Genomic DNA, 57,086 nt, shown 5'->3' with positions numbered 1-57,086 from the left:
CTGGCAGAGGTCGCATCTGTGACGGTGCCGGACGCGCACAGCATCCTGGTGCGTCACCGCAGCAAGGTCACCATCTTCCCCAGTGACGTCGCCAATATCCCCATCATCCCCGCCCCCGGCGAGCCCAGCAGCCGCGCGCCCGTCAGCTACAGCGCGGAAGGCTGTGCGGCCTTCACCGACTGGCTTGATGATGGAAAATTCGGGTCCGCCGGTTCGCAGGTGGGCACCGGCCCGTTCCGGCTGATCAGTTTCGGGGACAAGGAAATCCTGCTGGAACGCAACCCCGACTATTGGGGACGGTCGCCGGATTGGGTCCATGTCCGGATGATCCGGCTGGCGGAGAATGAGCGCGTGCCCGCCATGCTGGAGGGGCGGATCGACGTGCTGGACGGGGTATCACTGGAAGCCCTACCCTTCTTCGCCAGCCAGCAGGCTATGCAGGTCGTGGAAGGGCCGTCCGCCGCCGTCACCTATCTTCAATCCAATCAGCATGTGCCGGGCGACGGCAGCGCTAACAGGTTCCGGGATGTGCGCGTGCGCCGCGCCCTGATGCTGGCCATTCCGGCCCGGCTGCTGGCCGACCGGATCGTTCCCGGCTATGGCACGGCGACGGGCCAGATGGCCATGCAAGGCATGGCGGGCTACACGCCGGATATTCCCGACGATGTCTATGATCCGCAGGAAGCCAAACGCCTTCTGGCCGAGGCGGGACTGGCCGGCGGTTTCGACACGACCCTGATGGTCACGCCCCTGCAATCCAAGATCGGCGACGCCATCGCCTATTTCCTGGACAAGGTGGGGGTGCGCGTCAAGGTGCAGGTCGAACCGATGGAACGCTACATCGAACGGCTGCGCACCGGCGATTTTCAGCTGTTCTATGGCGGCTGGATTTTCAATCCGGCCAATATGCCGGACTCGCTGCGGGCCCTGCTGGGCACCAGCAGCGGCGGACCCAGCCGGGGCGCCCATAATTATGCCGGCTACTGCAACGCCGATATCGACCGCCTGCTGCGGGCAGCCCTGGGGGAACCTGATCCCACCAAACGGGACAGCATGCTGCAATCGGCAACCCGCGCCTTCTTCGACGATGTCGCCTGGATCCCCGTGATGCATGCCCAGGGCCGGTGGGTGGTACGCAAGGGCGTAAAGCTGGACCCGCGCCTGGACCGGCTGCTTCTGGCGAGCGAGATCAGGCTGGAAACTGCAACCCGTTGACGCTGGCGCCCAACATTCTACACTACGCCCGGACAAACGGGGGTAAGGGCGCTGATGTCAACAGAATGGTGGTATGTACGCGATGGGGCCGTCCTGGGACCAACCTCGACATTCCACCTGACCGGCATGCTTCGGCATGGGATGCTGCATACCGGTGACTGGGCATGGCAGCCGTCATTGCCCGGCTGGACCCGGATAGGGAACATCGCCGCCCTGCAGTCAGGCCTGCCCCTCCTATCTGAAGCGGACGTGTCTGACATCGGCCCCGATATCCCCCTGCCCGATCACGGTGCCAAACGCCCAGCCAGCCCGCTGTCGCGGCTATTGGCCCAGGGGATCGACTTTACGGTGGGCGTGATTCTGGCTGGGTTCGTCCTGGGTATGCATTACGCGCTCAAGCCACCGGGGAAGATCGGTATCAACCTCGCTGATTTCACCCTGGCCTTCTGGCTGTTGCCCGCTACGCTGTTGCCGCAGGCCTTCATGGTAGCCCTGTTCGGCAACACAATCGGAAAACGCTCCATGGGCCTGCGCATCCGGCGTGGCGATGGCGGCAGGCCGGGGCTGCTTACCATGTTGATACGGCAAGTCAGGGTGTGGATTGAAGGCTTCGGACTGGGCCTGCACCTGATCGCCCCCTTCACCATGGCCCAAAGCCGTCGCCGTCTGGTCCGGGGGCAGCGGACACGCTGGGATCAGGCGCTGGACCTTGTGGTGGTGCAGGATGGGACCGGATGGTCGCGCCACCCGTTTGGCCCCGTCATCTACAGCTTGGCGGCCAGCATGCTGCTGGCCCTGCCCAACCCGCTGCGCGCCTTCGCACCCGAACCGGTGGTGGACTATTCCTCCGCCTACAGCATGCCGCAGACGACATCCGCCATCTGGCGCAATCCCGTCACGGGCAAGGACGCAAGGCTGGTGACCGGCTGGGAGATGGAGGTCGAACCACGGGAAAGCGGCGGCAACAGGCATTGGTTCTGGAAAACCGGTCGCGACGGGCGCGGCATGATCGAACGCGATTTTCTGAAAGAGCCTTTCCCAGCATTCTACACCGCCCTCATGAAGGACACCGGACAGATGGTGCCCGCCACCCTGCCGATACCCGCACCAGGACAGCCGGTCTGCATGCACCATGTCACGCCACCATCCGACGCCCCTGATGAGAACGAATTCGAGGAACAGCGCGTCTGTGCCCTGTCATCGGGTGAAATCTGGCGCATTCACGGCTGGTGGCCTGCCGGGGACGAGGCCGAGCAGTCGCGGGTCAGAAGCCTGCTGGACGGGTTGGAAACCTCCATCCGTTAACCGGTTATCAAGTTGACGACACAGGCGAATGCCGACACCATACCCTGGGGTTGTCAGGGGATGGGGATTATGCCTTCAAAATGGTGGTATGCTCAGGACAAGAAGATATTCGGCCCTATCAACGATAAGATTCTCTACATCTTAATGTTCAATGGTTCGATCGGGCCTAAGAATTGGATGTGGCGTCCAGGACTTCCAGGTTGGACAAGGTTGGAGGAGATAGAGGAACTCCAAAGTCAGCGCCGTGGCGTTTCTCCATCCATGACAGAGCAGCCTGAACCCGAGGGTCCGCTGCCCGATGCCATGGCGCCCCTGCCGGCACGGCCCATTGCCCGTGCGGCAGCGCAGATCATTGATGTAAACCTGATCGGACTGATTGTCGGCTTCGTCTTGGGTGTCGGCGCTCTCCTGGCCGGCGTACCGGACAGTGTTGCCTGGCTGGATACGCTGTGGGGCCGCCTGCTGTTCGCGTTCATCATCGTCCCGATCAGTTTGTTCACCCAGGCTTTCCTACTGCGGATGCCGGGTACCACCCCTGGCAAGGCACTATTGGGCTTACGGGTCGTCCATCTTGACGGGCAGCGCCCGACACTGCGAACCTTGATGCGCCGACAGTGGCGCCTGTGGGGTGCGGGTTGGGCCTACGGCATCCCTTTCCTCAACCTGCTGACATTTGCAGCCAACAGGACATTGGTGCGGGACGGCAAGCCGACCGCATGGGACGAAGAAAACGGGCTTGTTGTCTATGAACGCCACGCAGGATGGGTCCGCCCCACCATCGCTGTCGTCTTCTATTTCCTGATTCAGTTCAACGGCATCTGGCTGGCCCTGTTTGACAAGGCATCAGGGGGCGACAGCGCCGGGAAAACCACTGCACCTGCCATAACCGCATCCGCGACATGGCAAAACCCCGTTACCGGGATCAACGTTACCTTTGCTTCCCCCTGGATGGCGCAGGTCCAAACCTTTCAGGATGGCAAGACAGGGTACCTGTTCCTATCGCGCGATCATGCCGCCGAGGGGTTGGCGCAACGTGGCTTTTTCTCCGGCCCCTTCTCATCCTTCGTCACTCAGGTATTGAATGGCGTAGCCCCAGAGGGGGATGGATCAATCCTCGAACCAGTTCCCGGCCGGCCAAGCTGCGTGCGGGTTTCCTGGCTGCCGGAGCAGGATGGAAAGCCAACAGGCGGCGCCATGGCCCTGCGTCTGTGCGGCACCGTGGCGGGTGAGTTCTGGGACCTGAAAGGGCATTGGACCAATGGCAATGAGCAGGAGCAGCAAAAGATCGAGGACCTGCTGAACCGATTGCAGGACACGGTCCGTTGAGTTGGGGTTTCGAAAGCACTGGCATCGCCCCTGCTCCGCATCCCGGTCAGCCTCTATTTCTGATCTGACGCTTGGCAATGGCCCGATGTCGGCCTATAGCCGCTGACCATGCCCCATCGCCCCTCCCTCTTCTCCTGGTTCCTGCTGCTGGCTGCCTCGCCCCTCTTGTTCGGGTCGAACGTGCTAACTGCGCGGTTTGTGGCGGGGGAGATACCGGCGGTGGCCATGGCGTTCTGGCGCTGGGCCCTCGCCCTGCTGATCTTAGCCCCGTTCATTCGCCATGAACTGATCGCCGGCTGGCCGGAACTGCGGCGTGACTGGCGCGGGTTCCTGCTGCTGGGTGCGCTTGGCATGGGTATCTGCGGCGCGCCCGTCTATCTGGCGGGACAGACGACGACGGCTACCAATATCAGCCTGATCTATGCCTCGGCCCCCGTCCTGATTGTGCTCTATGGCCGCCTGTTCTGGCGGGAGAGGGTCAGCGCCGTTCAGGCCACGGGCGTGGCGGTCAGTCTGGCCGGCGTCGTCACCGTCATCGCCAAGGGCGATCCCAGGGCGCTGCTGCATCTGCATTTCACGGCGGGCGATCTCTGGATCGTGCTGGCCGCCAATGGCTGGGCCTTCTATTCCCTGCTGCTGCGTCACCGGGCCAGCGGCCTGACGCCCTTTGCCCGCTTCTCCGGCATTTGCGCCGGCGGGGTGGTGGCCATGCTGCCCTTCTATGGGCTGGAAATGGGCTTGGGACAGGTGGCAGACGGGTCGGTCCGCACCATCGCCACCCTGTTCTTCCTGGCGCTCGTGCCGGGCCTAGCCTCCTACCTTGTCTATGGGCGGCTGGTGACGGTGTTCGGGCCGGGCCGCGCCGGCATGACGCTCTACCTCACCCCGCTTTACAACGCCGCCCTAGCGGCCCTGCTGCTGGGGGAGCGGCTGGAGGGGTTCCATCTGGCCGGCATGGCCCTGGTGCTGCCCGGTATCTGGCTGGCCACCCGCCGGCCCGCGCAATAATTTGTCCATGACCCCATGGTTTATCGGCACAACCACCCCGGATCATCCCCACTTCGCACAGTAATTGCGCAGGCGAAGGCCTATCCTGTGCCCACTGCTTTTTTCCTCCCACCCGAGGTTCCGATGTCCTTCTTTCAGCCGCTGGCCCAACAGCCCGCCGACGCCCTTCTGGCCCTGATCGGCATGTTCCGCAACGATCCCCGTCCGGGCAAGATCGACCTGGGCGTAGGTGTGTTCCGTGACGATGCCGGCCATACGCCCGTCATGCGCTCGGTCAAGGCGGCGGAACGCAAGCTGTGGGAAAGCCAGGACAGCAAGTCCTATCTGGGTCCCGAGGGCAATGTCGCCTTTGCCCGCCATATGGCGCGTCTGGCCCTGGGCGATGTCGAACTGGGTGGCCGCCTGACGGGCGTGCAGACGCCGGGCGGCACCGGTGCCCTGCGTCTGGGCGCCGAACTGATCGCCGCCAGCCGGCCCGGCGTTACCGTCTGGGTGGGTACACCCACCTGGCCGAACCATCCGCCCATCCTGGCCGCTGCCGGTCTGAAGGCCCAGACCTACAAGCATTTCGACCCGGCCAGCCAGACCCTGACCTTCGATGCCGTCATGGACGCGCTGAACCGGGCGCAGCCGGGCGATGTCGCCCTGCTGCACGGCTGCTGCCACAACCCGACCGGCGCGGATTTCAGCCTGGAACAGTGGCGGGTGATTGCCGACACCCTGTCCACGCGCGGCATCCTGCCCTTCCTGGATCTGGCCTATCAGGGTCTGGGCCTGGGCATGGAGCAGGACGCCGCTGGCGTGCGGATGGTGATGGATGCCTGCCCGGAGGCGGTGCTGGCCTATTCCTGTGACAAGAATTTCGGCGTCTACCGCGACCGTGTCGGCGCCCTGTTCGTGCAGACGGGCAGTGCCGCCGATACCGACCGCGTGGCGTCCAACATGCTGGCCCTGGCGCGTGCCAACTGGTCCATGCCGCCCGACCATGGCGGGGCCGTCATCGCCACCCTGATGGATGATGCCGCCCTGGTGGCCGACTGGACGCTGGAACTGAACACAATGCGCGACCGCCTGCTGGGCATCCGCGCGGCCCTTGCCGCCCATGGCGGCGTGCTGGGCCGGGTGGATCAGCAGCGGGGAATGTTCTCCCTGCTGCCGCTGTCGCCCGATGTGGTGAAGCGTCTGCGCGAAGAACACGCAGTCTATATGGCCGGCTCCGGCCGCATCAACGTCGCCGGCCTGTCGGTGGAGACGGCGGGCCGGTTTGCGGCGGCCCTGAACGCCTGCCTCTGACGCGCCAATCAGGGTTGCGCGGGGCGGCCTGCCAACGGGTTTGACAGGCCCCCCGCCATCCTCTATACCCGCCACCATTCCTGGGAAGGCGGGCGCCGGTCATTTGGCGCCCCGTCCCTGTTTTTGTCTTTTGGAACCGTCCAGCGGTCAAAGGGCAGGGAACTACCGGGACAACAAAGCTGTCTGATCATCGGGCAGCATAACGGAGTTTGTGATGAGCAAGCGTCAAGAAGCCAAGTATAAGATTGACCGCCGCCTCGGCGTGAACCTGTGGGGCCGTGCCAAGTCCCCGGTCAACAAGCGTGAATATGGCCCCGGCCAGCATGGTCAGCGCCGCAAGAAGCCGTCGGACTTCGGTCTGCAGCTGATGGCCAAGCAGAAGCTGAAGGGCTACTACGGCAATATCGGTGAGAAGCAGTTCCGCAAGCTGTACCAGGAAGCCGTTCGCCGCAAGGGTGACTCGGGCGAGAACCTGATCCAGCTGCTGGAGCGCCGCCTGGACGCCGTCGTCTACCGCATGAAGTTCGCCCCGACCCCGTTCTCGGCTCGCCAGATCATCAACCATGGTCACATCCTGGTGAACGGCAAGCGCGTCAACATCCCCTCCTTCCAGGTGAAGGACAATGACGTTGTCGAGGTTCGCGCCAAGGCCAAGAACTTCGCCATCATCATGGAATCGATCCAGTCCGGCGAGCGTGACTTTCCGGATTACGTGACCGTCGACACCGGCAACTTCAAGGGCACCTACCTGCGCGCCCCGAACCTGGCCGACGTTCCGTACCCGACCCAGATGGAACCGAACCTGGTCGTCGAATTCTATTCGCGCTAAGGGTTTCGGCCCTGCGGGCACAGATCAGGCCGCATCCTTCGGGATGCGGCCTTTTTTGTCGCTATATTGTCCTGTTTTTCAGGACAATTAATCGTATTCAGCGCGCATTGTCGCAATGGTTCGGTGGGTGTAGCTTTCATCTCAAGACGACGGCGCCCCTTGCCGGCGCCCCTCTCCCAAGAGATCTGAAAGGTTTACGACCATGAACACCCTGATCGCCAACAATGCCAAGTTCTTGCCCGTCGCCGGCCGTGTGCTGCTGGCCGCCATCTTCATCTCTTCCGGCCTGTCGAAGGTGACCGGTTGGGAAGGCAGCCTCGCCTATGTCGGCTCCGCTGGTCTGCCGCTGCCGTCCGAACTGCTGCTGCTGGCCGCCATCGTGACGGAACTGGTGGGTGGCGCCCTCGTTGTGGTGGGCTTCCAGACGCGGGCCGCAGCATTGGCGCTGGCCGGCTTCTCCATCGTGTCCGCCATCCTGTTCCATAATTACTGGGCCGTGACGGACGCGCAGATGGCCTATATCCAGTCCATCATGTTCTGGAAGAACCTGTCGATGGCCGGTGGCTTCCTGGTTCTGGCCGGCCATGGTGCAGGTGCCCTGGCGGTGGACAATCTGCTGGCCAAGAAGGCCTGATCGTCCGGCAGCACCGCTGCAAAGCAAAAGGGCCGCTCCATCCGGGGCGGCCCTTTGTCATGCCAGCAATGTCCGGCGCCTATCACGAAGACGGCAGCGGGTTGGCCGGCGTCTGCTTTGAATATTCGTTAAGCTGCTTATTGGTGTTGAGACGCATATCGTCCCATTCCTGCTTGGTCTTGCAGACCTTGTTGCGCTTCACGCGCGACCCGGTTTCCTTTTCCGTCTTGCAGATCAGCCGGCCACCATCATTGTCGGCCGGTGCCGTCTGGACAATGGCTTCGGTCGCCGGCTTCGCCTGTTCCTGGGCCCCCGCCGAAGCAACCCCAAGCAAAAGCAAAGCCGCGATCATTGCAACATTACGCATTTCCAACTCCAGCTTGATTATTATTCGCCCCGAGACGAGATATTAACCAATCCGGAAATGCTGTATAGTAAATAGATTGCAACGATTACAGTTTGTGCAATCATTTGCTAAATTGAAATCAACGACACCTTAAGTACAGACAACAAAAAAGGGCCTTCCCTTTCGGAAAGGCCCTTTTCTTTGCCAATCCTGACGGATCAGGCGGCGTCGGCGGTGGCCACGCCCTTCTCACGCAGCAGGTCCTGCAACTCACCCGCTTCATACATTTCGCGGATGATGTCACAACCGCCCACGAACTCGCCCTTCACATAGAGCTGCGGGATGGTCGGCCAGTTGGTGAATTCCTTGATGCCCTGGCGCAGGGCCGGGTCGACCAGGATGTCGATACCCTTGAACTTGACGCCCAGGTGGCTCAACACCTGCACCACAGCAGCGGAGAAGCCGCACTGCGGGAACACGGGCGTCCCCTTCATGTACAACACGACGTCATTGTCGGCGATATCGCGCTTGATGCGCTCGGCAACCGTCTGGTCCATCTTTCACATTTCCTCAAGTCCACACCACAGCGCCGCCCCTGCGGTCCCGTGGGAAATCCATCGACATATAGCGCCGAACCGTTTCCCTTAACAGGGGGTTCGTTCGGCAGGCCAATCATGCGTCCTTGGGTGCCGCCGTGGTCAGCATCAGGGCGTGCAGTTCATTACCCATACGGCCCTTCAGTGCAGCATAGACGGCCTGATGCTGGGCCACGCGGCTTTTGCCCTTGAAGCTCGGGCTTTCCACATAGGCGGCGTAATGGTCGCCGTCGCCGCGCAGATCGTCGATGCGGACGACAGCGTCCGGGAAGGCCTCGCGCAGCAGATCCTCAATTTCGGAAGCGTGCATCGCCATGGGTCGGGTCCTTACATGAAAACGCCCGCCATTCCGGATGGGCACCGGGATGGCGGGCCTGGAACGGGTGAAATCAGTTCACCTTGCCATTCATATAGTTCGGCAGCCAAGCCTCGTTCGCTTCAATCAGGTCCGCGACCGAAATAATGGCGCCCGACGCACCCGTCAGGGCGTCGCCGCCGACGGTACCGATGCGCGACAGGGTGACACCGGCTTCTGCCGCCTTGGCCTCCACCGCGTCCAGATTGGCAGCGGTGACGGTCAGGACGTAACGGCCCTGATCCTCGCCGAACAGTTCAGCCACGTGCCAGCCGTCCAGGCCCGACAGGTCCGCGCCCTTGTTGCCGGCCATGGCCATTTCGGCCAGCGCCACCTGCAGACCACCATCCGACACGTCATGCGACGCGGTGATCAGGCCAGCCTGGATGGCCTCGCGCACGAAGGTGCCGTGACGCTTCTCGGTTTCCAGATCAACCGCCGGCGCCGGACCTTCCTCCAGCCCCAGGATCTCGCGCAGATACAGACTCTGACCCAGATGCCCCTCGGTCTCCCCCACCAGCAGAATGACGTCGCCGTCATTCTTGAAGCCCAGACCCACGGCCTTGTGCCCATCGGCCAGCAGGCCGACGCCACCCACCGTCGGGGTCGGCAGAATGCCCACACCGTTGGTCTCGTTGTACAGCGACACGTTGCCCGACACGACCGGGTAATCCAGCACGCGGCAAGCCTCGGCCATGCCTTCGACGCAGCCGGCGAACTGCCCCATGATCCGGGGCTTTTCGGGATTGCCGAAATTCATGTTGTCGGTGATGGCCAGCGGCAGGGCACCAACGGCGGAGACATTGCGATAGCTCTCGGCCACGGCCTGACGCCCGCCCTGCACCGGATCAGCGAAGCAGTAACGCGGGGTCACGTCGGACGACATGGCCAGCGCCTTGTTCGTGCCATGCACACGCACGACCGCCGCATCGGCCTGGCCCGACAGGAAGCGGGTATCCGCGCCCACCTGGCTATCGTACTGCTGCCAGATCCAGCGCTTGGAGGCCAGATCGGGGCAGGAGACCAGCTTGGTCAGGATATCGCCCAGCGACAAATCTTCCGGCCACAACTCATCCTCGTCCAGGTCGAGCGGCGGCTGGGCCGGCGTCTCTTCGGTCGGACGGTGATAGAGCGGGGCCGCATCGAACAGCGGGGCCAGTTCCAGATCGCAATAGGTGTCGCCGTTCATCTTCAGGACGAAACGGCCCGTGTCGGTCAGGTGGCCGATCACGGCGAAATCCAGTTCCCACTTCTCGAAGATGGCGCGGGCCACATCCTCCGAGCCGGGCTTCAGGATCATCAGCATGCGTTCCTGGCTCTCCGACAGCATGATCTCATAGGGCGTCATCCCCGTCTCACGCTGCGGCACCTTTTCCAGATGCAGCTCGATCCCCAGACCGCCCTTGCCCGCCATTTCGACCGACGAGGAGGTCAGGCCGGCGGCACCCATGTCCTGGATGGACTGGATGGCGTCGGTGTTCATCAGCTCCAGGCAGGCTTCGATCAGCAGCTTTTCCGTGAACGGATCGCCGACCTGCACCGTGGGGCGCTTGGCCTCGCTGTCCTCGGTGAACTCAGCCGAGGACATGGTGGCGCCGTGGATGCCGTCGCGGCCCGTCTTGGACCCAACATAGACGACCGGGTTACCAACGCCTGCGGCCTTGGAATAGAAGATCTTGTCCTGGTCGGCGATGCCGACGGTCATGGCATTGACCAGACAATTGCCGTTATAGGCCTTGTGGAAATTGGTCTCGCCGCCCACGGTGGGGACGCCGACGCAATTGCCATAATGGCCGATGCCTGACACCACGCCCGCGACCAACTGGCGGGTCTTGGGATGGTCCGGCTCGCCAAAGCGCAGCGCGTTCAGGTTGGCGATGGGGCGCGCGCCCATGGTGAACACGTCGCGCAGGATGCCGCCCACGCCCGTCGCCGCGCCCTGGAAGGGCTCGATATAGGACGGGTGGTTATGGCTTTCCATCTTGAAGATGGCGGCCTGATTGTCACCAATATCGATGACGCCGGCATTCTCGCCCGGACCACAGATGACCCAGGGGGCCGTGGTCGGGAACTTCTTCAGCCAGACGCGCGATGACTTGTAGGAGCAATGCTCCGACCACATCACGGAATAGATGCCCAACTCGGTAAAGCTCGGCTGACGGCCGACGATTTCCAGCAGGCGGACGTACTCATCGGCCTTGATGCCGTGTTCGGCAGCCAGGGCCTCGTTCACAACGGGTTCCTTGCGGGCGCTCACGACAGGGTCTCCACCAGGCTATCGAAGAAGGCACGGCCATCGGTGTTGCCGTGCAGCGGATCGAAGGCGCGCTCCGGATGCGGCATCATGCCCAGCACGTTGCGCTGGGCGTTGAAGATGCCGGCAATGTCGTTGGTCGCGCCATTGGGGTTGGCCTGATCGGCGCTCTGGCCCGGCAATGCTGTATAGCGGAACGCCACCAGCCCTTCGCCTTCCAGACGCTTCAGCGTCTCGTCGTCGGCGACGTAATTGCCCTCGCCATGGCCGACCGGAATGCCGATCACCTGGCCCTTGGCATATTTGCGGGTAAAGTCGCTGTCGTTGTTCTCAACGCGCAGGCCGACCGTGCGGCAGACATATTTCAGCGACTTGTTGCGGATCAGGGCACCCGGCAGCAGACCCGCCTCGGTGATGATCTGAAAGCCGTTGCAGATGCCGACAACGCGCACGCCCTTGGCGGCCCGTTCCTTCACCACCTTCATGATGGGCGAATGGGCGGCCATGGCCCCACAGCGCAGATAGTCGCCATAGGAAAAGCCGCCAGGGACGGCGATGACATCGACGTCCGGCAGATCATTGTCCTTGTGGAAGGCCATGTGGGGCTTCTTGCCGGAAGCCTGTTCCAAGGCCACCGCAATATCGCGGTCGCAGTTGGAACCAGGGAAGACGATGACGGCGGACTTCATCCCGCGTTACCCGTTCCGTTGTGGGTGGGAAGGCGGCAGACCGTCACCGGGACGGCCCCCCGATGCGGCGGGACCCTAATGCCGACAGGGTTTCAATGCAAGATCAGGGGCCACCCGGCGGGGCCATGGCAGGGCGGCGTTATCGGCGGGTGGGGCCGACACGCCCCACCCGCCGGCCACGGACTTACTTCTGCCCGAACACCTTCTGGAAGAACTGCGCCTGGGCCATCTGCGCCACGAACTGGTTCGACTTCTTCCTAAAGCCGTGACCCTCATCCATGGCCAGGACATAGCCGACCTCGCCGCCATTCTTGCGGATGGCGGCCACCATCTGCTCCGCCTCGCCCACGGGCACACGCGGATCGTTATAGCCCTGGATGACCAGCATGGGCTTGGTGATCTTCGACGCGTTGGTCAGGGGCGAGATTTTCTGCAGGAAGGCGCGCATCTCCGGATCACGCTCATCGCCATATTCCGGGCGGCGCAGGTCGCGGCGATATTCCGCCGTGGCCTCCAGGAAGGTGATGAAATTGGAGATGCCGACCGTGTCGGCGCCGCCGGCCAGCTTGTCATTATAATGGGTCATGGCCGCCAGCGTGGCGTAGCCGCCGTATGACCCGCCGGCCACCACGATCTTGTCCTTGTCCAGGTCCGACTGCGTCGCGACCCAGTCGATCAGGGCGCCGATATCCTTGATGCTGTCCTCGCGCTTAAAGCCATTATCCAGGCCCAGATAGGTTTTCCCATAGCCTTCCGAGCCACGGATATTGGGTAACAGCACCGCCGCGCCCAGCTCATTGGCCCAAAACTGCACCGTCGCGCTGAAATTCGGGCGGCTCTGCCCCTCCGGCCCGCCATGGATCAGCATGATGACCGGCAGCTTGCCCTTGGCGTTCTTCGGCTTGAACAGGAAGGCCGGGATCTGCCGCTGATCAAAGGTCGGGAACTGGATCAGGCTGGCATCGGCGAAAGTCTCGGTGTTCAGACCGCCAACCTCGCTCTTGGTCCACTGTTCCACCTTGCCCTTGCCCATATCGACGACATGCACGTCGGCGGGAGCGGTGGGCGTGGTCAGCGACAGGGCCAGCTTCGACCCGTCGGGGCTGAAGGACACGCCACCGATAATGCCCTTGGGCAGGGCGGGCAGCTTCACCGGCTTCAGCGTCTTGGTATCAATCACCCGCACCGTGGACCAGCCGCCCTCATTCAGGACATAGGCCAGACGCTTGCCGTCATGCGACAGCACCGCCTCCTCCACGTCCCACGGATCGTCGGCGGTGATCCAGGTGGTCTTGCCCGACGCCAGATCATGCAGGCCCAGGCGCTTGAACTCCCCTTCCTCGTCCGACGTCAGGAACACGCCCTTGGCGTCGGGCGTGAAGCCAACGCCGGTCAGAGCGATGGTATCCTTGTCCGGCTTGATGCGGGTCAACTGGCCCGTGGCGACATCGACCACCGACAGGTACGATTTGGTGATGGCGATATACTGCCCGACCAGCAGCTTGGCATCATCCTGGGAGAAGGCGACGGCACCCCACGACCCGGTCTGCGCCACCAGCGGGGCGACCGTCGCGGCATCCTTCAACCCGCCGACATAGACATCGGTGTTCTTGCCGTCGCGCCGCGTGCTGGAAAAGGCAAACTTGTCGCCCTTATGGTTCCAGACCAGCCCCTGGTTGCGCGACTTGCCGTCGGTGACCAGCGTCGTCTTGCCTGTGGCAACATCCAGATGGAAGAACTGGAAATTCTCCGACCCGCCCTTGTCCCAGACATAGACCAGATCGGTCGACCCCTTGGCCGGGCTGAAGGCAGCGCTGGTGATGGGTTCGGCGGCAAAGGTCAGCTGCTGTCGCGCCATCATCGGGCCGTTCACCAGATGCAGCTGCGACGTCTCCCCGAACCGGGTGGTGATCAGGATGCCCTTGCCGTCGGGCGTCCAGTCCAGCATGCCGGCGGACCGGGCGGACAGATAGGCCGACAGGCGCTCACCCAGGGCCGCATCGACGGCGGGGATATTTTCGGTGACGATATTGCCGTTCTGGACCCGCTCAATCTTGGTGGGCGCCGTCTGGGCCGACACGGCCCCGGCAGAAAGAGCCAGCACCAGCGCCAGGGCGCTGCCGCGCATGAAATGTCCGATGATCCGCACGTGTCCCATTCCTTGATTTTTTGCCCGTCAAGGGCTTGTGGATTGCACGGGCAGCGTAGCGCATCCGCTTCCCGCTGCAAGGGTCCGGGCCCCTTTGAAATCATCCAGAAACAAATCTCCCATACCTCTGCGTGACCGGACAAACAGGAGCATGACAATGCCCAACGCCAACGAAACCGCCATGATCGTCATCGACGTGCAAAACGGCATCCTGCCCGCCGGCGACGGGCCGCGTAATGTCGCCGCCGCCAAGGCGCTGGACGGGGTCGTCGCTCGGCTGGCCGACCTGCAGGCGCGCGCGCGGGCCGCCGGTGCCACCTTGATCCATGTGCAGCATGATGCCGCTGACGATCACCGTCTGGCCAAGGGCACACCCGGCTGGGAAATCCGCCGCGAGCTGACGCCGCAGCCGGGCGAGCTTGTGGTGCACAAGACCACCTGCGACAGTTTCCTGGAGACGGGCCTGAAGCAGGCCCTGCTGGATGGCGGCATTCGCCATGTCATCATCGGCGGCTGCATGACGCCTTTCTGTATCGACACCTCGGTGCGCAGCGCCATCGCCCATGGCTTCGATGTCACGCTGGTCGGTGATGGCCACACGACCTGCGATATGGGCGACCTGACCTTCGAACAGATCATCGACCACCACAACATTGTCCTGGGCTGGTTCGGCACGGCGCAGAACAAGGTGACGGTGAAGAAGGCGGCAGACGCGCTGTGATCAGCGCTCCGGGGGCGGGCGGGCTACCACCCGCCCCGACGCAGCCACTCCTCGATCTGGTCCATGCGGTCGGCACCCCAGAACGGTTCCCCATCGACGAAGAAGAACGGCGCGCCGAACACGCCCCGGCTGATGGCCGTCTCCGTCTCCACCCGCAACCGTTCCTTCACGGCAGGCTCCGCGATCCCGGCCTCCACCGCATCCCGGTCCAGGCCCAGGCTGGCGGCGACATCCAACACATTCTCCGGCATGGCCATGTCGCGCCCCTCCGCCCAATGGGCATGGAACAGGGCGCGGGCCAGGGCCGCCGGGCTGTGTTCCCCACCGACCTGATCCAGCCAGTAGAAGGCGCGCGACGCCGCCAGTGACGGGAACGGCGCCGGTAAGGGCTGATGCAGCGGCACACCCCACAGGCGGGCACAGCGGGGCACGTCGTGGCGCAGATAGTCGCCCTGCAACGGCTTGTTCAGGTTGGGCACACCGCCACTGATCTTGAAAACCGCCCCCAGCAGGATGGGCCGCCACCGCACCGCCCGGCCCCAGCGCTCGGCCAGCGCATCAATGCGGGCCGAGGCCAGATAGGCATAGGGAGAGGCGAAGTCAAAATAGAAATCGATGGGATTGCCGCTCATCTCCGCACCTCCCGACCCTGGCTATCACCAGGGGATACGGCGTCCATCATAGGCGAAGAAGGCGCCGCTGTCGCCGGGCCCCGCCGCCGCGATGACGCGGCGCATGCCGGCCACACTGTCGGTCGGCGCCACGGGTGCCTTCGGCCCGCCCATGTCGGTCTGGACCCAACCCGGATGCATCACGATACAGGTGATACCATCATCGCGCCAATCGGCGGCCAGGGTGCGGTTGCCCATGTTGATGGCAGCCTTTGACGCGCGATAGGCATACATGCCGCCGCTTTCGGTCTCGGTGATGGAACCCAGCTGGCTGGACACCGTCGCCACCTTCGCACCCGCCGACAACAGCGGACGCAGGGCGAGTGACACCAGGATCGGGGCCAGGCCATTGACCTTCAGTGTCTCCAGCCAGCCCTCGGCATCAATACCGTCCTTGGACTGCGCCGCCAGATCCGGCCCCATGATGCCGGCATTATTGATCAGCAGATCGATGGAGTGGCCCTTCAACGCGCCGGCAAAGGCCTTGATGGAGGCCGGGTCATCGACCGACAGGGCAAACAGTTCCACCGCCGCCACATCGGCCAGCCCACCGGGGTTCGACAGATCGCGACAGGTGGCGATGACTTTCCAGCCGTCGGCGGCATATTGGCGGGCAAATTCAAGGCCGATACCGCGATTGGCGCCGGTAATGACGACAGTGGGCATATCACCCCTCCCCATCTGGTTTCAGATCAGGCGGTCAGCGCCGCCGTTAATGCCTGAATGTTGTCCCCGCCCGTGGCAACAAACAAGACCTGATCCAGCGCATCGGGATGATCCGCAATGAAGGCCCTGACGGTCGCCACGGCAACCTGGGCCGCCAGAGCCTTGGGAAAGCGATAGGCACCGGTGGAGATGGCCGGCAAGGCGATGGACCGCCCCCCCTTCTCCACGCACAGTTCCAGCGCGCGGCGGTAACAGCGGGCCAGAACCTTGTCCTCTCCCATCTTGCCGGTGACATAGACGGGGCCGACGGCATGCACGACCCAGCGCGCCTTCAGCGCGAAACCCGGCGTGATCCCGGCATCGCCGCGGCCCACCGGGTCCAGCGCGGTGGCGGCGGCGAACAGGTCCGGACCGGCCGCATCATGGATGGCGCGCGACACACCGGTGCCGCCACCCAGGCCGGGGGCCGCCGCATTGACAATGACATCAACATCCAGGGCCGTGATATCGCCCTGGTGAACCCGCAACTCGGTCAATTCCTGCTCCATAAAGCGTCGTTCTGAACGGGGCGTCAGACCATGAAGGCCAGCGTCGCCGTCCGCCCGCCATCGGTGACGGTCAGGCCCGCCGACATGACGCGCATGATCTCCAGACCACGGCCGGACTTGGCTTCAACATTCACGGGCGGGCGGATGCTGTCGGGATCATAGCCACCGCCCTGGTCAGCGATGCGGATATGCAGCTTGCCATCCGCCACCCAGGCCGACAGGTCGATGCGGCGCGTCGCCTTGTCCGGGTCGGCCAGCGTCGATGTCAGCCGCTGACAAAAGGCGTCGAACTGGCTGGGATCATCGACCAGCGACCCGCCCATGGCCAGATTGCCATGCAGGACGGCATTGATGATCGCCTCATGCAGCGACAGTTCCGCATCATGGCGCACCGCCGCCGGCAACAGGCCCCGCACCAGCAGCCCCTCACAGAACTGCGCCGCCGTATCCAAGGTCCAGGCCAGCCGCGTGGTCAAGGAGACCAGCAGATGCCCATCGGCCAGCGCCGCCGACAGCTTGGCCACAGGCAGGGTCCCCGGCGGCCCCTGTTCTACGATGGCGGCACAGCCCGACCGCAGCGCGGCGATCAGATCGGGGGCCGCCCCTTCGGCGATCACCCGGACGATCGTGCCCTCGCCATGCGGACCGGCATCGGCAACGGGCAGTCCCAGCTCGGCGGCGATCCGGGTCCGTTCGGCCTTGTCCAGCGTTTCACCGGCCACCTGGAAATCCATCTTTCCCCCGCCCTTCATCCAGCACCCTTTGACTGGTCTACCGCGTTCGACCCACTTCCGTCATCCGCCAGATCGACAACCATGGGCGTCCCGAGCAGAAATCCGTCGCCCGGCGAATATTCCGCCGCTACCCGTCTGGCAAGATCATCACCCGATCGGGCGAAACCGTACAGTGTCTTTCCATCTGCCCAACCGCCGGCACCGCCATGGCCACCGCCAAGCGACGGATTGGTGACCTTTACGCACCACAGCCGGTCGAATCGGTTCCACTGCCTATCCAACATGGAAACCACCCGACGGGGCGACGCGCGCAGCCGCTCGATACGGGTTTCCGCCGTGGTTATGACACCCTGCATCTGCGTGATATGGCGTTCCGCATCGTCCAACGCCTGCCGGATGGCGGCGTCCTCCTTCTTGGCGTGGCGCAGGGCGGCGGCAACCATGTTCTTCTCGTCGACGGCGCGCGACAGCTTGCGTTCCACCACGCGGATCACGGCCATCAGCCGGCGGCCTGCCAGCACCAGACCGGACCCGGCCAGTGCCAGCGCAAACAGGCTGATCAGGTTCATCCAGGTCGCGATCATGGCCCGTCCATGCTCCGCGCCGAGGTGACAAAGGTCAGTTCCTGCACCGCGAAACCCGAATCGGGCGAGAACTCCGCAGTCAGCATTTGGCGGGCGGGCCGTTCCCCCGCCGCCCAGATGCGGACATTGTTGGTGTAGCGCCAGATGCTGGGGGCGCTGTCGAAATCGCGGCCCGACTGGTCGGCCAGGATGCGGTTGGCGACACGGGCGGTGTACAGGCTGTCGGCCACGCCCTGCCGGCCCAGCTCGTGCCATACCTCTACCCGGTCGCGCTCCACGGCAGACAGCGTCATCTCCAGCCGGGCCAGCTGCGACTTCATGCGAAACCGCTCTGCGCTGCGGCGGTCGCGCTGCGCGGCGTTCTCCCGGTTGACGGCCATCAGCCGTTCCAGGGCGGCCTGCCCCTCGCGCGTCTCCCGCTTCACTTTCGCGTGATCGGCAACCCATTCATAAACATCGGGGATGACGACCCGCAGCATCTCCAGCAGCACAATGGCGACAAGACAGGCGGCAGCCGAAGACAGGATGATCACGTCGGACGTCGACAGTTCCAGATACATCCAGCCTCCAAACCAGCCCCCATGGACCGGGGCGCTTTGTCGCCGCCGATGATACGAAGACGGGGGCCGCGCGACAGTGAAATTTTTCACCTGTCGCACCTGCCATTGTCCTATCCTGGCCGCCAGGGCGCGGATGGACGCGCCAAACCGTCTGATATTTAGGGATGCTGGTCATGGACAAGGGTTCGCCGAAGGCCATCCTGTTGAAGGATTACGCCGCACCGGCCTGGTGGATCGAAACGGTCGATCTGTCGTTCGATCTGCGCGACGGGGGTACGCTCGTTACCTCGCGCCTGGGCGTACGCCGCAACCTGGATGTGGTCCGTGCCCCCCTGGTCCTGGATGGGCAGGAACTGGAACTGGTGTCCGTCACGGTGGGCGATCGCCCGCTGGGCCCCGACGATTACGCCATCACCCCCGACCACCTGACCATCCCCGACCTGCCCGGCGATCAGCTGGCGATTGAGATCGTCACCCGCATCCACCCGGAAAAGAACACGGCCCTGGAAGGCCTCTATAAGTCCTCCGGCAATTACTGCACCCAGTGCGAGGCCGAAGGCTTCCGCAAGATCACCTATTTCCAGGACCGGCCCGATGTGATGGCCAAATACCGGGTGCGGGTGGAGGGGGACCGCGCTGCCTACCCCGTGCTGCTGTCCAACGGCAATCTGGTGGATCAGGGTGATGCCGAAGGGGGCCGCCATTGGGCGCTGTGGGAGGACCCCTGGCCCAAGCCCTGCTACCTGTTCGCGCTAGTCGCCGGCAATCTGGTCCATATCGAGGACCGGTTCCGCACCCGCTCGGGCCGCGATGTCACCCTGCGCATCTATGTGGAGCCGGGGAACGAGGATAAGTGCGGCCACGCCATGGAAAGCCTGATCAAATCCATGAAGTGGGATGAGGATGTCTATGGTCTGGAATATGACCTGGATATTTTCAATATCGTCGCCGTCGGCGATTTCAACATGGGGGCGATGGAGAACAAGTCTCTCAACGTGTTCAACACCAAATACATCCTGGCCCGCCCCGACACCGCCACCGATACCGACTTCCTGGGCATCGAAGCCGTTGTGGCGCATGAATATTTCCATAACTGGACCGGCAACCGCGTCACCTGCCGCGACTGGTTCCAGTTGAGCCTGAAGGAAGGCCTGACCGTCTTCCGCGATCAGCAGTTCAGCGCCGACATGAACTCCGCCCCTGTGAAGCGCATCCAGGATGTGACGCGCCTGCGCCAGGTGCAGTTCGCCGAAGATGCCGGCCCCACGGCCCACCCAGTGCGGCCCGACAGCTATATCGAGATCAACAATTTCTACACGCCCACCGTCTATGAAAAGGGGGCGGAGGTTCTGCGCATGTACCATACGCTGCTGGGTGCGGCGGGGTATCGGCGCGGTATCGACCTCTATTTCGCCCGCCATGACGGGCAGGCGGTCACGACCGACGATTTCCTGTCCGCCATGCGCGATGCCAACCCGGATGCTGGCGTGGATTGGGAGCAGTTCCGCCGCTGGTATGCGCAGGCCGGCACGCCGGGCGTCAGCGGCGAAGGCAGCTATGACCCCGCCACCCGCACCTACCGCCTGACCCTGCGCCAATCCCTGGCCCCCACGCCGGGCCAGCCGGTGAAGCTGCCCATGCTGATCCCCGTTTCCCTGGGTCTGGTCGGGCCGGATGGCAAGGACCAGCCGCTGCGGCTGGCCGGCCAGAGTGCTGCGACAGAGGGAACCCGCGTCCTGGCCCTGACGCAGGCGGAGCAGAGCTTCACCTTCACCGATGTGCCGGCGGCCCCGGTACCGTCGCTGTTCCGCGGCTTCTCCGCCCCCATCAAGCTGTCCTTCGATTATACCGACGCCGACCTGACCTTCCTGATGGCCCATGACAGCGACCCGTTCAACCGGTGGGAAGCGGGCCAGACGCTGGCCTCTCGCCTGCTGCTGGGCCTGGTGGCCGACCGGGCGGCGGGGCGCGACATGGTGGTGCCCAAGGGCTTCATCGATGCCATCGGCGCCACCCTGGCGCGGGCGGGAGAGGACCCGGCCTTCGCGGCGCTGGCCCTGACCTTGCCGTCGGAGAATTATCTGGGGCAGTTGATGGAGGAGATTGATGTGGATGGCATCCATGCCGCCCGCAATCTGGTCCGCACCGCCATCGGGCGCACCCACCGCGACGCGCTGCTGTCCGCCTACCTCGCCAATGCCGAACAGGGTGAATTCAGCGTCAGCCCGGAAGCCATCGGCCGCCGCGCGTGCAAAAACGCCGCGCTGGCCTACCTGATGGCCGCCGACGACGCAGAGGGCAAGGCGCTGACCCTGGCGCAGTATCGCACCGCCACCGGCATGACCGACGTGATCACGGCCCTGGCCCTGATCGCCGACAGCGATATGCCCGAACGCGGCGATGCCCTGGCGGGCTTTGCGGCGAAGTGGAAGGATGAGGCGCTGGTCATGGACAAGTGGTTCATGATCCAGGCCGCCTCCTGCCGCCCCGATACGCTGGCCAATGTCACCGCCCTGCTGGCCCATCCCGGCTTCAATATCCGCAACCCCAACAAGGTCTATTCCCTGGTCGGCGGCTTTACCGGCAATGCCGTGGCTTTCCACGCCGCCGATGGCTCGGGCTACGAATTCCTGGCCGACCGGGTGATTGAGCTGAACAAGCTGAACCCGCAGGTTGCCAGCCGCATGGCCAAATCCTTCGCCCGCTGGCGCAAATATGATGGCGAACGGCAGGCGGCGGCCAAGGTGGCGCTGGAACGGGTGGCCCACACGCCCGACCTGTCCCGCGATGTCTATGAGATCATCGCGCGCAGCCTGGAGGGTTGACGATTGACACCCGCGACCCAGCCTTAGACGGGTTGGGTTGCTGGTGCCCCGGACCGGAATGGCGATGAGGCCGCCTTGAATTTTCTGCGCAAGATCCTGGCCCCCAAGGCAGCACCCGTGAAGAAGCGGGTGCGTGCGGCCCTCCCCCCGCCGCGCTTGATGGCGGTGGAAGGCGTGCCGGTGCCGGTAGAGGTGCGAGTATCGGCGCGGGCGCGGCGCCTGTCCATGCGGGTGGATGCCGCGCGCAACATCGTGCGCATCTCCACGCCGCCGCGCGTACCGGATAAAGATCTGCACCTGTTCGTGGGCCGGCACCGCGACTGGCTGGAACAGCGCCTGTCGGCGGTGCCGGACAAGGTGGCCTTCGTTCCCGGAGCCATCGTGCCCATCCTGGGCATCGACCATGTCATCCGCCATGCCCCCACGGGCCGCCGCACGCCCCAGCCCGCGACTCTGCCGGACGGCACACACGAATTGCGTGTGGGCGGAGAGTTGGAATTCGTGCCCCGCCGCGTAGCCGATTTCCTGAAGGCGGAGGCGCACCGGCTTCTGGCCGCGCGGTCACAGGAAAAGGCCGCCCGCCTGGGCGCCCGCATCACCGGCATCACGGTGCGCGACACCCGCTCCCGCTGGGGAAGCTGCTCCCCCGACGGGCGGCTGTCCTATTGCTGGCGGCTGGTGATGGCGCCCGACCCGGTGTTCGACTATGTCGTGGCGCATGAGGTGGCGCATTTGCGCGAAATGAACCATTCCGCGCGTTTCTGGGCGCTGTGCGCCAGCCTGACGGACGGTGTGACCGAACATCGTGACTGGTTGCGCGCCAACGGCGCCCGGCTGCACCGCTATGGCGCTTAAGGCCGTCGGCAGTGCGCTGATCGGGCTGGCCGCCTTGCTGGCCCTGTCGCTGCTGCTGGGCCTGCCCGCCATACCGGGCGACATGCTGACGCCCGAACATCGCGGTCCCCTGCTGGAACTGTCGGTTCTATTCGCCGCCACCCTGCTGCTGGCCCGCCGGCCCGGACCGCGCGCCATCTGGGCCCTGGCCGTGTTCTGCTGGCTGATCCTGCTGCTGCGGTTGGCCGATCTAGTCAGCATCCTGACGGCGGGCCGCCTGTTCGAACCGGCCTTCGACCCCGCTCTGGTGCCGGCCTTGTGGGATGTGCTGGCGCGCGGGCCGGGTGGGTTGCTGGTGGGGGCCGCCTTGCTGGCCGCCCTGGCCGGCCTGCTCTGCCTGTGTCGCTGGCTGATGGGCCTGATGCTGCGCGCATCCCCGCCGGCCCTGCCGACGCTCGCCATCCTGGCCCCGCTGACAATGCTGACCATGCAGCCGCTGACCCACGGCCCCATCGGTGTCCTGTGGGACCAGGGCAAGCGATGGCAGGCGGCAGCACAGCTGGAGGCCGGGATGGCCGAGGCGCTGTCCCACGACCCCGCCGCCGCCCTGCCGGATGATCAGATCTTCGCCGCCTTGCGGGGCAGGCCCCTCATCCTGGCCTGGGTCGAATCCTATGGCCAGTCTGCCCTGACCGATCCGCGACAGGCGGGTCCGGTGGGCGACCGTCTGCGCATGATGCAGCGGTCCCTGACGGAGGCCGGTTTTCATATCCGCTCCGGTCTGGTGGAAAGCCCGGTGATCGGCGGACGCTCCTGGCTGGCCCATGGCACGCTGCGCGCCGGCATCCGCCAGGATCAGCCCCTGGCCCAGCGCATGGTGCTGTCGTCCAACCGCTGTGGTCTGGTCTGTGCGCTGAACCGGGCTGGCTGGCGCACCCAGGCGGCGATGCCGGGCCTGACCCTGCCCTGGCTGGAAGGGCCGGCCTGGGGCTTTGACAAGGTCATGAACCGCCCTACCTTCGCCTATGCCGGCCCTTCCTATGGCTGGTCGCCCATCCCGGATCAGGCGATGCTGGCCAGCCTGTCGCCGGATTGGTCCGGCCCCCGCCCGCTCTATCTGGAAATCGTCCTGACCAGCAGCCACGCCCCCTGGAGCCCGCTACCCGCCTGGAAGCCCTACAGCCAGGGCCTGATCGACGGGTCCGCCTATGCTGGCGATGACCTGACCGCCGACTATACCGACATGGCCGCCTCCTATGGCCGCTCACTGGATTACAGCCTGCGCGCACTTGGCGACTGGGTGATGCAGGAGGTGCCGGAAGATGCCCTGATCATCATCCTGGGCGACCATCCCGCCCTGGACTGGATTTCCAGCGGCCAGGGCGATCGCGTGCCGATCCATATCCTGTCCCGCGATGCCACCCTGTTAGACCGTCTGGCAGGATTGGACCTGACCCCCGGCATGCTGCCCACCGCCGACGCCAGACCCCTGCCCATGTGGGAGGTTTTCCCCGAACTGCTTTCCCGCTTCGGCCCCCTGCCCTTGCAAACCCCGCCGATCCATGCCGACATGCATGAAAAGGCGGGGGAGGCAGGGCCATGATCGACAAGCTGGAACTGTTCCTGGCGCTGGCCCGTGCCCGCCATTTCGGGCGCGCGGCGGAAGAGGCCGGGGTGTCGCAGCCCACGCTTTCCGCCGGCGTGAAACATCTGGAGGATATGCTGGGCGTACCCCTGGTGGTACGCGGATCGCGGTTTCAGGGTTTCACGGCAGAGGGGGAACGGCTGCTGGAATGGTCGCGCCGGCTGGTCGGCGACTGGCGATCCATGCGCCAAGATATCGAGGCGCTGCGCAAGACGGTCTGCGGTCATTTCCGGCTGGCCGCCGTGCCGACCGCCCTGGCCATGGTGCCGAAACTGACCATCGCAGTGATCGACAAGCATCCGGGCGTGGATTTCCTGATCCTGGCGTCGAACTCCCAGAAGATCATCGAACAGGTGGAAAATCTGGCCATCGATGCCGGCCTGACCTATCTGGACAATGAACCGGTTGGGAACTTCATCCAGATCCCGCTGTACCGGGAGCGGTATCACCTGATCACCGGACCCGACAGCCGGTTTTCAGGCCGCACGGAGGTACGCTGGGCGGAGCTGCAGGGGGTGCCGCTGTGCCTGTTATCACCCGACATGCAGAACCGCCGCATCATTGACCGCGCCCTGCACCAGGTGGGGGTGAAGGCGGAGGTGGCGGTGGAAAGCAATTCCATGACCGCGCTCGCCGCCCATGTCCGCACGGGCCGCTGGACCAGCATCATGCCAACGGTGTTGATGGAGGCGCTGGGCCTGCCGGCGGAACTGGCCGCCATTCCCCTGATCGACCCCGTGATCGAACATACGATCGGGCTGGTGATGATGGACCGCGAACCCCATTCCCCCATGGCCGCCGCCATGATCGCGGCGGCCCGGAAATTGTCGCAGAAACAGGGGATGTAGGCGACGTTCCCTCACCCTCCCCTCCCTCTCCCACTTTCGTGGGCGAGGGATGAAATTTTTGCCCCTCGCCCGCTTGCGGGAGAGGGAGGGGCCCAAGACCGTTAGGGCTTGGGAGGGTGAGGGTACAGACTCACCCCAAAATCTCCCCCAGCGCCGTCAACAGCTTGTCCGTCTCGCCATCCGTCCCGATGCTGATCCGCAGGAAGTCGCTGATCCGGGCCTTGTTGAAATGCCGGACCAGGATGGCCTTGGCCCTCAATGCTGCCGCCAGTTCCCCACCCGAATGCCCAGGATGGCGGGCAAAGACGAAGTTGGCGGATGACGGCAGCACCTCGAACCCCAGCGCGCGCAGGGCACCGGTCAACCGTTCGCGCGTGGCGATGATCATGTCGCGGTGACGCTCAAACCATTCCTTATCCTGCCACGCGGCCAGCGCGCCCGCCTGGGCCAGCCGGTCCAGCGGGTAGGAATTGAAGCTGTCCTTCACCCGCTCCAGCGCATCGATCAGATGCCGCTGCCCCACGGCAAAGCCGACGCGCAGGCCGGCCAGCCCGCGCGATTTGGACAGCGTATGGACCACCAGCAGGTTGGGATATTTCTTGACCAGCGGGATGGCCGTCTCCGCCCCGAAATCAACATAGGCCTCATCAATCACCACCACCTGATCGGGATGTTCGGCGACCAGCGCCTCAATCCAGTCCAGCGGCTTGGCGATGCCCGTGGGCGCATTGGGGTTGGCCAGGATGATGGCGCCGCACGGCTGCCGGTAATCCTCCAGCCGGATCTCGAACCCCGCGTCCAGCGACACCAGCACCGACTTGATGCCATAGAGCCGGCAGTAAGTCGGATAGAAGCTGTAGGTGATATCCGGGTAGAGCAGCGGCAGCTCATGGTTCAGCAGCCCCTGGAACACATGGGCCAGCACCTCGTCAGAGCCATTGCCAACGAACACCTCGCCCGCATCCAGCCCGTAGGTCTCTGCCACCGCCTTGCGCAGATGGATGCCCGTGGGTTCGGGGTACAGGCGCAGCGCCTCGCCATTGGCCGCCGCAATGGCGGCGGTGGCGTGGGGCGACGGGCCATAGGGGCTTTCATTGGTGTTCAGCTTCACCAGCCCCGAAATCTGGGGCTGCTCCCCCGCCACATAGGGGCTGAGGGTGTGGACGATGGGACTCCAGAAACGGCTCATTCCAGTAACCTGGCTCGCGTGTCGGAAAGGGGTGACGCGGTGAAGATATGGGCTTCCACGGCCCGCCGCCCATGGCGAAATGCCAGCCCTACCATGCGTTTGGACGGTGTCGGTCCCCGGCGAATTTGTGCGCGTGCGAACGGTTTGATCGGGATGTGCAATCGCTCAACAAAACAATCCCATTGATCATGGGGTCGTTTGGGCAAAACCTGCATTCGTGATTGCTCGCTGGAGTTCCCAATGACCCCCCCATTGCCTTGGGACGCGCGCCACGCCGCCGATATCATTGATCGGCATTTGCATCTGGAGGGTCCGACCCTTCCGATCCTGCATGCGTTGCAGGAGGCGTTTGGCCATATTCCCGACGATGCCGTGCCCCTGCTGGCCGACGCGTTGAACCTGTCGCGCGCCGAAATCCATGGCGTCGTGACCTTCTACCATGATTTCCGCCACGAACCGGCAGGCCGCCACATCATCAAGGTCTGCCGGGCAGAGGCGTGTCAGTCGCTGGGATCAGAACGGGCGGCAACGGCGCTGCTGGAACGGCTGGGTATCGGCTGGGGCGAAACCACGGCGGACGGCACTGTCACGGTGCAAGCTGTCTATTGCCTGGGCCTGTGCGCCTGTGCCCCCGCCGCCCTGATTGATGGTGACCCGCTGGGCCGCCTGGACGGGGCAAAGCTGGCGGCGGCAGTGGAGGGGGTGCGCTGGTCATGACCCGGATTTTCATTCCCCAGGATGTGGCGGCCCTGGCCGTGGGTGCCGATGCGGTGGCAAGGGCCATCGCGGCACAGGCCGGTGACGGCGTCACCATCATCCGCACCGGTTCGCGCGGCCTGTTCTGGCTGGAACCGCTGGTGGAGGTGGAAACACCCGCCGGTCGCGTCGCCTATGGCCCTGTCACCGCCGCTGACGTGCCGGGCCTTTTGGCGGCTGGTATGCTGACGGGCGCTTCCCATCTGCTGTGCCTCGGCCTGACCGACCATATCCCCTGGCTGGCCCGGCAGAATCGCCTGACCTTCGCCCGCTGCGGCATCATCGATCCGCTGTCGGCGGCGGATTACCGCAGCCATGGCGGGTTCAAGGGCCTGGAACGCGCCCTGTCGCTGGGCCCCGCCGAAACGGTGGAAGAGGTGGTGCGCTCAGGCCTGCGTGGGCGCGGCGGGGCCGGGTTCCCCACCGGCATCAAGTGGCGCACGGTTGCGGCGGCACCCGCCGACCGTCGCTACATCGTCTGCAACGCGGATGAGGGCGACAGCGGCACCTTTGCCGACCGGATGATGATGGAGGGCGACCCCCTGGCCCTGATCGAGGGGATGGTGATCGCCGGCTTCGCGGTCGGGGCCACCAAAGGCTATGTCTATTCGCGGTCTGAATATCCCCACGCCAACCGCACCTTCACCCGTGCCCTGGATGTGGCCCGTCAGGCAGGGCTGCTGGGTCCATCGGTGCTGGGCAGCGATGTCGGTTTCGACATCGAGCTGCGGGTCGGTGCCGGTGCCTATGTCTGCGGCGAAGAAACCGCCCTGCTGGAAAGCCTGGAGGGCAAGCGCGGCGTGGTCCGGGCCAAACCGCCCTTGCCCGCCATCAAGGGGCTGTTCGGTCGCCCGACCGTGGTCAACAACCTGCTGTCACTGGCCACCATCCCCACCATCCTGGCCAACGGCGCGCAGGCCTATGCCAATTACGGTATGGGACGGTCGCGCGGCACCATGCCGATCCAGATCGCCGGCAATGTGAAATTCGGCGGCCTGTTTGAAACCGCCTTCGGCATCACGCTGGGCGAACTGGTCACCAATATCGGCGGCGGCACCCTGACAGGCCGCCCCGTGAAGGCGGTGCAGTGCGGCGGCCCCCTGGGCGCCTATTTCCCACCCAGCCTGTTCGACACGGCTTATGACTACGAAGCCTTCACGGCACGCGGCGGCCTGATCGGCCATGGCGGCATCGTGGTCTTTGACGACAGCGTCGATTTGTCGGCCCAGGCCCGCTTCGCCATGGAATTCTGCGCCATTGAAAGCTGCGGTAAATGCACCCCCTGCCGCATCGGCTCCACCCGCGGCACGGAAGTGATCGACCGTATCCGCGCCGGGGTGGAGGTTGAGGCCAACATCGCCCTGGTTGAAGACCTCTGCCAGACGATGAAATTCGGCTCTCTGTGCGCCCTGGGCGGCTTCACCCCCTACCCGGTGCTCAGCGCCCTTCACCATTTCCCCGAGGATTTCCGGCGCGGGGTATGCCCCGTGGCGGCGGAATAAGGGTGTCACCATGACCCTCATCCACGAAACCGATTTCGGCACGCCAGCGTCAAAGTCGGAGAAGCTGGTCACCCTCACCATCGACGGGCAGCCGGTCACCGTGCCGGAGGGGACGTCCATCATGCGGGCGGCGATGGAGATGGGGACGAAAATCCCCAAGCTCTGTGCCACCGACATGGTGGATGCCTTTGGGTCCTGCCGCCTGTGTCTGGTGGAGATTGAGGGGCGGCCCGGCACACCCGCCTCCTGCACCACGCCCGTGGCCCCCGGTCTGAATGTAAAGACCCAGACGCAACGCCTGAAGCAACTGCGCAAAGGGGTGATGGAGCTTTACATCTCCGACCATCCGCTGGACTGCCTGACCTGTGCGGCGAACGGTGACTGTGAGTTGCAGGACATGGCCGGGGCCGTGGGCCTGCGGGAGGTGCGCTATGGCATGGATGGGGCCAACCATTTCAAGGCCGACAGCCCGCTGGCCCTGCCCAAGGATGAAAGCAACCCCTACTTCACCTACGACCCCGCCAAATGCATCGTCTGCTCCCGCTGTGTGCGGGCGTGTGAGGAGGTGCAGGGCACCTTCGCGCTGACCATTGAAGGCCGGGGTTTCGACAGCCGCGTCTCGCCCGGCCAGCATGATGCCTTCCTGGACAGCGATTGCGTGTCCTGCGGTGCCTGCGTCCAGGCCTGCCCCACCGCGACGCTTCAGGAAAAATCGGTCATCGAGATCGGGCAGCCCGAACATTCCGTCGTCACCACCTGCGCCTATTGCGGCGTCGGCTGCGCCTTCAAGGCGGAAATGCGCGGGGATGAGCTGGTGCGCATGGTCCCCTACAAGGATGGCAAGGCCAACCGGGGCCATTCCTGCGTGAAGGGGCGTTTCGCCTGGGGTTATGCCACGCACAAGGAACGCATTCTGTCGCCGATGATCCGCGACAGCATTGATCAGCCCTGGCGGGAGGTTGGCTGGGAAGAAGCCATTGGCTTCACCGCCAACCGCCTGAAAGCCATCCAGGCCAAGTATGGCAAGGATAGTATCGGCGGCATCACCTCGTCCCGCTGCACCAATGAGGAAACCTTCCTGGTGCAGAAGCTGATCCGCGCCGGGTTCGGCACAAACAATGTCGATACCTGCGCCCGCGTCTGCCACTCCCCCACCGGTTATGGCCTGAAAACCACCTTCGGCACCTCGGCCGGGACCCAGGATTTCGACAGCGTTGAACAGACAGACGTCGTCATCGTCATCGGCGCCAACCCGACCGACGGCCACCCCGTCTTCGCGTCACGCCTGAAAAAGCGGTTGCGGCAGGGGGCGAAGCTGATCGTCATCGACCCGCGCCGCATCGATCTGGTGAAGTCCGCCCATATCAAGGCAGAGGTTCACCTGCCCCTGCTGCCCGGCACCAATGTCGCCATCGTCACGTCGCTGGCCCATGTCATCGTCACCGAAGGGCTGGTGGATGAGGCGTTTGTGCGTGAGCGTTGCGACTGGGCGGAGTTCCAGGAATGGGCCGCCTTCGTCTCCGAACCCCGCAACAGCCCGGAAGTCGTGGGGCCGATGGCGGGCGTGGAAGCCGACGCCATCCGCCGCGCCGCCCGCCTGTTCGCGACCGGCGGCAATGGTGCCATCTATTATGGCCTGGGCGTGACCGAACATTCCCAGGGCACGACCACGGTCATGGCCATCGCCAACCTCGCCATGGCGACCGGCAATATCGGGCGGCCCGGCGTGGGCGTGAACCCGCTGCGCGGGCAGAACAATGTCCAGGGTTCCTGCGACATGGGCTCGTTCCCGCATGAATTCTCCGGCTACCGCCATGTCTCCGACGATGCCACGCGGCAGATGTTTGAGGAGCTGTGGGGCGTGCCCCTGTCCGGCGAACCGGGCCTGCGCATCCCCAACATGCTGGACGCCGCCGTCGATGGCACGTTCAAGGGCCTGTATGTGCAGGGCGAGGATATCCTGCAATCCGATCCCAATACCCACCATGTCGCCGCCGGCCTGGCCGCCATGGAATGCGTCATCGTGCAGGACCTGTTCCTGAACGAAACGGCCAATTACGCCCATGTCTTCCTGCCCGGCTGCACGTTTCTGGAAAAGGACGGCACCTTCACCAACGCTGAACGCCGCATCCAGCGGGTGCGACGTGTCATGGCGCCCAAAAATGGCTATGCTGATTGGGAAGTGACCATGCTGCTGGCCCGCGCCATGGGCTTTGCCATGGATTACGCCCATCCCAGCCAGATCATGGACGAGATCGCCAAGGTCACACCCAGCTTCAAGGGCGTGTCCTATCAACGGCTTGAAGAAATGGGCTCCATCCAGTGGCCCTGCAACGACAAGGCCCCGCTGGGCACGCCCGTGATGCATATTGACGGGTTCGTGCGCGGCAAGGGCAAGTTCGTGATCACCGAATATATCCCGACGGAGGAACGCACCGGCGCCCGCTTCCCCCTGCTGCTGACCACGGGCCGCATCCTGTCGCAGTACAATGTCGGCGCCCAGACCCGCCGCACCGCCAATGTCGTCTGGCATGATGAGGACCGCCTGGAAATCCACCCGCATGACGCGGAGAACCGGGGTATCCGGGATGGCGACTGGGTGAAGCTGCAAAGCCGGGCCGGGGAAACCAGCCTGCGTGCCCTGATCACCGACCGGGTGGCCCCCGGCGTGGTCTACACCACCTTCCACCACCCCGACACACAGGCCAATGTCATCACCACCGACTATTCGGATTGGGCCACCAACTGCCCCGAATATAAGGTGACCGCCGTCCAGGTCGGCCATTCCAATGGCCCCACCCAATGGCAGCAGGAGTATGAGGCCCAGGCCAAGCAGTCCCGCCGGATTGAGGGCCATGCGGTCGAGGCCGCCGAATGAACCATCCGGCGAAACCCCTTCAACGGCTGGCCTGGCATGACGGCGCCATGCGGGACGGCACCCGCATGGTGGCGGACGAGGTGCCCGTCGCCATCGTGCATGACGGCGCCACCTATGCCGTGATGATGGCCAGCCCTGCCGATCTGACGGATTTCGCCATCGGGTTCAGCCTGACCGAGGGCATCATCGACACCCCCGACGAGGTGGACGATCTGGAACTGGTCGAGACCGACCTGGGCTGGGTCGTGCGTCTCTGGCTCTCCAAACGCCCCCGCGCCGCCCTGACCACCCGCCGCCGCCGCCTGACCGGTCCCGCCGGCTGCGGCCTGTGCGGGGTGGAAAGCCTGGGGGAGGCGGTGAAGCCGGCGCGTCCCGTGGGTGCTGGCCGCCCCCTGACACCGCTTGCACTGGCAACCGCGTTCGATGCGATGTCGCAACAGCAGGCATTGGGCCGCCTGACCCGCGCCGCCCACGCCGCTGCCTTCCTGGCGCCTGATGGCAGCATGACGGTGCGCGAAGATGTGGGCCGCCACAATGCGCTGGACAAGCTGATCGGCGCCCTGGCCCGCACCGGCATCGACACGACACAGGGCGCCATTCTGATGACCAGCCGCGTGTCGGTGGAACTGGTGCAGAAAGCGGCGATGGCCGGTGCCCCCATCCTGGCCGCCGTCTCCGCCCCCTCCACGCTGGCCGTGAAACTGGCCGATGATGCTGGCATGACACTGGTGGCCGTGGCCCGTTCCGACGGGTTTGAGATTTTCAGCCACCCCCACCGCATTCAACCGGAGCAGGAGCAGATCCGTGTCGCCTGACAAGCTGGTCATGATGGCCAACCAGATCGGCGCCTTCTTCGCCAGCCAGGGGCCGGGCGGGGTAAAGGGTGTGGCCGATCATATCAAAAGCTTCTGGGACCCGCGTATGCGGGCCGGAATCCTCGACCATCTCGACAAGGGTGGCGAGGGGTTGAACCCCATCGTCATCCAGGCGTTGGAGAGTTTGCGCAAAGCATAATGCGCATCCATGAGGGGCCACCAAGAAGCCCCGGCACATAACACGCGTCCACCCACATTCCGCCTTACAGGGGCGAACGAACAGGAGGAAACAAGGGTATGGTAGCGGCAGATCAAACCCAGGGGCAGGGCTTTGGACAGCCCGGCCTTCTTGACCGAGAACGCATTATCGCGCATGCGGGCTTCAACCGCTGGCTGGTGCCGCCGGCGGCCCTAGCCATCCATCTCTGCATTGGCATGGCCTATGGTTTCAGCGTGTTCTGGCTGCCGCTCAGCCAGTCGATCGGCATTACCGCACCGGTGGCTTGCCCCGCCGATGCGGGGCTGATGAACGCCCTGTTCACCACCGCGTGCGACTGGAAGGTCGCCGATCTGGGCTGGATGTACACCCTGTTCTTCGTCCTGCTGGGGTCCAGTGCAGCCATCTGGGGTGGCTGGCTGGAACGGGAAGGCCCGCGCAAGGCCGGGTTTGTCGCCGCATGCTGCTGGTGCGGTGGCCTGCTGATCTCGGCGGTGGGCATCTATACCCACCAGCTCTGGCTGATGTGGTTGGGGTCCGGTGTCATTGGCGGTATCGGCCTGGGCCTGGGCTATATCTCGCCCGTCTCCACCCTGGTGAAATGGTTCCCCGACCGGCGCGGCATGGCGACCGGCATGGCCATCATGGGCTTTGGCGGTGGAGCCATGATCGGCTCGCCACTGGCCAACATGCTAATGAACGGGTTCAAGACGGAAACGTCGGTGGGTGTCTGGGAAACCTTCGTGGTACTGGCCGTGATCTATTTCGTGTTCATGATGGCCGGTGCCTTCGGCTACCGCATCCCGCCGCAGGGTTGGGCCCCCGCCGGCTGGATCCCGCCCGCGGCCAGCGCCAAGCCGATGATCGCGCAGGGCAATGTCCATGTGAAGGATGCACACAAGACCAAGCAGTTCTGGCTGATCTGGGCCGTCCTCTGCCTCAACGTCTCCGCCGGCATCGGCGTGCTGGGCATGGCGTCGCCCATGTTGCAGGAGATTTTCGGTGGTGCCCTGTTCGGGCAACCTGAACTGGGCTTCTCCGACCTGAACCCCGACCAGAAGAAGATGATCGCGGGTGTGGCCGCCGGCTTCACGGGCCTTCTGTCGCTGTTCAACATCGTGGGCCGGTTCTTCTGGGCTTCGCTGTCGGACAAGATGGGCCGGAAGATGACCTATTTCACCTTCTTCGCCCTGGGTATCGTGCTCTATGCCTCGGCCCCGTCGCTGGCCCATATGGGGTCGAAGATCGGCTTCGTGGTGGCCTTCGGCATCATCCTGTCCATGTATGGCGGCGGCTTCGCCACCGTTCCGGCCTATCTGGCCGACATGTTCGGGACGAAATTCGTGGGCGCCATCCATGGTCGTCTGCTGACTGCCTGGTCCACCGCCGGCATCCTGGGTCCCGTCGTCGTGAATTATATCCGCGAGGCGCAGATCGCGGCGGGCGTGCCGCGTGCCCAGGTCTATGACTATACCATGTATATCCTGGCTGGTTTCCTGGTGTTGGGCTTCATCGCCAATGCCCTGATCACGCCTGTGGACCGCAAGTGGTTCATGAAGGATGAGGATGCGGCCGCCCCGGTGGTGAGTGCGGGCAACGGTCATGTCGGCAGTGCCGGCGTGGGCAGCGGCGGCCTGGACGCCAAGGTTCTGCTGGCCTGGCTGGCCGTCGGCATCCCCATCGCGTTTGGCGTCTATCAGACGCTGCAAAGCGTGGTGAAGCTGTTCGGTTGAAACAATTGCACGCTTATGGCCAAATCCGTATGGGTTGGGACCTTTTGGCAGCTTGACCAACAGCTTCCACACCGTATGTCTTGTGGTCAGCGCCAATTTTCCGGCGTCAAAGCCCCCGAGGGAGTATCACGATGAAGTCCCTGTTTGCCGCTTTTGCCCTGACGGGCGTCGCCATGCTATCCGCCGGCACCGCCATGGCGCAGGACGCCGCCAAGGGCGAGGCCGTATTTAAGAAGTGCATGGCCTGCCATCGCGTGGGCCCCGATGCCAAGAATTTGGTCGGCCCCATCCTGAACGGCGTTGTGGGCCGTACCGCCGGCAAGGTGGAGGGCTACAAGTACTCCGATATCAACCACAATGCCGGTGAGGCCGGTCTGACCTGGACCGAAGACAATATCGTGAAGTATCTGGCCGACCCGCAGGGCTTCCTGAAGGCGTTCCTCACCGAAAAGGGCAAGGCCGACAAGGCTGTGGGCGCCACCAAGATGGCCTTCAAGCTGCCGAACGAGCAGGAGCGTAAGGACGTCGTCGCCTTCCTGAAGACCAAGTAATCGTTGGTGACCACCGGATCGGGCAGGTCCCGATCCGGTGGCCCATTGACGGGCGCCACGGCGCACCGTAAGCCTTGGGCATCATGACAGATGCCAACACCCCCCTGATCGAAACCCTGTTCGCAACCCGCCTCTACCGCGCCGAACTGGACGGGATGGAGACGCTGAACGACGAACTGGCCGCCTGCTGCCGGTCGGCAGCAGAGGATGATATAGCCGGCCAGAAATGGTCCGCCAAGAATGGCTATACGGGCTATACCTCCTATTCATCCCTGGATGATTTGCCCTGGCGTTTCCCGGCGGTGAAGGTTCTGAAATCGCATCTGGATCGGCATGCCAAGGCCTTTGCCAAGGTGCAGGAATGGCAGCTGGGCGACAAGAAGCTGGAACTGGACAGCCTCTGGATCAATGTCCTGGATCCCGGTGGCTTCCACGGCTCCCACATCCATCCCAACAGCGTGATCAGCGGTACCTACTACGTCGACATCCCCGACGGTGCCTCCTCCATCCGGTTTGAAGATCCGCGTCTGGCCCTGATGATGGCCACCCCGCCGCGCAAGCCGAAGGCGGCGCGCGACCTGCTGCCCAGCATTCCCGTAGCGCCCAAGGCGGGCACCCTGTTGATGTGGGAAAGCTGGCTGCGGCATGAGGTGGTGCTGAACCAGGCGGAGAGCGAGCGGATATCGATCAGCTTCAACTACGCCTGGCGCTGATCAGCAGGCGCGCGGCCTCGGTCAGGGCCGCCGCCATGCCCGACCGGCTGTCCAGCCGCCGCATGCTGGGAAACCATGGGCGCACCACCGTGCCCAGCCCGGTCCAATCCGCCCGCCCCAGGCGCCAGACAGGCACGCCCAGCGCACCCGCCAGTTCCCCCACCGCCGTCGGTACCGTGATGACAAGGTCAAGCGCGGTGATCAACGCTGCCTGACCTTCCAGATCATCATTGAGGTCCAGATCGTCAAAGCGGGTGATGGGCACACCGCCCCGTTCCACCTCCCCCGGTTCCAGGCCGCGTTGCAACCCGATCAGGGTCACACCGGGAATGGCGGCCAGCGGGGCAAAGTCGGACAGGCTGGCATAGGAACGGCGCCGCTCCGTCGTCATCATGCTGGACCGCCAGCAGATGCCGATCTTCAATTCCGGCCCCAGCGTGGCCAGCCGGTCACGCCACACCGCCACCAGATCGGGCCGGGCCGTCAGATAGGCATGGGGTGACAGATCACTCAGATGGGACCAGAGATGGCCCGCCACATCCCCCGCCGCAACCGCAAGATCGGCATCGCGCGGGTCGGGCGTTGCGGGCCGGATAGTGGCCTGGGGGAAGGCACGAGCCAACAGACCCGTCAGCCGCCGGTCCCCCTCGATAACCAGATGGCCGCAACGGGCGGCCAAGGCCGGGTACAGTGCCGCGAACATCAACTGATCGCCCAGACCCTGTTCGCCCCAGACCAGCAGCCGGCGGTCCGCGATGTCGGACCCGTCCCAAATGGGCAGCGAGACATGGCGGCCACGGATGGTCTGCGTCCCCCGGAACCGCATGGCATAGCCCTTCCACCCGGCCTCCAGCGCTCCCTCGGTCAGGTCCAGAAGGCCACGGTTATAAAGCGCGGTGGGCAACCCCGGCATTGCGGCCAGGGCCTGGTCATAGTCATGACGGGCGGCGGCGGGATCGCCCGCCATCTCCGCCACCCGGCCCAGATTGTTCCAAGCCTCGCCATTACCGGGGTCAAGGCGCAGCGCCTCCTGCAACGCCGCGCGGGCCGGAACCAGTTGCCCCCGCTGGCGCAGAACATCCCCTAATCCTGCATGCAGATGCGTGTCCGCCCCGCCCAACGACAGGGCCATTCGATACTCGCCCTCCGCCGCGTCCAGCCGGTCCAGGTCCTTCAGCACCGCCGCCAGATTGCCATGGGCAATGGCGGACCCCTTGTCCATGCCGATGGCGCGGCCATGCGCCTTGACCGCATCCTCCAGCCGGCCCAGCGCGCGCAGGGCATTACCCAGATTGGTCCAGGTGCCGGGATCAAGGGGACGCAGGGCAAGCGCCTTGCGATATGCCCCTTCCGCTTCGGCGGGTTGATCCAGGGTCTGGTAAAGGTTGCCCAGATTGACCCAGGCCGCCGTGTAATCCGGCGCTGCTGCCACGGCGCGCATCATGAAGGGCAAACCATCAGCAGGCAGACCTGTCTGCTGTAGGGCCAGACCCAGCAGGTGCAGGGCCACCGGCACTTCCCCGTCCCGTGCGATGACGCCACGGTAGAATGGCATGGCACCGGCGGGATCACCCGCCTTCTGCCGTTCGATACCGCGCTCTAACCAGGTGGACGGATCACCATCGGGACCATCCGGTGGCAACAAGGCCGTCAGGGCCGCAATCACCGCCGGCACCTGCGATGCCATAGGGGCCATGGGTGCGGGTGTGAAAACCCGCATACTGGCGAACCAGGGCCGCACAGCGGTACCCAGCCTTGTCCAATCCAGCGGCCCCGAAAGGCGCCAGACCGGCACGCCCACGGCACCCGCCATTTCCCCCACCGCCGTGGCCACCGTGATAACCAGATCCAGCTGCGCCGTCAGGGCCAGGGCCGTTTCCAGATCATCACGCAGATCGACCCCGTCCCAGTGGTGGATATGCACGCCATGGGCTGCCTCCACCGCTGAAATCTCCTCCGCTGCCCCGTCATATTGCAGGGAGACGACCTGGATACCGCTCATCCGCAGCAGGGGCAGCCAGTCGGACAAGTCCGTATAGGCCGCCTCCCGCGCGGCTGTGCGCAACTGGCTGCGCCAGCACAGGCCGATGCGCAGTCCGGGCGGCAGGACCGCCAGCCTGTCGCGCCACAGCAGGGTCAGGTCGGGGCGCGGCGACAGAAACGCCGCCCCACCCCAACCCGCGATATCAGGGGCCAGAAGCAGGGGCAGGCTGCCCGCCGGCATCTGGCAATCCACCGCCACCGCCGTTCCTTCAGCCATCACCGTGGCAAACGGAAAGGCCCGCGCCAGGATCGGCACCAGCCGTGGATCGGTCCAGAGGGTGACAGAGCCACCCAGCCCCGACAGAGGTCCGTAATGGGCCGCCATCATCACCTGATCGCCCAGCCCCTGTTCCCCCCAGACCAGCAGACGCCGGCCCGACAGGGGCGTTCCGTCCCAGCGGGGAACGGATGGTGGGCCGCCCCAGGCCACCTCCCCACTGTCAAACCGCGCCTCATGCCGGGTCCAACCGGCCTTCAGGTCTCCCTGCCCCAGGGCCAGCAGCGCGTCGTTATAGAGCGCGCGGGCAAAGCCGGGCCGGATGGCGAGGGCACGGGACAGAGCCGTACGGGCACCCGGCACATCGCCCCGACCCACCATGTCCAGCGACAGGTTGACCGCCGCCTCGGCATAGGTCGGGTCGATGGACAGGGCCTTTTCCTGCGCCTGCCGCCCCCCCGCCGCATCCCCCAGCGCCGTCCGGCACAGGCCCAGTTCGCCCCACGCGTCCGGCATGTCCGGGGCACGGGACAAGGCCTTCTCCTGGCATTCCGCTGCCTCCCGCCACCGCCCCAGATGGCGTAGCGCCACGCCCAGATTGACCAGGGCGCGGGGATAGTCTGGCCGTTGCGCGAGCGCACGGCGGCTGGCCTTCTCCGCATCGGCATAACGGCGCAGTTCGACCAGCGTCGCGCCCAGATTGGACCAGGCTTCTGCATGGTCGGCACGGCGGGACAGGGTCTGCCGGAACGCCTTCTCCGCCTCCGCGAACCGGCCCAGCGCCTTCAGAAGGCTGCCACGTGTGTTGTGGGCATTGGCATAATCCGGGTCCAGGGCCAGGGCACGGTCGACCAGGGGCAGCGCGTCCGCCGCACGACCACCCTGCAACAGCACCTGCGACAGCAGATGCAGGGCATCCACCTCATCGGGCTGTGCCCGCAGGACGGCGCGGTATCCCTGTTCCGCCGCCACCAGATCACCCTGGCGGTGCAGCTCTAACACAGCTTCCGTTGTTGGCGGCGCCAGCGGCAGGGTCGGGGCTTGCAACAGCCGGGTCAATTCCCGCAGCATGGCGGGCACGGCCTGACCCACCGGATGTGCCATGAACAGCCGCATCGCGGGGTACCAGGGCCGCACCGCCGTGCCCAGCGCCGACCAGTCGGGCCTGTTCTGGAACCGCCAGACCGGCAAGCCCAGCGCTGCCGCCATTTCCCCGACCGCCGTGGGTGCGCAGATCACCAGATCAAGCCCGGCCATCAGGGCCGCCGCCCCCTCCAGATCATCCTTCAGGTCGATATCGGGGCATTGATGGACCGTGACATCCCTTGCATCGCGCAATGCCGCGATCTCCGTCCCTGCCCCGTCATATTGCAGGCTGACCGGCACGATGCCGGGCAGGGTCAGCAGCGGCAGCAGGTCGGCCAGGGACAGATAGGCCTGTTTACGATCCCCATCCTGCCGCTGCGAGCGCCAGCAGAAACCGACACGCAGGCCGGGCGGCAGACTGTCCAGCCAGGACGCCTGATGCTGCACACGCGCAGGGTCGGGCTTCATCCAGCCCGTTGCCTGTCTCCCGAAACCGCGCAGATCGGGGCGCAGAATGGCGGGCAGATCACCCAGCGGACAATGGAAATCCGCATCGCGCGGATCGGGTGTTTCGGCCCGTGCCACGACCCCCGGAAAGGACCGGGACAGAAGGCCCGTCAGGCGCCTGTCACACTCGACAATCACCTGAATGCCGGCGGCGCGCAGGTCGGCGATTAGGCCCGCCCACAGGATTTCATCCCCCAGCCCCTGTTCGCGCCAGACCAACAGGCACTTGCCGGTGATATCCTGGCCCCGCCATTCCGGCATCGCCAGCTGGCGCACCGGGGTGGCCTGACCGGCGGCAAAACGGGCGCGGTAATCGGCCCATCCTTCCGCCAAATCCCCCCGCGACAGCCGCAGATGCGACCGGTTCCAGCGGGCCAGCGCATCGCCGGGGTGGGTGGCCAGCAACCGGTCCAGCAGGGCCAGCGCCTCCCCCTCCCGCCCCTGAATTTCCCGGATACGGGACAGGTCGGTGATGGCGGGCGGGTAATCAGGCACCAGGGCCAGGGCCCTATCCAGTGCGGCCTCCGCCCCACCGGGATCACCGTTACGGAACAGGGCATAGGCAAGACCCGTCCAGGCCTCCACCTGATCAGGCGACAGATCCAGCGCGGTGCGGAAGACCGCCGCCGCCTCGGCAAAGCGATGGCCGGCGCGCAGGGCCCCGCCCAGGTTGATCCAGCCGGAAACCAGAGCCGGGTCTGCCGTCACCGCGTCGCGATGGGCGGCGGCGGCGGCGTCATATTGTTCGCGCGCCTGCCGGATCAGGCCCAGCGTGTCATGGGCATGCGGGGAGGGGCCGGGGCCGGACAGCAGCGGTGCCAGTTCGGCCTCCGCCGCGTCCAGCTGACCCAAATCCAGCAGGCAGCGCGCGATATTGACGATGGTGACCGCATGGCCGGGCCGAAGCGCCAACGACTGCCGATACCGGTCGCACGCCGCCGCCGCTTGGTCCCCCGCCCGCAACGCACCGCCCAAGCGGGCCAGCAGCAGGGCATCGCCGGGCCGCAACCGCGCCGCCCGCTCCAGCAGCGGCACCGCCTCCCCGGCCTTTCCCTGCTGCATCAGGGCATGGCCCCGACGATGCAGATCATCCGCATCCTCCGTTCCCGCACCCTGATGCATAAGGGCGGTCAGGTCGCGGGCGATATCGGACAGCAGCGACGCAAAACCCGCCCCGGCCTGCCTTGTGTAGCAGCGCATGGTGGCATACCAGGGCCTGACAGCAGTGCCCAGCCGCGTCCATTCATCCTCGCCACCGATGCGCCAGACTGGCACGCCTAGCGCGCCCGACAATTCCGACACCGCCGTCCCCGCGCTGATGACAAGGTCCAGCGCGGCGGTCAGTGCGGCCACCCCGTCCAGGTCATCACGCAGATCGATATCCGGGCGGAACAGGTTGATCCCATCCGGCAGGGCGGCCTTCATTTCCGCCAATGTCGCCGGATCATCCAGATCATATTGCAGCGGCACCCAGCGGATACCCGGCAGCGCGAACAAGGGCGCGAAGTCGCTCACGCTTGGATAAAGCCCCGCCCGCTCCCCCGATTTCAAACCACTGCGCCAGCAGAAGCCGACATTCAGCGCCGGGCCTTGGGCGTCCAATACACGGCGCCAGTGGTCGGTCCCGGCCCCGTCAGCCAGCAGCCAGGGCTGCCCCGGAAACCGGGCCAGCACCGGTCGCGCCATGCGCGGCAGGCTGCCGGCGGCAATCTGCAAATCCGCGCTGGGGGTCGCCCCCGTCGCCGCCACCGACAGATGCGCAAAGGACCGGGCGAACAGGGGCACCAGCCGCACATCGCATTCCACGGTCACCGGACCGTCCAGCCCCTTCAGGTCCGGGAAGATGCTGGAAAACAGGATCTCATCCCCCAGCCCCTGTTCCGGCCAGATCAGCAGATGCTTGCCCGCCAGCATATCGCCCTGCCAGAACGGGATATCCAGTTCCCGCCGGGGCTGACGCAGGCGGGCACGGAACCTTTCCTCATAATCGGCCCAGCCCGGTTCCAGGCGTCCGTGAACCAGATGATCCAGCGCCAGATTGAACCGCGCCACCGGCTGATCGCGGTCCAACTCCAACGCCCGCTGGAAACAGGGCACCGCCGCGTCGGTCATCCCCTTGCGGCGCAGAAGCGTGCCCAGATTGGCATGGGCCACGGCCAGATCGGGGTTCAACGACAGGGCCTTGCGCTGACACCGCTCGGCCTCTTCGAACCGGCCCAGCTCCAGCAGGGCAACACCCCGGTTGGACCAGGCATCGGCCCGCGTCGGCGCCAGGGCCAGCGCCTGCCGCGCCGCCTTCTCCGCCTCCGCCGGCTGATTCAGGTCCAGCAACACGGCGGCAAGGTTGGATTGTGCATCCACAAGGTCTGGCTTGGCGGCCAGCGCCGCGCGAAACGCCCGCTCGGCGGCACGGAACTGCCGCACCGCCATCAGCATGCCGCCCAGATTATTCTGGATCGCGGGCGATTTGGGCGCCGCCTCCGCCGCCGCCATCACGCGGCGCAAGCCCTCCTCTGCCTCGCCCGCCTGCCACAGGGCTAGACCCAGCAGGTGCCCGGCATCGACATTGCGCGGCCATCTTGTCAGAATTTGCCGGTACAGGGCCATGGCCCCGGCCAGATCACCCTGCTGATGGCGGGCAATGGCAGCATCCAGCAGACGGTCGGGCGAGTCGGTCGGGGGCGGTGGCTTGCGGTCCATTTCCGGTCCGTCTGGGGCGGGATGCCGCTACCTTAGCCCAAGCACATCGCCGCATCCAACAAGCTTGGGATGAGGTGAAAGCCTCAATCTGCGGAAATACTTAACCCTGCCCGCCAAACTGGCTAGCATGTATGTCCCGCCCGCCCGTCAGCGAACCGGATTGAGATGAGCACAGAGCCCACCCGCGCCCCCGCCCTGTTCAAGGGCGCGTCCGTCCTGATCACTGGCGGCACCGGTTCCTTTGGCCGGCAATTCACGCGTTTTCTGCTGAAACACGGCAAGCCGCGCCGGCTGGTCATCTTCTCGCGCGATGAATTCAAGCAGTATGAGATGCAGCAGCAATTCGCGGACATGGATAACCGCGACGTCCTGCGCTTCTTCATCGGCGATGTCCGCGATCAGCAGCGCCTGTCCATGGCGATGCGGGAAATTGATTTTTGCATCCACGCCGCCGCCCTGAAGCATGTGCCCACCGCCGAATACAATCCCATCGAATGTATCCGCACCAATGTGAACGGTGCGGAGAACGTGGTGCAGGCGGCGCTGGCCAACAAGGTGAAGAAGGTGGTGGCGCTGTCCACCGACAAGGCGGCCAGCCCTGTAAACCTTTATGGTGCGTCCAAGCTGGCGTCCGACAAGATTTTCGTGGCGGCCAACAACCTGTCCGGCTCCGTCGGCACCCGCTTTGCCGCCGTGCGCTATGGCAATGTCGTGGGCTCGCGCGGGTCGGTGGTGCCCTTCTTCCGCAAGCTGATTGAGGATGGGGCGAAGGAACTGCCCATCACCGACGACCGCATGACCCGGTTCTGGATCACTTTGAACAAGGGCGTGGATTTCGTCGCCACCTCCTTTGCCATGATGCAGGGGGGCGAGATTTTCGTGCCCAAGATCCCCTCCATGCGCATCGTCGATCTGGCCCACACCATGGCCCCGACCCTGCCCCACCGCATTGTCGGCATCCGGCCCGGTGAAAAGCTGCACGAGATCATGATCACCGAGGATGACGCGCGGCAGACGGTGGAACTACCCGACCGCTACATCATCGAACCCGCCTTCAAATGGTGGGATCGCGGCCCTTATGCCAAGCAGGGGGCGACGCCTGTCCCCGATGGTTTCAGCTATCGCAGCGACACCAATCCCGAATGGCTGTCAGAGGATGCGATGCGCGCCCTGCTGGAGCGGTCTTCGTGAGCAAGGGTCCCTTTCTGCCCTATGGGCGGCAATGGATTGACGAGGCCGACATCGCCGCCGTGGAACAGGTGCTTCGCGGCGACTGGCTGACCCAAGGGCCCAGCATCGGCTGGTTTGAGCGGTCCTTTGCGGAGAAGGTGGGGGCACGCCATGCCATCGCCTGCGCCAATGCCACAGCCGCCCTGCATATCTGCATGCTGGCGCTCGACCTGGAACCGGGCGACGCCGTCCTGGTGCCCAGCGTCACCTTCCTGGCCACCGCCAATGCCGTACGCTATGTCGGCGCGCAGGTGGCCTTCACCGATGTCGATCCCGATACCGGCCTGATGCGCCGCCAGGACGCGGAGGACGCGATCGCACGGGCGGAGGCCAGGGGCTGGCGCGTGCGGGCCATCGCGCCCGTGCATCTGGCCGGACAGACAGCGGATATGGAAGGCCTATCGGCGCTCGCCACCGAACGCGGCCTGACCATGGTGGAGGATGCGGCCCATGCCGTCGGCACCCGCCTGACCGGGGCCGATGGGGGCATGGTCGCGGTGGGTGCCTGCGACCGCTCAAGCCTGGCCTGCTTCTCCTTCCACCCCGTCAAGACCATGGCGACGGGTGAAGGCGGCATGGTCACCACCAATGATGACGCGCTGGCAAAGCGCGTCCGCGCTGGCGTGTCCCACGGCATGGCGCGCGACCCGGACGGGTTCACTAACCCAACCGCCGCCCTGGCCGCCGATGGCAAGCCCAATCCCTGGTATTATGAGATGCCGGAACCCGGCTTCAATTACCGGATGACCGATATCCAGGCGGCTTTGGGCATCAGCCAGTTGGCAAAGCTGGATGCCTTTGTGCGCACCCGCGCCAAACTGGTCGCGACCTATGACACGGCGCTCTCCCCGCTGGCCCCGATCCTGACGCCATCGGCCCGCATGCCGAGCGTGGCAGCGGGCTGGCATCTCTATGTCGCACTGATCGATTTCGCAGCGCTCGGCATGGACCGGGCCGCCTTCATGGCCGCCCTTCGCCAGGATGGCGTGGGCAGTCAGGTCCATTACATCCCCGTCCATACCCAGCCCTATTACCGGCGTCTTTATGGTGATCTGCATCTGCCGGGGGCTGCGGGCTGGTATGATCGCTGCCTGTCCCTGCCGCTTTATCCCGCCATGTCCATGGCCGATCAGGATCGGGTCGTGGACGCTCTGACGCGTATCATCAAGGGGTAATCCCATGCCCGCCATCATCAATCCCATGGACCTGTCGGACCGCCATATCCTGGTCACGGGTGCCTCTGCCGGTATCGGTCGCGCCACGGCCATCCTGGCGGCAAAGCTGGGGGCGCGCGTCACCATTACGGGCCGCGATCAGGGCCGGCTGGCCGCCACCCTGGCCGAACTGCCCGGCGACGGGCACCGCGCCGACAGTTTCGACCTGTCCGCCATCGACGCCATCCCCGCCTGGATGAAGGCGGCGGCACAGGCCAATGGCCCCTTCGACGGTCTGGCCCATTGCGCCGGTATCCAGACCTTGCGCCCCATCCGCATCTTCCAGGCTGATTTCTTTGACGTTGTGATGCGGACCAACCTGGGGGCCTCGCTGGCGCTGGCTAAGGGTTTGCGGCAAAAGGGGGTGAAGGCGGACAAAGCCAGCCTTGTCTATATCTCCTCCACCGCCGCCACCGCGTCGTCGCCTGCCAATGTCGTCTATGCGGCGGCCAAGGGCGGCATCATCGCCGCCACCAAGGGCCTGTCGGCGGAACTGCTGCCCGATGCCATCCGTGTCAATTGCGTGGTGCCCAGCATCGTAATGACCGAACTGATCGAACGCGGCTTTGAAAAGCTGAATGCCGATCAGATCGCGCATCTGGAAAGGTTGCAGCCGCTGGGTTTCGGCCATCCCGACGATGTCGCCAACGCCATCTGTTTTTTGATCTCGGATGCGGGCCGCTGGATCACCGGCACCTCCATGGTGGTGGATGGGGGCCGCACGGCATGAGCGGGTGGGTGCTGCTGGCCCATGGTGATGATCTGGCGGCGCATGGCTGCTGGGCCACGGGCTGGATCGGCGCCATTCCGGTGCTGGTGCGCAATTTCAACGGCACCCTGCGCGGCTTCCGCAATGTCTGTTCACACCGCTTCGCCCTGATGCTGACGGAACCCACCGGCAAGGGTCCGCTCCGCTGCCCCTATCACGCCTGGGTCTATGATCAGGATGGGGTGCCAAAGGCCATTCCCTTCAATGACAGCGATTTTCACCTGGACGATGCCGCGCGCCGCGCCCTGGCCCTGCCCGCTATCGGCGTAGCCATGGCCGGCGGTCTGGTCTTCGCGCATCTGGACCCGAATGCGGACAGTGCTGTCCCCGCCGACTGGACGGCGGACAATGGCACGGAACGCACCCTGCCTGACGGTTCCGTGATCGGTCCTGGCTCCGCCATCCTGTACCGGTCCTCTGCCCGGCGGGAGGGGGCATGCTGAACTACGATAATCCCCCACCCCGCCGGCGGTTGCTGGCCTCCCGCTGGTTCCACGATCCTTCGGCCTTCGCCACCGAACAGACGGCCCTGTCCACCCGCCTGCCCTGGCGCTTTGCCGGGCTGGCCCATGAAGGGGGTACGGGCGACGCCGCCTGTGGTGGCTTCCTGTTCCGCCGCCAGACGCACGATGTCCCACCGCTGACCGACTGGCTTGGCCCCCTGGCCGACCGTCTGTCGCTGCTCTCCACCGCACTCGACAGTCCGGTGGCCAGCGACAGCACTGAATTTGCCGCCAACTGGAAAATCCTGGTGGAAAACACCCTGGATGATTTCCACGGCTCCACCGTCCATCCGCAGACCATTCACCCCGCCGTCGATGCCGATTGGCGCCGCCATCTGCATACCGACCGTTTCGGCCCGCACAGCCGCTCGCAATGGAAACTGTCGGACCCGACGGCGGTCTGGTGGGACAAGCTGATCACGCGCGGCCATCTGCGCCGTTTCGCGGTGCAGGACCTTTACGACCATTGCTTCATCTTCCCCGATCTCTATGTCGCCAGCTTCCATGGCACCATGGTCATCGTCCACCATGTGATGCCGCTGGCCGTGGACCGGACCCGCCTGGAATGGCGGACTTTCCTGCCCGCCGCGTCCGATGATGCCAAGGCCGCCAGCTTCCGGCGCGGCCTTGTCTCCATGCTGGCGGCGTCGGCCCGGCAGGTGATCGATGAGGACCGCCCCTTGTGCGAACAGGTGCAGCAGGCGCGCATCGCCGCCACCGGCCCCGGCATCCTGGGCTGGCGTGAACAACGCATCGGTGATGTGCATGCGGCGCTGTCCGCCCTGCTGCCGACAGACGGGATCGCCCCATGACCAGCGCCCTGACCTTCCGCCTGCCCACGCCCGATGACGCCGAATTGCTGCTGACCTGGCGGCGCCTGCCCGAAATCGCCGAACAATCCTTCAGCGAGGTCCCCGACGATATCGACCGGCAGCGCGCCTGGATCGACCGCTCCAACGCCCGCACCGACTATGTCCACCGCATCATTCAGGTCGATGGCATCGATGTCGGCTATGGCAGCGTCACCATCACCCACGCCGATTGGAAGATCGGCACCATCGGCGTCTATATGGGGGATCGGCGGGGCCGCACCGGCATCGGTGCGCTCAACTTCGCGCCCATGCTGAACCATTGCTTCCACACGCTGGGCCTGCGCAAGCTGGTCAATCAGGTATTTTCCAGCAATGAACGTGTGCTGAAGGGGCAAACCATGCTGGGCTACCGCCATGTCGGTGTCCTGCGCGACCACGCCCTGAAAAACGGCGAACCACGCGACGTCCATCTGTTCGAAATGCGGGCCGCCGACTGGGCCGCCGTGCGCCACCGCTTCGGCCTGTTTCAGGACATGGACGGGCAGGTCGTGGGGGAGGTGTAAATTGCCCCAAAGCCTTCTTTCTGATATGCTCCTTCCCATCGACGCCCGATTTGCGCCCACCCCAAACCAAAGCCATCGGCTTTGGGTATGGGAAAGCCGTAAGCGGTGAAACACCCCCTTATTTTCTGTTTCAACCCGTTGCACGAACCGCCAGATTTCGGAGAAATCCGCAATCGGAGCCGATAAGATCCAAACTCCGAAACAGCAAATTTTCCCCGTTGCGCAACGCCCCCCAAACCTGACCGCAGGCTTCCCCGATGCTGGCCCACGCCGCCGCCCTGACCGCCGCCGAATACCGTGACGCGGATCGATACCGGGCCGAACAGCAGTCCCTGTTCGCCAATGCCTGGCAGTTCGTGGGCTTCACGGATGAGGTGGCGGAACCCGGTTCCTGGCTGGTGCGGCAGATCGCGGGCCAGTCGGTCCTTATCCAGGATTTCGACGGCGAGGTGCGGGCCTTGCGCAATGTCTGTTCCCACCGCTTCGCACAGTTGCGGGCGGGAGAGGCTGGCACGGCCAGTGGCCCGCTCCGCTGCCCCTATCATGGCTGGACCTATGACCGCGACGGGGTACCCGTCGGCATCCCCGGCAATGCTGATTGTTTCGGTCTGGACAGGGCGGACAAGCAGGCCCTGGCCCTGCCCCGCTATGAACTGGACCGCATCGGCCGTTTCTTGTTCGTGCGGCTGCTCCCCGGCGGGCCGTCCCTGCTGGACAGCGTGGGTCCGCATACCGACCTATTGATGGCTCTCTCGGATGGCATGTCCGCTCCCTTCGCGCAGGCGGCACAGCCCTGGGACGCCAACTGGAAGGTCGGGATCGAAAATGTGCTGGAGGTTTATCACGTCGATGCCGTCCATGCTGAAAGCTTCCGCGCCGTCGTGGACGGTTCCTGGCGCGTGGTGCCGTCTGGTCCTCACTCCATCGGCTATGCCGGCATCCGGGCAGAGGCGCAGCGCTGGTGGGAAGGCGCTGGCAAACGCCTGGGCCTGATCCCCGTCGATGCTGTGGCCGGGGTGGAGGGCTATGTCCACCTGCTGCTGTTCCCCAACCTCGCCATCGGCATCACGGCGGGACGGATGATGAGCGTGCAGACGCTGGAGCCAACGGGACCGGAAAGCTTCACCCTGCGCTATCGCCTGTGTCTGGCCAAGGCCAGGGACGGGGCCAGCAAGGCGGCCCTGGCCGCCGTCACCACCCATCTGGCGGCCTTGAATGAAAAGCTGCTGTCGGAGGATAGGGCCGTCTGCGCCGCGGTGGGTGCCGGCCTGCGCCATGTCGAAGGGGCAGCCCTGCTGGGCGCGAACGAGGACCGCATCCGTCATTTCCATGCCACGATCCAGACCCTATCTAAGGCGGATTGAACGCCATTCGGACTTTGAGATGACCCATCGTGACGACCCGGCCCTGATGGCCGCCGCCGACCTGCTGCGGATTGAGGCCAAGGCCGTGCTGGCCCAGTTGGACAGCCTGGACGCCGATTTCCTGGCGACCGTCAGCCATATTGCCAGCGGGGCCGGCAATACGCTGGTGGCGGGCGTAGGCAAATCCGGCCTGATCGCGCGGCTGCTCTCGTCCAAACTGGCGTCGGTGGGGGCGCAGGCCTTCTATTATTCGGCGCTGGACGCCCTGCACGGCGAACTGGGCGCGCTGCGCGAAGGCGACCTGGTCATCCTGCTGTCCAACAGCGGCCAGACCCAGGAACTGATCGACCTGGGCAAGGTGGCGGCCCGGCGCGGGGTGAAGGTGGCGGCCATGGTATCGCGCGTGCCGTCGGGCCTGTCGCGGATCGCGGACTGGACCCTGCGCTGCCATGTGGAACGGGAAGCGACGGAAACCAAGCTGCCGACCGCCAGCACCACCGCCATGCTGGCCCTGGCCGATGCGCTGGTCGTGGCCGTCGCCAGCCGGCGCGGCTTCACCATCGCCGACTATGGCGACAACCATCCCGGTGGCACGCTGGGCATCGTGCTGGCCGGGAAGGTCCGTGACCTGATGGTGACGGCGCCCGAACAGGTGGCCCTGGTCACGGGCGAACAGCCGATCTTCGAAACGCTGCTGGCCATGACCCGCTTCCCCAACGGTGCCGCCCTGGTGGTGGATGGGGCGGGCCGGCTGACCGGCATCGTGACCGAAGGCGACATCCGCCGTGGCCTTGCCGCCCATGGCAAAACCTTCCTGGAACGGGATACGGGTGCCTGCATGACCTCGCCCGTGCGCCGCACCTGCGGCCCCGATGCCACGGCGCTGGAGGCACTCGAAATCATGGAAACACCGCACCAGATCAATGTCTTGCCGGTGGTGGACGGTGACGGTTCCCCGCTTGGTCTGCTGCGTTTGCACGATATTGCGGGGCTGGAGGTTGAAAAATCGCTGGGTTGACCGGCGGATTTCTGCCTAATGTCGTACAAGGATATGTTGTGGAAACAAGAAGGGCAGTCCGGTGAAGGAGATGCGCACCCTGGGCTTCACGGAACGTGAGGCGACCCAGGCCATCATCGATCTGATGCGCAAGCAACGGCTGGAACTGCCGGTCGGCCAGGTTGTGGGCCTGGAGCTGCATGAGGACCCGGTCGCGGCTGAATTGATCATCGAGGACGATGACGGTAAGCGCACGATGGTACCCCGCAACGCCGCAGAACTAGCGGCGTCTTTGGTCAATTACTGTATCAATCGGAAGATTCGCCTGCCCTCCATGTCGAACAAGTTTGTGGAGGTCATTGCCGGCTCGCTGAACCTCATCATCTATCTGGATAACGTGGACAGTCCGGCGACAAAGAAAATGACGCGGCGGGCCTGATCTCACCGGCCCGCTTCCTCTCTGACCTTCCACGATGCTACCATGGGACCTTCGCTTTCCCATCCGGCATCAGGCATGACCCGTTTTCCCGACCGATTCCAGCCCGGCCAGCGGCCTTTCCTGATTGCGGAAATGTCGGGCAACCATAATGGCGATATCAACCGCGCCCGCCGCCTGATCGACGCGGCGCGCGATGCCGGTGCCGATGCCGTCAAGATCCAGACCTACACCGCCGACACCATCACCATGGATGTCGACCGCCCGGAATTCCGGCTGGAAGGCGGATTATGGGCAGGCAAGACATTGTATGAGCTGTATCAGGAGGCGCACACCCCATGGGAATGGCACGCGGCCCTGTTCGACCATGCGCGGGACACCGGCATCGCCCTGTTCAGCAGTCCGTTCGATCCCACGGCCATCGACCTTCTGGAAAGCCTGAATACACCCGCCTACAAGATCGCCAGCTTTGAACTCATCGACCTGCCTTTGATCCGAAAGGCCGCCGCCACGGGCAAGCCGCTGATCATGTCGACAGGAATGGCCTCCTTGGGGGAAATTGCGGAGGCTGTGGCGGCAGCGCGGGAGGCCGGCAACGACAATATCGCCCTTCTCCACTGCGTCTCGGGCTATCCGACGCCGGTGGAGGATTGCGACTTGGCGACCATCCCGCATATGGCCCAGGCCTTTGGTTTGCCCGTCGGCCTGTCGGATCACACGATGGGTGTGGCGGTTCCGGTCGCGGCAGTGGCTTTGGGCGCGGTCATCATCGAAAAGCATTTCACCCTGGCCCGCGCCGATGGCGGCCCGGACTGCGCCTTTTCCTTGGAACCGGCGGAGTTCAAGGCCATGGCAGAGGCCTGCCGCGTGGCCCATGCCGCCCTGGGCAACATCTCCTATGCCCTGAAACCATCCGAAGCGGGCGGGCGGACCTTCCGCCGCTCCCTCTATGTCAGCCGCGACGTGCCGGCGGGAACGGTGTTGACGGATGCCGATGTCCGCTCCATCCGCCCCGGCCTGGGTCTGGCGCCTAAGCACCTTCCCGACGTCCTGGGCCGGACTGCCGCCCGCGACCTGACGCGGGGGGAACCGGTGGATTGGACCATGCTGGGCAAGGCCCCCTGATGGCCCCCCGGATCATCGGCATCATCCAGGCCCGTATGGGCTCCACCCGCCTGCCCGGCAAGGTGATGATGGCGGTGGCCGGCAGAAGCCTGATTGCCCACCAGATCGACCGCCTGCGCCGTTCCCGCCTTCTTTCTGGCCTGTGCGTGGCGACCAGCGATCTGCCGGGTGACGACCCGCTGGCCGCCCATGTGGAAGCGCTGGGGGTGCCGGTCTTCCGGGGCAGCGAAAGTGACGTGCTGGATCGTTTCTACCGGGCAGCCCTTGCCCAGCAGGCCGATATCACCGTGCGCTTTACCGGCGACTGCCCGCTGATCGACCCGGCTCTGGTCGACGACCTGATCACACTCTACTGCACTGCTGACCCACCACTGTCCTATGCCGCCATCGATGTTGCCCGCTACCCGCGCGGGCTGGATGCGGAAATCGTTGGGATGGCGGATCTACGCGCCGCCTGGGAAGAGGCAACGGAGCCGTTCGAGCGGGAACATGTGATGCCCTTCCTATGGCGCCGGCCCGACCGGTTCCGGCTGAACTGGCTGTCCGGTCCCTCGCTGGAGGCACCCTGGCGTTGGTGCGTCGATACGGAACAGGATCTGATCCTGGTACGGCACTTGCTGGAAACGCTTTTGCCCGTTAAGCCAGCGTTCGGCTGGCGCGACGCGGATGCGGCCATGCGCGCCCATCCGCAATGGGCGCTGATCAACCGGGATGTGGTTCAGAAGACCCTTCCCCCGACCTGACGTGAGGAGTGTGTCATGACGCGCGCTGAATTCCTGGCCGCCCTGGAAGAGATGCTGGAAACCGATGCCGGCAGCCTGTCGCCCGACACTGCCCTGGACAGCCTGGATAGCTGGGACAGTCTGGCCGTCATCAGCTTCATCGCCCTGGTCGATGAACATTTCGACCATGTCGTGGCCGGTGAGGATCTGGCCAAGGCCAAGACCATTGGTGACCTGCTGGCCCTGACCGGCGCCAACCTCGCCTGACCCCATGTCCGCCCTGCCCCGCCCCGCCATACCCATCAGCCGCATCAGACGGCAGGTGATCGACCTTGCCGGTCGTCCGGCCGCCTGGATCAATGGCGGGCGGTTGGGTATCGGGGAAGGAACGCTGCGGCCCCTGGTGCTGCTGCATGGTCTGGCCGGCGATGCCCTGACCTGGCAGTTCAACCTGGCAGCGCTCGGCACCGACCGGGCTGTGCTGGCCCCCGACCTGCCGGGTCATGGGTCCAGCACGCTGGAGGTCGGGCCCGGCCATGTCGATGATCTGGCCTGCTGGGTCGGCGACCTGATCGATGCCTGGGGTCTGTCCCTGGTCGATCTGGTGGGCCATTCGCTCGGCGCCCGCATCGCCCTGTCGCTGGCCCATCAGCAGCCGGCCAAGGTCGGGCGTGCCACCCTGATTGCCTGCGCGGGGCTGGGCAGTGATCTGGACCATCAGTTCCTGGACCGTCTGGCCGATGCATCGGACCTGGAACAGTCGCGGCTGGCTGCGGCCAAGCTGTTCGCAGAACCCGGCCCGTTGGTGGAGCCGATGGCCCGCGCCCTGACGCTGCGCCAATCTGTGCCGGCCAACCGGGTCGCGATCAAGGCGCTGCTGGATGCCAACCGCGCCGATCTTTCCGAACGGCTGGTAACCCGCGATTGGGCACCAAAGGTGCCGGTGCAACTGATCTGGGGGGCGCAGGACAGTATCGTTCCACCGCCTTCTCCTCAGTCGATCCCGACTGGTATTCCCTTCCATCTTCTGCCCGGCGCCGGCCACATGCCGCATGTGGAGGCGGCGAGCCGCGTCAACGCCCTGATCGGGAGCTTCCATTGACCGACACCCAGAGCATGCTGGACCTGATCGCCCGCGAAACCGCCCGTATCCTGGCCGAAAAGGGCGAAACCGCGGCGGCCTCCGTGACGACGGACACCGCGTTCCTTGACGGCCCCCTGCCCTTCGACAGCCTGGACCTTGCCACCCTGATCGTGGCGTTAGAGGGGGTGACGGGCAAGGACCCGTTCCGTCAGGGCTTCCGGCAGTTCAACACGGCTGGCGAACTGGCCGCCCTTTACGCCGCCGCGTGATGGCCATGCCCGGTATCTGGGGATGGATCGGCATTGGCGTCCTGCTCTACCTGCTGCTGCTGGCCCGCAGCGCCTGGAAACAGGGGGAGTTCAAGCAGTTCCTCTGGGGCATGGTGATCGTCGCGGGCCTCATCGGCTTCGTCGGCGGGGTCATCTGGGCCTGGATTACCATCGCCAGCGGCTGAAACCCTTGGAATGCTGCCCCACCCTGCCGCATGATGGCGCCATGCAAGACGCCGCCACCCCATCCTGGGTCAATCCCGCATTCCTCCTGATCACCGGTGGCCGGACCTGGACAGGGCCCGACCTGTCGGCCATGGCGCGAAGCCTGCCCGATGGGCCGCTATCGGCAGATGGCAAGGACCTGCCCCGGCTGATCGCCAGCCTGCTGGCGGCCTGGAACCGGCAGGTACCACTTGCCCTGCTGCGCGGCGGCCTGCCGGCACCCGACGTTGTTGAGGCAACGGGCCAGACGCTTTTGCTGGAAACATCGGGCACCACGGGCACGCCAAAGCGTATTGCCCGGTCATTTGACGATGTTCTGCGCGGAATCACGGGCACACGCGGCGGGGATGGTGGCATTTGGCTGCTGACCTATGATGCCTGCGGCTTCGCAGGGCTGCAGGTGCTGCTGACGGTCATGGCCGGGGGCGGGCGGTTGTTAGCCGATCCGATGGCGGACGCCGCAAGTCTGGCGCGGCTGGCCGTAACCGGCGGTGCCAGCCATATCAGCGCCACACCCAGCTTCTGGCGTGTGCTGCTGCTGTCAGGTGCTGCACCGCCATTGGCCCGCATCACGCTGGGCGGAGAGGCGGTGGACCAACCGCTGCTGGACGCCCTTACCAGACGCTTTCCCGGTGTGCCCATCCGCTGCATCTACGCCTCGACTGAGCTGGGGCGCCTGTTCACGGTGGCCGACGGTCGGGAAGGATTTCCCGTCGCATGGCTATCGCAGCCACCGGATAAAATATCATTCCGTATTCAGAATGATTTACTGGAAGCCAGGGTCGATTCTGTCTGGCATGACACTGGAGATCTGGTTGAGATTGACCGTGACCGGGTATTATTCCGTGGCCGAAATGATCTTGTCGTCAATGTCGGCGGCGCCAAGGTAAACCCCGTCCTGGCCGAACGGCGGCTGTTGGCCCTGCCGGGAGTCACCGATGCTGTGGTCTATGGCGTGCCTAACCCCATTACCGGCGCCATCCTGGCCGCCGACATCATCGCACCAGACTGGCAAATGGATGAGGGGTGGCGGATGCTGGCAACACAGGCCGTTGCCGACCTGCCGCCCCCTGCCCGCCCCCGCCGTCTGCGCCTTGTCGAGGCGCTCCCCCTATCAGCCGCCGGCAAGAAGCGCCGCATCGCGGAGGAAGCATGACCCGTACCGTGATCGTCACCGGTGGCAGCCGGGGCCTGGGCCTTGCCCTGACCCGCACCCTGCTGGATGCCGGCTACAATGTGGCGACCTGCAGCCGCAGCCTGGGCGATGCCCTGCCGGCCCTGCTGGACGCCTATCCCGACCGTCTGCTCTGGCAGCAGGCAGAGATCGGGGAGCCTGCCTCGACCCAATCCTTCATCGACACCACGGTGCAGCGTTTCGGGGCGCCCTGGGGACTGATCAACAATGCCGGCATCGCGCGGGAGGGGATTCTGGCGACCCTGCCGCTGGTGGAGGTGGACAGCCTGATCCAGACCAACCTGACAGGGGCCATCCAGGTGGCACGCGCCGTCCTGCGTCACATGCTGTCACGCCCCGGTGGGGGGCGGATCATCAATATCTCCTCCATCATCGGGCAGCGCGGCTATACCGGCCTTAGCGCCTATGCGGCGACCAAGGCAGGGTTGGATGGGCTGACCCGTGCCCTGGCGCGGGAGGTGGGGCGGCGGCAGATCACGGTCAACAGTGTGGCCCCCGGCTATCTGGACACGGAAATGTCCGGCACCCTGTCGGCAGGGCAGCGCGACCAGATCGTACGGCGCACCCCCATGGGACGTCTGGGCAAAGCCGATGATGTGGCGCCTGCCATTCTGTTCCTGCTGGGCGATGGTGCGCGCTATATTACCGGGCAGACGCTGACCATCGACGGCGGCATCACCTGCTGAGCGGAAGGTAAGGCGCATGGCCCAGGCCCGCATCAACGGCATCGCCCTTCGCGGCATTGTCTCCGCCCTGCCGGTCAGGGTGGAAGATGTAGCGCATCTGGCGGCCCGGTTCGGCGGCGATCAGGCAGAGCGGATTGCCACCGCCACCGGCATCCGCCGCCGCCACATCGCGGCCCCCGGCCAATGCATGTCGGATCTGGCCCTACCGGCGGCACGCGACCTGCTGGACGGGCTGGGTTGGGGTGACGACTCGGTCGACCTGCTGATCTGCGTCACGCAGACACCGGACCATCCGCTGCCGGCCACTGCCTGCCTGCTGCAGCACCGTCTGGGTTTGGGCAAGCAATGCGCCGCCTTCGATGTCGGTCTTGGCTGTTCCGGCTATGTCTATGGCCTGTGGCTGGCGGCATCGCTGCTGGCCGGGATGGGGCGGGGCCGGGCGCTGCTGGTGGCAGGCGATACAACCAGCCGGACCATGGCCCCCGACGACCGCTCTGTCGCACCCCTATTTGGGGATGCTGCCACCGTCACGGCCCTGGAATGGGACGCGGAAGGCGGCTGCCTGACGGTGGACACGGGCACTGATGGGGCCGGCGCGCCGTATCTGATCCAGCACGGTGGCGGTACCCGGCAGCCCGATGGCCCCCTGCTATTCATGGATGGCACCCAGGTTTTCGCCTTCACCCTGCGGGAGGTGCCGAAAACCATCGCGGCCACCCTGGCCCTTGCCGGCACCGACATCAACGGCATCGACCATGTCGTGCTGCATCAGGCGAATGAGATGATGCTGCGACGGCTGGGTGCAAAGATCAGCGCGCGTGAGGATCAATTGGTCCTGGCGCTGGCGGATCGGGGCAATACCAGTTCCGCTACCATCCCGCTGGCCATGACCGACGCGCTATCCGGTCAGCTGATGTCGGGTAAACGGACCCTGCTGCTGTGCGGCTTCGGGGTCGGTTGGTCCTGGGGAACTGCCGTTTGGACCACGGGTCCGGCACGGATATGCCGGACCATATTGGTGAATCAAACGGGCACCGTCATTCCGGCTGGTTGATCGCCGGGCGACGGCGAACCTTGGTCACGACCACCGGCGCCTTGGCCTGCTTGTCCGCAGCGTCACCAGCACCCGACGCCGTCTCAGCCGGAAACAGCTTCCGGCAGATTTTCAAAGCGCGATAGTAGTTGCCGGACTGCACCAGCGTCTGAACCTCGTCAAACAGGGCCGACTCGGCAGGATGCGCCAGCCGCGCCTCTTCCAGGATGATGCCGAACTTGATCAGGTTCAGTTCAGCATCCTCGGGGAAGATGTAGATCAGCTGGATGATGAAATAGAGCTTCTTCTCGATCGTGTCGCAGTTCTCTTCCTTCAGGATTTCCCGGCCCCGCAGGAAATTGACCTTGTTGTAGAAGAACAGCGAAACCGGATGATCGCCGACGCCCAGAACGGCACCGTTCACGATCAGCTTCTCACCCGGACGCAGAACAAGTTTCAAAGGCACGGCAGCATTTCCCGTTCAAGGACGCACGAGCCCGCTCGGCGGCGTCCATACTGCACAAGGAAGTAAGCCAGCCACCCCCCGGCGGTCACGAAAAAACGCACCAGCACACCCGAACATTTTGCCCCAGGTAGGCTGGCGTGGGGAGGTGAATACCGACCAGAATCAGGAAAGGCGGGCTTTTGGCCCGCCTTTCCCTTTGCCTTACGGCCCTGTGGCTTAGAACAGCCGCAGGATCGACTGCTGAGCCTGATTGGCCAGCGAGAGGGAGATGGTGCCCAGCTGCTGACGGGTCTGCAACAGCAGCAGGTTCGCGCCTTCCTCGTTCTGGTCGGCCTGGACCAGCTTGTTCGCACCTTCAACCAGAACGTTGGAGAACTCGTTGGTGAAGCTCTCGCGGGTCTGGATGACGTTCAGGTTGGTTGACAGAGCCTGAGAGGCGCTGCGCAGCGTGGAGGTTGCGAAGTCCAGGCTGGCAACGGCCTTGTCGATATCGGCACGGTCAAGGAAGTTGTTCTGGGCATAGTCGATACGCAGGCCCTGGCCGTCCGACGTGACGTTCCGGCTCACCACCTGGATGTTGGAGGTGTTGTCGGCGTTGAACTGAACAGCCAGATCGTTCTCGGTGTTGGCATCCGTACGCTGAACCGTCGTCAGGTTAGCCGACTTCGCAGCCGAGGCCGCCGCCTTGACGGTAGAGGCATCAACAGTCACACGAACGGTGCCGCTATCGAAGGTCAGCGAGTTCTCGCCTTCGCTCAGCTTGGAATTGCCGCGGGCATTCAGGCCCGAACGTTCCACCGTCACACCGTTGAGGTTCGTGGCCGACAGAGTGATGTCGACATTCTTCTCAA

Annotated in this window: 54 protein-coding genes (2 of these 54 cut by a window edge); 38 read left to right on the top strand and 16 right to left on the bottom strand. The window is 65.0% G+C overall.

Annotation, left to right across the window (positions count from 1 at the left end):
* The 7 genes from ACT6Q8_RS20175 to ACT6Q8_RS20145 all read left to right on the top strand — a co-directional run.
* Window positions 1-1,215, top strand: the 3' portion of a protein-coding gene (locus tag ACT6Q8_RS20175; protein ID WP_444733937.1) for an ABC transporter substrate-binding protein. 387 nt of this gene lie to the left of the window's left edge; the window shows 1,215 of its 1,602 coding nt (coding positions 388-1,602); the start codon falls outside the window, past its left edge; its stop codon occupies window positions 1,213-1,215.
* 249 nt (window positions 1,216-1,464) lie between these two features.
* Complete coding sequence (locus ACT6Q8_RS20170) at window positions 1,465-2,520, top strand: RDD family protein (RefSeq protein ID WP_444733936.1); 1,056 nt, start codon at window positions 1,465-1,467, stop codon at window positions 2,518-2,520.
* Between the two features lie 12 nt (window positions 2,521-2,532).
* Window positions 2,533-3,846, top strand: coding sequence for an RDD family protein (locus ACT6Q8_RS20165; protein ID WP_444733935.1), 1,314 nt, complete (start codon window positions 2,533-2,535; stop codon window positions 3,844-3,846).
* Window positions 3,847-3,954: 108 nt separating this feature from the next.
* Window positions 3,955-4,854 (top strand): DMT family transporter, encoded by a 900-nt coding sequence (locus ACT6Q8_RS20160; protein ID WP_444733934.1) that lies wholly within the window; start codon window positions 3,955-3,957, stop codon window positions 4,852-4,854.
* Between the two features lie 123 nt (window positions 4,855-4,977).
* The gene (locus tag ACT6Q8_RS20155; protein ID WP_444733933.1) at window positions 4,978-6,147 is read left to right on the top strand and encodes an amino acid aminotransferase; all 1,170 of its coding nucleotides are present in this window, start codon (window positions 4,978-4,980) and stop codon (window positions 6,145-6,147) included.
* Between the two features lie 214 nt (window positions 6,148-6,361).
* Complete coding sequence (gene rpsD / locus ACT6Q8_RS20150; protein WP_054169038.1) at window positions 6,362-6,976, top strand: 30S ribosomal protein S4; 615 nt, start codon at window positions 6,362-6,364, stop codon at window positions 6,974-6,976.
* A gap of 202 nt (window positions 6,977-7,178) precedes the next feature.
* The gene (locus tag ACT6Q8_RS20145; RefSeq protein ID WP_102113641.1) at window positions 7,179-7,610 is read left to right on the top strand and encodes a DoxX family protein; all 432 of its coding nucleotides are present in this window, start codon (window positions 7,179-7,181) and stop codon (window positions 7,608-7,610) included.
* Window positions 7,611-7,692: 82 nt separating this feature from the next.
* Here the strand turns inward: ACT6Q8_RS20145 and ACT6Q8_RS20140 are convergent, their stop codons facing one another.
* From ACT6Q8_RS20140 to ACT6Q8_RS20115, 6 genes are all read right to left on the bottom strand, one after another.
* Window positions 7,693-7,977 carry a hypothetical protein gene (locus ACT6Q8_RS20140; protein WP_156344711.1) on the bottom strand — a complete coding sequence of 95 codons (285 nt, stop codon included), beginning with the start codon at window positions 7,975-7,977 and terminating at the stop codon, window positions 7,693-7,695.
* A gap of 197 nt (window positions 7,978-8,174) precedes the next feature.
* On the bottom strand, window positions 8,175-8,513 hold the full coding sequence (grxD, locus tag ACT6Q8_RS20135) for a Grx4 family monothiol glutaredoxin (RefSeq protein ID WP_054169041.1): 339 nt from the start codon (window positions 8,511-8,513) through the stop codon (window positions 8,175-8,177).
* A gap of 115 nt (window positions 8,514-8,628) precedes the next feature.
* Window positions 8,629-8,868, bottom strand: coding sequence for a BolA/IbaG family iron-sulfur metabolism protein (locus tag ACT6Q8_RS20130; RefSeq protein WP_054169042.1), 240 nt, complete (start codon window positions 8,866-8,868; stop codon window positions 8,629-8,631).
* Between the two features lie 73 nt (window positions 8,869-8,941).
* On the bottom strand, window positions 8,942-11,164 hold the full coding sequence (purL, locus tag ACT6Q8_RS20125) for a phosphoribosylformylglycinamidine synthase subunit PurL (protein ID WP_054169043.1): 2,223 nt from the start codon (window positions 11,162-11,164) through the stop codon (window positions 8,942-8,944).
* Complete coding sequence (gene purQ, locus ACT6Q8_RS20120) at window positions 11,161-11,850, bottom strand: phosphoribosylformylglycinamidine synthase subunit PurQ (protein ID WP_054169044.1); 690 nt, start codon at window positions 11,848-11,850, stop codon at window positions 11,161-11,163. The genes purL and purQ overlap by 4 nt, the downstream gene beginning before the upstream one ends.
* 184 nt (window positions 11,851-12,034) lie before the next feature.
* Window positions 12,035-13,999, bottom strand: coding sequence for a S9 family peptidase (locus tag ACT6Q8_RS20115; protein ID WP_444733932.1), 1,965 nt, complete (start codon window positions 13,997-13,999; stop codon window positions 12,035-12,037).
* 157 nt (window positions 14,000-14,156) lie between these two features.
* On the opposite strand from ACT6Q8_RS20115, the gene ACT6Q8_RS20110 reads away from it, so the two are divergent.
* The gene (locus ACT6Q8_RS20110) at window positions 14,157-14,720 is read left to right on the top strand and encodes a cysteine hydrolase family protein (protein WP_054169046.1); all 564 of its coding nucleotides are present in this window, start codon (window positions 14,157-14,159) and stop codon (window positions 14,718-14,720) included.
* 23 nt (window positions 14,721-14,743) lie between these two features.
* Here the strand turns inward: ACT6Q8_RS20110 and ACT6Q8_RS20105 are convergent, their stop codons facing one another.
* The 6 genes from ACT6Q8_RS20105 to ACT6Q8_RS20080 are packed head-to-tail and all read right to left on the bottom strand — an operon-like array spanning window position 14,744 to window position 18,483.
* Window positions 14,744-15,352, bottom strand: a complete 609-nt coding sequence (locus tag ACT6Q8_RS20105) for a 2-hydroxychromene-2-carboxylate isomerase (RefSeq protein WP_444733931.1) — start codon at window positions 15,350-15,352, stop codon at window positions 14,744-14,746.
* A 24-nt stretch (window positions 15,353-15,376) separates the two neighbouring features.
* Complete coding sequence (locus ACT6Q8_RS20100; protein WP_444733930.1) at window positions 15,377-16,057, bottom strand: SDR family oxidoreductase; 681 nt, start codon at window positions 16,055-16,057, stop codon at window positions 15,377-15,379.
* Between the two features lie 26 nt (window positions 16,058-16,083).
* Complete coding sequence (locus ACT6Q8_RS20095) at window positions 16,084-16,605, bottom strand: macro domain-containing protein (protein ID WP_444739419.1); 522 nt, start codon at window positions 16,603-16,605, stop codon at window positions 16,084-16,086.
* Between the two features lie 23 nt (window positions 16,606-16,628).
* Window positions 16,629-17,357, bottom strand: a complete 729-nt coding sequence (locus tag ACT6Q8_RS20090; RefSeq protein WP_444733928.1) for an ATP-binding protein — start codon at window positions 17,355-17,357, stop codon at window positions 16,629-16,631.
* A complete protein-coding gene (locus ACT6Q8_RS20085; protein WP_156344712.1) occupies window positions 17,354-17,923 on the bottom strand; it encodes a hypothetical protein in 570 nt (189 codons plus the stop codon). The genes ACT6Q8_RS20090 and ACT6Q8_RS20085 overlap by 4 nt, the downstream gene beginning before the upstream one ends.
* Window positions 17,920-18,483 (bottom strand): hypothetical protein, encoded by a 564-nt coding sequence (locus tag ACT6Q8_RS20080; RefSeq protein WP_444733927.1) that lies wholly within the window; start codon window positions 18,481-18,483, stop codon window positions 17,920-17,922. The genes ACT6Q8_RS20085 and ACT6Q8_RS20080 overlap by 4 nt, the downstream gene beginning before the upstream one ends.
* A 173-nt stretch (window positions 18,484-18,656) precedes the next feature.
* On the opposite strand from ACT6Q8_RS20080, the gene pepN reads away from it, so the two are divergent.
* The 4 genes from pepN (at window position 18,657) to ACT6Q8_RS20060 (ending at window position 24,635) form a co-directional block, all read left to right on the top strand.
* Complete coding sequence (pepN, locus tag ACT6Q8_RS20075) at window positions 18,657-21,308, top strand: aminopeptidase N (protein WP_444733926.1); 2,652 nt, start codon at window positions 18,657-18,659, stop codon at window positions 21,306-21,308.
* Between the two features lie 75 nt (window positions 21,309-21,383).
* A complete protein-coding gene (locus ACT6Q8_RS20070; RefSeq protein ID WP_444733925.1) occupies window positions 21,384-22,163 on the top strand; it encodes a M48 family metallopeptidase in 780 nt (259 codons plus the stop codon).
* Window positions 22,153-23,745 (top strand): hypothetical protein, encoded by a 1,593-nt coding sequence (locus tag ACT6Q8_RS20065; protein WP_444733924.1) that lies wholly within the window; start codon window positions 22,153-22,155, stop codon window positions 23,743-23,745. Before ACT6Q8_RS20070 ends, ACT6Q8_RS20065 begins: the two co-directional genes overlap by 11 nt.
* On the top strand, window positions 23,742-24,635 hold the full coding sequence (locus ACT6Q8_RS20060) for a LysR family transcriptional regulator (protein ID WP_054169055.1): 894 nt from the start codon (window positions 23,742-23,744) through the stop codon (window positions 24,633-24,635). The genes ACT6Q8_RS20065 and ACT6Q8_RS20060 overlap by 4 nt, the downstream gene beginning before the upstream one ends.
* A 130-nt stretch (window positions 24,636-24,765) precedes the next feature.
* On the opposite strand, the gene hisC is transcribed toward ACT6Q8_RS20060, so the two are convergent.
* Window positions 24,766-25,824, bottom strand: coding sequence for a histidinol-phosphate transaminase (gene hisC / locus ACT6Q8_RS20055; RefSeq protein WP_444733923.1), 1,059 nt, complete (start codon window positions 25,822-25,824; stop codon window positions 24,766-24,768).
* Between the two features lie 240 nt (window positions 25,825-26,064).
* Here hisC and ACT6Q8_RS20050 point away from each other — a divergent pair, with 240 nt between their 5' ends.
* From ACT6Q8_RS20050 to ACT6Q8_RS20015, 8 genes are all read left to right on the top strand, one after another.
* The gene (locus ACT6Q8_RS20050; protein WP_054169057.1) at window positions 26,065-26,541 is read left to right on the top strand and encodes a formate dehydrogenase subunit gamma; all 477 of its coding nucleotides are present in this window, start codon (window positions 26,065-26,067) and stop codon (window positions 26,539-26,541) included.
* Window positions 26,538-28,082: a formate dehydrogenase beta subunit gene (locus tag ACT6Q8_RS20045; protein ID WP_444733922.1), complete on the top strand. Its 1,545-nt coding sequence runs from the start codon at window positions 26,538-26,540 to the stop codon at window positions 28,080-28,082. Before ACT6Q8_RS20050 ends, ACT6Q8_RS20045 begins: the two co-directional genes overlap by 4 nt.
* A gap of 10 nt (window positions 28,083-28,092) precedes the next feature.
* Window positions 28,093-30,960 (top strand): formate dehydrogenase subunit alpha, encoded by a 2,868-nt coding sequence (gene fdhF, locus ACT6Q8_RS20040; protein ID WP_444733921.1) that lies wholly within the window; start codon window positions 28,093-28,095, stop codon window positions 30,958-30,960.
* A gap of 47 nt (window positions 30,961-31,007) precedes the next feature.
* A complete protein-coding gene (gene fdhD / locus ACT6Q8_RS20035; protein WP_444733920.1) occupies window positions 31,008-31,775 on the top strand; it encodes a formate dehydrogenase accessory sulfurtransferase FdhD in 768 nt (255 codons plus the stop codon).
* Window positions 31,765-31,974: a formate dehydrogenase subunit delta gene (locus ACT6Q8_RS20030; protein WP_444733919.1), complete on the top strand. Its 210-nt coding sequence runs from the start codon at window positions 31,765-31,767 to the stop codon at window positions 31,972-31,974. Before fdhD ends, ACT6Q8_RS20030 begins: the two co-directional genes overlap by 11 nt.
* 98 nt (window positions 31,975-32,072) lie before the next feature.
* Window positions 32,073-33,725 (top strand): OFA family MFS transporter, encoded by a 1,653-nt coding sequence (locus ACT6Q8_RS20025; RefSeq protein WP_054169062.1) that lies wholly within the window; start codon window positions 32,073-32,075, stop codon window positions 33,723-33,725.
* A gap of 131 nt (window positions 33,726-33,856) precedes the next feature.
* Entirely contained in the window at window positions 33,857-34,276 is a 420-nt protein-coding gene (locus ACT6Q8_RS20020; RefSeq protein WP_054169063.1) for a c-type cytochrome, read from the top strand.
* 83 nt (window positions 34,277-34,359) lie between these two features.
* Window positions 34,360-34,989 carry a TIGR02466 family protein gene (locus ACT6Q8_RS20015; protein ID WP_054169143.1) on the top strand — a complete coding sequence of 210 codons (630 nt, stop codon included), beginning with the start codon at window positions 34,360-34,362 and terminating at the stop codon, window positions 34,987-34,989.
* Here ACT6Q8_RS20015 and ACT6Q8_RS20010 read toward each other — a convergent pair.
* Complete coding sequence (locus ACT6Q8_RS20010) at window positions 34,970-41,542, bottom strand: tetratricopeptide repeat protein (RefSeq protein ID WP_444733918.1); 6,573 nt, start codon at window positions 41,540-41,542, stop codon at window positions 34,970-34,972. The genes ACT6Q8_RS20015 and ACT6Q8_RS20010 overlap by 20 nt on opposite strands.
* 165 nt (window positions 41,543-41,707) lie before the next feature.
* Here ACT6Q8_RS20010 and pseB point away from each other — a divergent pair, with 165 nt between their 5' ends.
* The 18 genes from pseB to ACT6Q8_RS19920 all read left to right on the top strand — a co-directional run bounded on the left by pseB (window position 41,708) and on the right by ACT6Q8_RS19920 (window position 55,790).
* A complete protein-coding gene (pseB, locus tag ACT6Q8_RS20005; protein ID WP_054169065.1) occupies window positions 41,708-42,733 on the top strand; it encodes a UDP-N-acetylglucosamine 4,6-dehydratase (inverting) in 1,026 nt (341 codons plus the stop codon).
* Window positions 42,730-43,947 (top strand): UDP-4-amino-4,6-dideoxy-N-acetyl-beta-L-altrosamine transaminase, encoded by a 1,218-nt coding sequence (pseC, locus tag ACT6Q8_RS20000; protein WP_444733917.1) that lies wholly within the window; start codon window positions 42,730-42,732, stop codon window positions 43,945-43,947. The genes pseB and pseC overlap by 4 nt, the downstream gene beginning before the upstream one ends.
* A 4-nt stretch (window positions 43,948-43,951) precedes the next feature.
* On the top strand, window positions 43,952-44,716 hold the full coding sequence (locus tag ACT6Q8_RS19995; protein WP_054169067.1) for an SDR family NAD(P)-dependent oxidoreductase: 765 nt from the start codon (window positions 43,952-43,954) through the stop codon (window positions 44,714-44,716).
* Window positions 44,713-45,198, top strand: a complete 486-nt coding sequence (locus tag ACT6Q8_RS19990; RefSeq protein WP_054169068.1) for a Rieske 2Fe-2S domain-containing protein — start codon at window positions 44,713-44,715, stop codon at window positions 45,196-45,198. Before ACT6Q8_RS19995 ends, ACT6Q8_RS19990 begins: the two co-directional genes overlap by 4 nt.
* The gene (locus ACT6Q8_RS19985; protein ID WP_444733916.1) at window positions 45,192-46,070 is read left to right on the top strand and encodes an RHO alpha subunit C-terminal catalytic domain-containing protein; all 879 of its coding nucleotides are present in this window, start codon (window positions 45,192-45,194) and stop codon (window positions 46,068-46,070) included. Before ACT6Q8_RS19990 ends, ACT6Q8_RS19985 begins: the two co-directional genes overlap by 7 nt.
* Window positions 46,067-46,633 carry a GNAT family N-acetyltransferase gene (locus ACT6Q8_RS19980; protein WP_054169070.1) on the top strand — a complete coding sequence of 189 codons (567 nt, stop codon included), beginning with the start codon at window positions 46,067-46,069 and terminating at the stop codon, window positions 46,631-46,633. The genes ACT6Q8_RS19985 and ACT6Q8_RS19980 overlap by 4 nt, the downstream gene beginning before the upstream one ends.
* Before the next feature lie 257 nt (window positions 46,634-46,890).
* A complete protein-coding gene (locus ACT6Q8_RS19975) occupies window positions 46,891-47,997 on the top strand; it encodes an aromatic ring-hydroxylating oxygenase subunit alpha (RefSeq protein WP_054169071.1) in 1,107 nt (368 codons plus the stop codon).
* A 19-nt stretch (window positions 47,998-48,016) separates the two neighbouring features.
* Complete coding sequence (locus tag ACT6Q8_RS19970) at window positions 48,017-49,015, top strand: KpsF/GutQ family sugar-phosphate isomerase (RefSeq protein ID WP_444733915.1); 999 nt, start codon at window positions 48,017-48,019, stop codon at window positions 49,013-49,015.
* Between the two features lie 70 nt (window positions 49,016-49,085).
* Complete coding sequence (locus ACT6Q8_RS19965) at window positions 49,086-49,433, top strand: hypothetical protein (protein WP_054169073.1); 348 nt, start codon at window positions 49,086-49,088, stop codon at window positions 49,431-49,433.
* 75 nt (window positions 49,434-49,508) lie between these two features.
* Window positions 49,509-50,555 (top strand): pseudaminic acid synthase, encoded by a 1,047-nt coding sequence (pseI, locus tag ACT6Q8_RS19960; protein ID WP_054169074.1) that lies wholly within the window; start codon window positions 49,509-49,511, stop codon window positions 50,553-50,555.
* A complete protein-coding gene (locus ACT6Q8_RS19955; protein WP_444733914.1) occupies window positions 50,555-51,298 on the top strand; it encodes a cytidylyltransferase domain-containing protein in 744 nt (247 codons plus the stop codon). The genes pseI and ACT6Q8_RS19955 overlap by 1 nt, the downstream gene beginning before the upstream one ends.
* A 15-nt stretch (window positions 51,299-51,313) precedes the next feature.
* Window positions 51,314-51,544: an acyl carrier protein gene (locus tag ACT6Q8_RS19950; protein WP_444733913.1), complete on the top strand. Its 231-nt coding sequence runs from the start codon at window positions 51,314-51,316 to the stop codon at window positions 51,542-51,544.
* A gap of 4 nt (window positions 51,545-51,548) precedes the next feature.
* Entirely contained in the window at window positions 51,549-52,379 is an 831-nt protein-coding gene (locus tag ACT6Q8_RS19945; protein ID WP_444733912.1) for an alpha/beta fold hydrolase, read from the top strand.
* Window positions 52,376-52,630 (top strand): acyl carrier protein, encoded by a 255-nt coding sequence (locus ACT6Q8_RS19940; RefSeq protein ID WP_444733911.1) that lies wholly within the window; start codon window positions 52,376-52,378, stop codon window positions 52,628-52,630. The genes ACT6Q8_RS19945 and ACT6Q8_RS19940 overlap by 4 nt, the downstream gene beginning before the upstream one ends.
* A 5-nt stretch (window positions 52,631-52,635) precedes the next feature.
* Window positions 52,636-52,815, top strand: a complete 180-nt coding sequence (locus tag ACT6Q8_RS19935) for a hypothetical protein (RefSeq protein ID WP_054169144.1) — start codon at window positions 52,636-52,638, stop codon at window positions 52,813-52,815.
* A 41-nt stretch (window positions 52,816-52,856) separates the two neighbouring features.
* Window positions 52,857-54,011, top strand: coding sequence for an AMP-binding protein (locus tag ACT6Q8_RS19930; RefSeq protein ID WP_444733910.1), 1,155 nt, complete (start codon window positions 52,857-52,859; stop codon window positions 54,009-54,011).
* A complete protein-coding gene (locus ACT6Q8_RS19925; RefSeq protein WP_444733909.1) occupies window positions 54,008-54,736 on the top strand; it encodes an SDR family NAD(P)-dependent oxidoreductase in 729 nt (242 codons plus the stop codon). Before ACT6Q8_RS19930 ends, ACT6Q8_RS19925 begins: the two co-directional genes overlap by 4 nt.
* 16 nt (window positions 54,737-54,752) lie before the next feature.
* Window positions 54,753-55,790 carry a ketoacyl-ACP synthase III gene (locus tag ACT6Q8_RS19920; RefSeq protein ID WP_444733908.1) on the top strand — a complete coding sequence of 346 codons (1,038 nt, stop codon included), beginning with the start codon at window positions 54,753-54,755 and terminating at the stop codon, window positions 55,788-55,790.
* Here ACT6Q8_RS19920 and ACT6Q8_RS19915 read toward each other — a convergent pair.
* The gene (locus tag ACT6Q8_RS19915; protein ID WP_444733907.1) at window positions 55,774-56,235 is read right to left on the bottom strand and encodes a flagellar biosynthesis repressor FlbT; all 462 of its coding nucleotides are present in this window, start codon (window positions 56,233-56,235) and stop codon (window positions 55,774-55,776) included. The genes ACT6Q8_RS19920 and ACT6Q8_RS19915 overlap by 17 nt on opposite strands.
* 216 nt (window positions 56,236-56,451) lie before the next feature.
* Window positions 56,452-57,086: the end of a flagellin N-terminal helical domain-containing protein gene (locus ACT6Q8_RS19910; protein WP_444739418.1), read on the bottom strand. The gene runs 1,237 nt beyond the window's last position; only the last 635 of its 1,872 coding nucleotides appear in the window; its start codon lies off the right edge, out of view — the gene reads right to left on this strand; it ends in the stop codon at window positions 56,452-56,454.

Origin of the sequence: Niveispirillum sp., assembly GCF_052437035.1 — a bacterium.
Taxonomy (GTDB): Bacteria; Pseudomonadota; Alphaproteobacteria; order Azospirillales; family Azospirillaceae; genus Niveispirillum.
This window is presented reverse-complemented; position numbering and strand designations above follow the sequence as displayed.

Coding starts and splice junctions, on each gene's coding strand:
- ACT6Q8_RS20160 (WP_444733934.1), top strand. CDS start 3,955: ATGCCCCATCGCCCCTCCCTCTTCTCCTGGTTCCTGCTGCTGGCTGCC.
- ACT6Q8_RS20155 (WP_444733933.1), top strand. CDS start 4,978: ATGTCCTTCTTTCAGCCGCTGGCCCAACAGCCCGCCGACGCCCTTCTG.
- rpsD (WP_054169038.1), top strand. CDS start 6,362: ATGAGCAAGCGTCAAGAAGCCAAGTATAAGATTGACCGCCGCCTCGGC.
- ACT6Q8_RS20145 (WP_102113641.1), top strand. CDS start 7,179: ATGAACACCCTGATCGCCAACAATGCCAAGTTCTTGCCCGTCGCCGGC.
- ACT6Q8_RS20140 (WP_156344711.1), bottom strand. CDS start 7,977: ATGCGTAATGTTGCAATGATCGCGGCTTTGCTTTTGCTTGGGGTTGCT.
- grxD (WP_054169041.1), bottom strand. CDS start 8,513: ATGGACCAGACGGTTGCCGAGCGCATCAAGCGCGATATCGCCGACAAT.
- ACT6Q8_RS20130 (WP_054169042.1), bottom strand. CDS start 8,868: ATGGCGATGCACGCTTCCGAAATTGAGGATCTGCTGCGCGAGGCCTTC.
- purQ (WP_054169044.1), bottom strand. CDS start 11,850: ATGAAGTCCGCCGTCATCGTCTTCCCTGGTTCCAACTGCGACCGCGAT.
- ACT6Q8_RS20110 (WP_054169046.1), top strand. CDS start 14,157: ATGCCCAACGCCAACGAAACCGCCATGATCGTCATCGACGTGCAAAAC.
- ACT6Q8_RS20105 (WP_444733931.1), bottom strand. CDS start 15,352: ATGAGCGGCAATCCCATCGATTTCTATTTTGACTTCGCCTCTCCCTAT.
- ACT6Q8_RS20100 (WP_444733930.1), bottom strand. CDS start 16,057: ATGCCCACTGTCGTCATTACCGGCGCCAATCGCGGTATCGGCCTTGAA.
- ACT6Q8_RS20095 (WP_444739419.1), bottom strand. CDS start 16,605: ATGGAGCAGGAATTGACCGAGTTGCGGGTTCACCAGGGCGATATCACG.
- ACT6Q8_RS20090 (WP_444733928.1), bottom strand. CDS start 17,357: ATGAAGGGCGGGGGAAAGATGGATTTCCAGGTGGCCGGTGAAACGCTG.
- ACT6Q8_RS20085 (WP_156344712.1), bottom strand. CDS start 17,923: ATGATCGCGACCTGGATGAACCTGATCAGCCTGTTTGCGCTGGCACTG.
- ACT6Q8_RS20080 (WP_444733927.1), bottom strand. CDS start 18,483: ATGTATCTGGAACTGTCGACGTCCGACGTGATCATCCTGTCTTCGGCT.
- pepN (WP_444733926.1), top strand. CDS start 18,657: ATGGACAAGGGTTCGCCGAAGGCCATCCTGTTGAAGGATTACGCCGCA.
- ACT6Q8_RS20065 (WP_444733924.1), top strand. CDS start 22,153: ATGGCGCTTAAGGCCGTCGGCAGTGCGCTGATCGGGCTGGCCGCCTTG.
- ACT6Q8_RS20060 (WP_054169055.1), top strand. CDS start 23,742: ATGATCGACAAGCTGGAACTGTTCCTGGCGCTGGCCCGTGCCCGCCAT.
- hisC (WP_444733923.1), bottom strand. CDS start 25,824: ATGAGCCGTTTCTGGAGTCCCATCGTCCACACCCTCAGCCCCTATGTG.
- ACT6Q8_RS20050 (WP_054169057.1), top strand. CDS start 26,065: ATGACCCCCCCATTGCCTTGGGACGCGCGCCACGCCGCCGATATCATT.
- ACT6Q8_RS20045 (WP_444733922.1), top strand. CDS start 26,538: ATGACCCGGATTTTCATTCCCCAGGATGTGGCGGCCCTGGCCGTGGGT.
- fdhF (WP_444733921.1), top strand. CDS start 28,093: ATGACCCTCATCCACGAAACCGATTTCGGCACGCCAGCGTCAAAGTCG.
- fdhD (WP_444733920.1), top strand. CDS start 31,008: ATGCGGGACGGCACCCGCATGGTGGCGGACGAGGTGCCCGTCGCCATC.
- ACT6Q8_RS20025 (WP_054169062.1), top strand. CDS start 32,073: ATGGTAGCGGCAGATCAAACCCAGGGGCAGGGCTTTGGACAGCCCGGC.
- ACT6Q8_RS20020 (WP_054169063.1), top strand. CDS start 33,857: ATGAAGTCCCTGTTTGCCGCTTTTGCCCTGACGGGCGTCGCCATGCTA.
- ACT6Q8_RS20015 (WP_054169143.1), top strand. CDS start 34,360: ATGACAGATGCCAACACCCCCCTGATCGAAACCCTGTTCGCAACCCGC.
- ACT6Q8_RS20010 (WP_444733918.1), bottom strand. CDS start 41,542: ATGGACCGCAAGCCACCGCCCCCGACCGACTCGCCCGACCGTCTGCTG.
- pseB (WP_054169065.1), top strand. CDS start 41,708: ATGAGCACAGAGCCCACCCGCGCCCCCGCCCTGTTCAAGGGCGCGTCC.
- ACT6Q8_RS19995 (WP_054169067.1), top strand. CDS start 43,952: ATGCCCGCCATCATCAATCCCATGGACCTGTCGGACCGCCATATCCTG.
- ACT6Q8_RS19990 (WP_054169068.1), top strand. CDS start 44,713: ATGAGCGGGTGGGTGCTGCTGGCCCATGGTGATGATCTGGCGGCGCAT.
- ACT6Q8_RS19985 (WP_444733916.1), top strand. CDS start 45,192: ATGCTGAACTACGATAATCCCCCACCCCGCCGGCGGTTGCTGGCCTCC.
- ACT6Q8_RS19980 (WP_054169070.1), top strand. CDS start 46,067: ATGACCAGCGCCCTGACCTTCCGCCTGCCCACGCCCGATGACGCCGAA.
- ACT6Q8_RS19975 (WP_054169071.1), top strand. CDS start 46,891: ATGCTGGCCCACGCCGCCGCCCTGACCGCCGCCGAATACCGTGACGCG.
- ACT6Q8_RS19970 (WP_444733915.1), top strand. CDS start 48,017: ATGACCCATCGTGACGACCCGGCCCTGATGGCCGCCGCCGACCTGCTG.
- ACT6Q8_RS19965 (WP_054169073.1), top strand. CDS start 49,086: ATGCGCACCCTGGGCTTCACGGAACGTGAGGCGACCCAGGCCATCATC.
- pseI (WP_054169074.1), top strand. CDS start 49,509: ATGACCCGTTTTCCCGACCGATTCCAGCCCGGCCAGCGGCCTTTCCTG.
- ACT6Q8_RS19955 (WP_444733914.1), top strand. CDS start 50,555: ATGGCCCCCCGGATCATCGGCATCATCCAGGCCCGTATGGGCTCCACC.
- ACT6Q8_RS19950 (WP_444733913.1), top strand. CDS start 51,314: ATGACGCGCGCTGAATTCCTGGCCGCCCTGGAAGAGATGCTGGAAACC.
- ACT6Q8_RS19945 (WP_444733912.1), top strand. CDS start 51,549: ATGTCCGCCCTGCCCCGCCCCGCCATACCCATCAGCCGCATCAGACGG.
- ACT6Q8_RS19935 (WP_054169144.1), top strand. CDS start 52,636: ATGCCCGGTATCTGGGGATGGATCGGCATTGGCGTCCTGCTCTACCTG.
- ACT6Q8_RS19930 (WP_444733910.1), top strand. CDS start 52,857: ATGCAAGACGCCGCCACCCCATCCTGGGTCAATCCCGCATTCCTCCTG.
- ACT6Q8_RS19925 (WP_444733909.1), top strand. CDS start 54,008: ATGACCCGTACCGTGATCGTCACCGGTGGCAGCCGGGGCCTGGGCCTT.
- ACT6Q8_RS19920 (WP_444733908.1), top strand. CDS start 54,753: ATGGCCCAGGCCCGCATCAACGGCATCGCCCTTCGCGGCATTGTCTCC.